Raw genomic sequence first — 54504 nt, 5'->3', positions numbered from 1 at the left:
CACCGTCGCCCGTCGCCAGTCGGAAAAACACGATGCCCAGAGCCGGTGCGCGAATCAACCACAACCCGGCATACCGATCGAGGGAACCGGAACCCGCCTGTTCGACATCCATACCCCTGGAGACGCACGACGGTGTGCGCGCCCTGCCGCCGTGCCGCGGCGGGCGGCCGGACCGGTGCCCCTGGGGAGCCGCGATACGGCCGGCCGACGGATCTTATTCTGGTGTCTTTCGCTGAAGCGGCGGAGGCGGAACCCGCTGCCCCCGCCGGACACGAGTCTGCGAGGAGTTCGTCCCGATGAAGCGCCTGCGTACCAGTACCGCGGCCGTCGCCGCGGTGAGCCTGATGGCGATGGGGCTCGCGGCCGGCTGCGGCAGCAAGGACCGGGACGAGGTCGACGCCTCCCATGTGCCGCAGCTGCGGCAGCAGGCGCGCGAGGCGAGCAGCGGGACCGCCAAGGTCGTCCGGCCCACGGGGCCGCGTTCGCACTTCGTGACGCAGCGCACCACGGGCGACGACGGGACGAAGATAGTCAAGACCCGGTGGCACGGCGCGAAATCCGGGTTCAGCGGCGACATCTGGTCCTGGGTGCCGCCGCAGTACAACCAGCCCCAGTACGCCAAGAGCGCCTTCCCGGTCCTGATAGCACTGCCCGGTTCGTACGGGTATCCGGACAACTACTGGATCGGCGGTGACTTCAGGCTGGAGGAGAAGATCGCCGAGTGGTCGCAGTCGGGCAAGACGCTGCCGTTCATCCTGGTGATGCCGGTCCTGAACCCGAAGAAGAAGTACCACGACGGCAGTGACATACCCGGGCAGCCGAAGATGGGCACCTGGCTGACCGAGGACGTCCCGGCCTTCGCCCGCGCGAACTACCGCACGTACGACAGCCGCGACGGATGGGCGTTCATGGGCTCCTCCTCGGGCGGCTTCGCGGGGCTGAAGGCCGTGCTGAAGCATCCGGCGAAGTTCAAGGCGGTCATCGCGAACGGCCCGGACACGGTGCCGGACTCGCCGATGTGGAACGGGCACCCCGCCGAGAAGCGCGCCAACGACCCGCGCCGGCTGGCCGAGCAGCTCAAGTCCCGCGGCGGCCCGGACGTCTACCTCGCCTTCGAGCTGGGCTCGAAGGAGGAGGCGGTGCCGTACGTGAAGAAGTTCATCCGGGAGCACACCGGCGGCCCGGTCCACCACACGCTGTTCGAGATCCCCGACGGCAGGCACAGCGGCCACACGTACATCCAGCGCATGCCGGAGTCGCTGCACTGGATCAGTGAGCAGATGCTCGGTCCCGTGCCGATGGAGGCCCGGCCGAAGTCCTGAACCGGGCCGGCCCCGTCCGACGGCGGCTTGGCGTACGCGCCTCGCTTCCCCTCCCTTCTGCGCCGGGTTGATCCGGTGGTTCCGGGCGACACGGCCTGCCGGTCGATGCCGGTGATGGCCGCGCCCCGGGTGCCGGCAACCCGTGTCGGCGTACGCGGAGTCGGTGGCAGGCATACCCGTGCGACGTCGCTCGCCGACTGTGGCTACAGTGATCTCGCGCGGTCAACCATCCCTTTTCCGCAAAGTCTTGGAATGGTGATGGCATTAATTCGTATATGGGGCGCCAAGTGGTTGCAGGGCGTCCCTATACGGACAACGGGGTCACGGGAGGGCCTGATGGGTGATGGCTACGACGTCGAGAGCGCTGCTCTGCGCCGGTATGCCAATGCGGTGGACGAGGCGGCGGGCCGGGTCGAGAAGATCCGTAACCGGGCCCGCGGTCTGGAACTGTCCAGTGGGGTTTTCGGGATGCTCTCCGAGTCCGACGGCCTCAAGGCGGACTACGACAAGCAGTCCGAGGAAGCCGTCAGCGATCTCCATGACGTCAAGGAGTCCCTGGGGGTCATCGCCGACGGCATGCGGCTGGCGGCCGACGGCTACGACACCAACGAGGACGACCAGGTCCGGCTCATGGGCGGTGGTCAGGCATGAGCCAGGTACTGGAACGCATCGGGTTCGACGTCGACTGGAGCAACCCGCTGGCGGGCGCGCTCGACTCCACGATCCGCGGCGCCGTCAAGAGCCTCGGACTCGACGAGTACCTGGAGAAGGTCAGCGGTGACAACGAGAAGCTGATCGCCACCGCCCGCGAGTGGCGGACCGCCGCCTCCGAGATGCAGGGCGTCGTCGACGACCTCCAGGCCGAGCGCCGGACGCTGCAGGCGTCCTGGACGGGGCAGGCGTCCACCGCCTTCGGCACGACCATGACCGAGTTCGAGCAGGCCTTGAAGGGTGAGGCCGAGGACATGATCACGGTCGCCGAACTCCTGGAGATGGCGGCGGAGGCCTGCACCGAGGCCGAGGAGACGATGATCGAGCTGATCACCGAGATCGTCGAGGCGCTGCTGGTGGCCGCCGCGACGGCGGCGATCGTCGCGATCCTCACGGCCGGCGTCGGCGCGGCCATCGGCCCGCTGATCGGGGCCGCGGGGGCCACGCACCGGGCCTTGAAGGCCGTACGGATCACCGCCAAGCTGGCGGACAAGCTCAAGGACCTCGCCGACCGGATGCGCGCCCTGCAGAAGCTGCGGAGGGCACGCATCAAGGCCAAGGCGCTGTGGCGCAACAAGAACGCCCGCAAGAACATCAGCAGGGGAGTCAAGCAGGTCGTCAAGCGGGCCGCGGGAGCCAAGGCCGCCGGGGCCGTCATCGACGCGGCGCCGCTCGCCGACAGCGTCATCGAGCACCACACCGGCGTGGACGTCGGCGAGAAGGTCGGCCAGTGGACCGACAAGGGCGAGGCCGCGCTCCATGACGCGACCGGTCTCAAGTGGGTCCAGGTCGGCGACCACCGGTGGGACGTGGAGCACCAGGACGCGGGCAAGCCGCCGCCGCCCACGGAGCAGCAGAAGCAGTACGCCGACCGCCCCGACCCCAAGAGCTTCGACGAGCGGCTGGCCGAGGCGGCTCCGCGGGCGGCCAAGCCCGTACGCGAGGTGTTCGGATGAGTCTGCGTGTCGCGTTGGGCAGGGTCCCGTACAAGGAAGCCAGGGAGCGGGCCGGCGAAGCGCTGCCGGGTGACGAGCGGCTCGTACAGAACGAAGTGGCCTTCCCCGGGCACCGGTTGCCCAAGCCGCGCCGGTGGAACCGCCCCCGCGTCCTGGCGGGCCGCCGCCTGCCGGGCGACCGCTGGGAGGGCGCCAAGCGGGTCTTCTGGCTGGTCGACGCCATCATCCAGCCGATCCCTGACCTCTTCGGCGCCCGGCGCAAGAAGGGCAAGCCTTTGAAGGGCGGCTGGGGAAGTCTGGCGGGCCAACTGGCCACCGCCCTGTGGCCCCGCGTACCGACCACCGACGCGCTGCCCGTACTCCAGCTCACCGACCGCCACCTGCACGTCACCTATGTGCAGCGCGGCCGCCGCCGCGGCGAACTCGGCGCGGTCGAGGCAGGCTGGAGCACACCCGCGTCCCAGGTGGCATGGATCCGGCACCGTACGGACATCGACGCGGACACCTACGAAATCGGCTTCACGGACGAATCCTGGGCCCGGGTGGAGTTGCGCAGCCAGCACGCCGTGTATTTCGTGGAGTGTTTTCCGCGGGGCGGCTGAGAAGGCCGGGCGGGCGCCTGGTTCCGGTTTCGTGACGGGTTCCGGGCGCCGCGTCCGGCGGACGCCCGGTTCCGTCGCCGTACTTGTACGGAGGAAATGCGGGGCGGCGTGACGGTCAGTCGGACACGGCGACGACCGCGATGAGGAAGGCAAAGGCGAGCAGCGGAATCCCGCCCACGACGGCGGCCACGAGGAGCACGCCCTTCATCGCCTTCTCCGTCGCTTGCCGGTGGGCAGGGGCGGGGGCCGGGGAAAACTCTTTGTCGAGGGACACGCAGTCATCGTGTCGGTCACGGGGGCGCCAGGCCATCCGTATGCGTACTCATGTGGGGACACCGTCCTCAACGGCGCGCGCATCGGCGCCGGGTCGCTGGTCGCCGGTGCGCGCGCCGAGGCCAGGCGCGAGCTGACCGAGGAGGAGCGGGGCGGCATCCGGCTCAACGCCACGGTGTACGTCGAACCGGCGAAGAGCCACCGTGCGGCGGCCGAGGACCGGTAGCGGCCCCTGAGAGGTCTCCGCGTCCGGTGGCCGGGTGCGGAGGCGCCGCCGATCATCGGGGCATGGCTCCGTCCTCCGCGCTGTCCGTTCTGCGGCCCATGCTGGCCACCCCCGGGCCGCTGCCCGCTCCCGGGGAGGAGCGGGAGTGGGCGTTCGAGGCGAAGTGGGACGGGGCACGGTGCCTGGCCGACGCGCCGGGCGACGGGACGTTGCGGCTGGTCACCCGGGCGGGCAACGACGCGACCGCGACCTATCCCGAGCTGGCGCCGCTCGGTGAACGGCTGCGGGACCGGCCGGCGGTCCTCGACGGCGAGGTGGTGGTCCTGGACGCCGGAGGGCGGCCGGACTTCGGGCTGCTCCAGCGCCGGATGGGCGTCACGAGCCGGCGCCGCGCGGCCGCGCTGGCCGGGGAGCATCCGGTCCACCTCGTCCTGTTCGACGTGCTGCGTCTCGACGGGCGGCCGTTGCTGGAACTCCCGTACGTGGACCGCCGCGACGTCCTGGCCGGGCTCGGGCTCGACGACGGGCCGCACTGGTCGGTCCCCTCGTACGTGACGGGCCACGCGCGGGCGACCTGGGAGGCGACCCTGGACGCCGGCTTCGAGGGGGTCGTCGCCAAACGGCTGACGTCCCGCTACGCCCCCGGTGTCCGCTCGTCCGAATGGCGCAAGACGAAACACCTGGTCACCCTTGACGTGGTCATCGGCGGCTGGACGGAGGGCCGCGGCGGCCTCGCCGGGCTGCCCGGCGCCGTACTGGCGGGGGTGGACGAGCCCGGCGGGCTGCGGTATGTGGGCTCCGTGGGGTCGGGGCTCTCCGGCCGTGAGCGCCGGGAACTCGCCGGATACCTGGATGTCGTACGGCGGGACACCTCACCCTTCGAGAACGCGGTCGACGTGCCGGGCGCCCACTGGGCGGAACCGCGGCTCGTCGCCGAGGTCACCGCCTCCGGCTGGACCTCGGCCGACCGCCTCCGGCAGCCGACCTGGCACCGGCTGCGTCCGGATCTCACCCGGCTGGACTGACGAGGGCCGGCTGCCCGCGTACCGCCCTCGACGGCCGGTCGTACCGTCCTGGAGCGGCGTGCGTCGTGGTGCGGGGGCGTGCCACGGACCGGGCGGGCGTCAGCAGCAATCGCAGCAGCACGGCAGGGGAAGTCAGCACGAGGAGTGCGTCCGCGCAAGTCGTCGCAAGGGCTTTCGGGTTGGGGCGGAAGCGGGTCGGTGATCGGGGGCACCGCGCCGGCCTGGCGTTTTTCCGTCCGGTGGGTGCCGGGGACGGCGGGCGCGAAAAGTGCCGCGCGGGGGACCGGTGGAGTGGTGACCCCCGGCCGGTGGTTTGCCGTGTCGCCGTGGGGTGACCCGACAGACGACGTAAAGCTCCAGCCAGCGTGTACGACCGGCAAGGAAGGGAGCGGCCATGCCCTTGCTCGCCGCCCTCTGGCCTCTGGCGATGCTCGGACTCGTGATCGCCCTGGGCCGGTACGAAGACGCCCTGCTCCGACCCCGTAAGCCGCACCGGCCGCCCCCGGCCGAGTCGCCGGACGCGGCCACCCGCGGTCGGCAGCACCGCAGGCCGGGCCCGTACGGCCGGGCCGCCTCCATCGACCGTTACCGGCACTCCTCGCCCCTGGACAGGCTGCCCGCCCATCCGCTGGTCCTCCGGACCGGCGCGCCCCAGCGGCTTCCTCGGCGCCACGGGCACGGGCCGTCCTCCTGACCTCTCCTGACCGGGGAGCCGGTGGGCGGGGTCAGGAGGACGGAGGAGGCCCAGCGGGTGGCCGGGAGCGAGGAGCGGCGCCGGCGGCTGTGGTCTCAACCGGCCCGGCGCCTGCCTTCCGGCGGCCGCTTGCGGAAGGCTGGGGGACGGGTAACTCACCGGACCAGTCGGTAAACACCCCATTTGTGTGACGGCCGGGACGAGGGGGTCGTACCGTCACACGACGGAGGTGGAGGACACACCGCGGGAGAGGACACACCGCGGTAGGGCGAGGGCGGGTGTACCGCGGTAGGGCGCGGGCGGGCGCACCGCGAAAGGATTACGCCGCGGCGAGCGCGTCCGCCAGCGAGCTGTGCAGTGGGATGGTGCGGTGCACCCCGGTGAGCCGGAACGCTTTGCGGACCATGGGGCGGTCCGCGGCCACGCTCAGCGTCACGCCGCGCTCCCGCGCGGTCCGCTGGCAGCGCAGCAGGGTCCGCAGTCCGGCCACGGTGATGATGGGCGCGCGCAGGTCGATGACGACCCCGGTGGCCTCGGGTTCGCGCAGCAGACCCTGGAGGCCGGCGGCGACCTGGCCGGTGTTGGCGATGTCGATGATCTCGGGGACCTCGATCACGAGGCGGTCGGCGATGCGGTAGTTCGACAAGTACATGATGACTCCGGCACGGGGCGCGGACGCCCGGTGGGGTTCGAGAACGGATGGTACGGACGTCTGCGGTCAGCCTCCCGACGCCCGGCCGAGCGACGCCCGGCCGAGCGGCAGCCGGCGCGGCACGTGCGGCGAGGTCGCGCTGCCGGACAGCGGGCCGGACCCGGTGGCTTCGTGCCGTGGCACGGGGCTCGGCCACCAGTCCTGACCGCCCTGTTCCAGATGGCGCAGCAGTACGCCTTCGCGCAGCGCCCACGGGCAGATGGTGACCTGGTCGATCCCCATGCTCTTCATCGCCTGGTACGCGACGACGGCGCCGGCCGGTGCCTGGCGGCAGCGGGCGGCCGAGATGCCCGGCAGCTCTGCCCGCTCGGCCGCGGTCAGCTGGGACACCTGCCGCACCGCTTCCCTCAGGTCCGTACGGGACAGCGTGCGCGTGACGAACGGGCCGTCACGGCCGGGCGCGGCCCCGCACAGGCGGGCCAGCTGCTGGAACATCCGGGACGTGGCCACCACGGTGTGCGGATCCTCCCAGCGGACCCGGGCCGCCACGTCCTTGAGCGAGGCGCGCACGTAGCGGCGCAGCTCGCGCAGCGCCTCGCGGCCGGGTCTGCCTCTGCCGGGCAGGAACTCGCGGGTCAGCCGTCCCGCCCCCAGCGGCAGGGAGAAGGCGAAGTCCGGCAGGGCACCGCGGCCGAAAGCGACCTCCAGGGAACCCCCGCCGATGTCCAGCAACGCCATCGGACCGGCCTGCAGCCCGACCCAGCGCCGCGCCGCCCGGAACGTCAGCTCCGCCTCCACCTCACCGGGCAGCACGGCCAGCCGCATCCCGCTCCCGGCACGCACCGTCTCCAGCACCTCGTCGCGGTTGGCGGCGTCCCGTACCACCGCCGTGGCGTACGCGAACAGCCGGTCGCAGCGCCACCGGCCCGCCTGCTCCCGGGCCTGCGCCACCGCCTCCGCCAGCCGCCGTGCCGCCTTCGGGGGCACCGTTCCGTCCACGGCCACCTGCTCGGCCAGGTGGACCGGGCCCTTCAGGGAGTGCGCGGGCAACGGCACGCCGCCGACGACTTCGCTGATGAGCAGATGTACGGAGTTCGACCCGGCGTCGAGGACGGCTAAGCGCATGTCGGTGCGGGTACCCCTTCCGGCCTGTTTCAGCGCCCTGGTCCCAGCCAGATGACGGCGCCCCGGCGCGGGACGCGGATCCCGCGCCTCGGTGCACGCCCGCGCTCCTGCCGGGAGCTTGTACGGCCGGTTCCGGGATACCCGGGGGCATGTCCGGGGTGGCCCGTTCGCCCCACGAGCGACGGCCGCCGGAGCGGCCTGTCGAAGGGAGCGTCCGCCATGTCAGCGTCCGACCGGGAAGAAGCGCTGCTCGCCGCCTTGCTCGAACTGGCCGACCCGGCCGCGGGCCGGGACACGACCGCGCTTGTGGAGCGGCTCGCCGAGTTCTGCGTAGGGCTCCCGGGGGTGCAGGCGGGCGGTGTACTGATGGCGCGCGACCGGCAGCCCGCGCTGGCGGTGGGATTCGGGGCCGGGGCCGCACGGCTGGAGCGCGTCGAGGTCGCGCTCGACGAGGGGCCCTGCCGGGACGCCTGGCGTACGGGGCGGAGGCTCACCGACGTACCGCTGGGCCACCCGGACTACCGGGCCCGCTGGCCGCGCTTCACCACCCAGGCGCTGGACAGGGGCTTCAGCGCGGCCACCGCCCTGCCGGTGCGCTACCGGAACCGGCGGCTGGGTTCCCTCAACTTCTTCCACCAGTACCGGGCGCTGTCGCGCAGAGAGATCGCGACCGGGCAGGCGCTGGCCGACGCGGTGGCCATCGGACTGGCGTACCGCAAGGACGTGCGCGAGCTCAAGGCCCTGGCCGGGCAGCTCCAGACCGCCCTGGACAGCAGGGTACTCATCGAACAGGCCAAGGGCGCGCTCGCCGAGCGCCAGGACCGTACCCCCGACGACGCGTTCCGGGTGATGCGCAGCTACGCCCGCTCCCACCAGCGCAAGCTGACCGAGGTCGCCCGGCAGGTCATCGGCGGGCCGGCCGCATCCGGCCCGTTCGCCCGGTCCGTACCCCGCTGACCGGCACCGACGTACCCGGGCCGGTCTCCCGGGCACCTGCCCGCCCCCGTTCGCTCTCGGCTTCGGCCTGTTTCGCGAAAGGGCCAACGGGCACTCCGTACCGCATGGCACGGACGGGGTGGGACGTGCGGGGCGGGAACGGAAAGAAATCGGTGAGTCCTGGAGGCAGAAAAGCAATGGATCACGGTACGAACAAGGCCGGCCCGGCCCGGGACGACATGATGAAGAAGGAGCTCCAGGGCGAATTGAAGGCCGACCGCGCTCTGCGCGCCGAAGAGGACCACGAACTGGAGCCCTCGGGAGAGGACCAGCCCGAGGTGAGCCGGACCGCCGGTGGCCCCGCGCCGGGCAGCGTCCCGGACGGAATGACGCCGGAGGCCGTGGAAATCCGTACCGAAATGGCCCAGCACCTGCGCCGGAGTCTGTATCCGGCCGACCGCGACACCATCGTCAGCACGCTACGGGAGAACAACGCCCCGGACCGTCTGGTCGCACTGGCCCAGCGCCTTCCGGAGAACGAGCGGTACGAGAACGCACAGCGCATCGTGGAATCACTGGGGCTCGGCAGGTAACAGGACACCGCGACCACGAGAGAACCCGAACAACCGTCACCGACGGTTACCGTCGTCGCCGGAGAACGCCCGGCACGGCGGGTCGTGACGAGAGGCCCGCCGCGGGCGAGGAACCGGCACCGCGCTGGAAAGAGAGCTGTCATGTCCGATGAAGCGATGGGCGACGAGGTGTACCAGCCGTCCGCGTCCGACAACCAGGGAACGTCCGACGAACTCGACATGGAAGACGCTCTCGACGAGCCGGACTACGACGAGATGCTGGACCAGGGCTACTCGCCCCCCGAAAAGCCGCTGGCGGTGAATCACAAGGGCACCACCGCCAATGAGCAGCGCGAGGGTGAGAGCCTCGACGAACGGCTCGCAGAAGAGGTACCGGACGTCGAACCGCCGGCCGGCGACGGCATCGGCGACCAGCAGGACGCCGAGGGCGAGCCGATGGACGGCCAGGTGGGTGACGAGCGCGCCGGCCGGATGACCGGCACCGACGAGGGTGACGCGCTGCGGCTGCGCAACGACGAGATCGGTCGTGACGTGGGGATCGACGGCGGGGCGGCGTCGGCGGAGGAGGCCGCGGTGCACATCGTCGACGATCCCGACCTTTCGCGCTGAGCGGCCGCCCCGTCCCGGCGGGCAGCGGGAGCGGCGGGTCAGGAAGCCTTGGCACGCCCGCGTCCGCCGGACAGGGCCTCCAGCAGCTCGGCACGCGTCATCGAGGACCGGCCGTGGACGCCGGCCTCGGTGGCGCGTTCGTAGAGTTCGGCCTTGCCGAGCTGCGACAGATCGGCGGCGGACGTCCGGCGCGCAGCCTGCCCGCCGGATTTCGCGTCTCCCTTTCTTTCCTTTCCGGCCGCCGGTTTCTTCCCCCGCGCCCGCCCTGTTCCCTTCCGCTGTGCGGACCCCCTGGCCGAATCGACGCTCGCCTGCAAGGCGCTCATCAGATCCACGACATTCGTGGACTCCGGCGCTTCCCGGGCCTTCTCCACCGTCTCGCCCTTGCGCTTGGCCTCGATGAGCGCGCGTACTTTTTCCTGGTACGTGTCGTGGTACTCCTCGGGACGCCACTCGGTGCTCAGCGCCTCGATGAGCTGGACCGCGGTCTTCAGCTCCCGCTCCGGAATCTTCGTCCGTTCCGGCAGGTCGCCGATCTCGTCGTGTGGGTCACGGATCTCGTCCGCCCAGTGCAGGGTGTGCAGGACCAGGATGTCGCCCTCCGCCTGCACCGCGACGAGATATTCACGGTTACGCATGACGAAGGTGGCGATACCCGCCTTGCGGGATTCCTTCAGCGCCTTGTGCAGCAGGGCGTAGACCTTGCCGTGGTCCTTGCCTCGCGGGCCGAGGTAATAGGTGGTGGCGAAATGGACCGGGTCTACCTCGTCGAGGTCCACGAAACCGCTGATCTCCAGCGCCTTGGAGCGGCCGGGAGCGATGTCGTCCAGTTCGTCCGGCTCGATCAGTACGTACGCGTCACCGGCGTCGACGCCTTTGACGATCTCCTCGGCGGGCACCTCTTTCCCGGTGCGCTCATTGACCCGTCTGTTGCGGATGCGGTCGGACGTGCCGCGCTGGATCTGGTGGAAATGCACGGTGTGGCTCTCGGTCGCCGCGTACATCCGCACCGGCAGACTGACCAGCCCGAAGGACAGGGAACCGCTCCACATGGCTCGTGCCATGGCCTGCACCACCTCCGTGACCATCGCACGCCGGTTACCGGCCCGGCGCATCCCGGCAGCGGCACCTGGAGCGAAAAGCGGCCGGAACAGGGGAAAGCCGTCACGTGTTCGCGACGGCAGGGCGGGTACCGGCACAGACACATCAGCACGTGGAGGTATCGACAATGACCGGGAACGACCAGCGCAATCCCGTGGACGAGCACCCGAAGCCGGAATTCCCCCAGCAGGACCAGCCGCATCCCGGCGCGACGGAGGACATGACGCCGCGGCCCGACCACGGCGAGACGTCGTACGAGGGCTCCGGGCGGCTGCGGGACCGCCGTACGCTGATCACCGGCGGTGACTCGGGCATCGGACGTGCGGTCGCGCTCGCCTTCGCCCGTGAAGGGGCGGACGTCGCCTTCACCTATCTGGAGGAAGAGGAGAAGGACGCGAAGGAAACCGTCCGGCTCGTCGAAGAAGCGGGACAGCGGGCGCTCGCGGTCTCGTGCGACATTCGCGCGGAGGAGCAGTGCCGCGCTCTGGTGGACCGGGTGGTGAAGGAATTCGGCCGCATCGACGTCCTGGTCAACAACGCGGCTTACCAGATGGCGCAGTCCGAGGGAATCGAGGGCATTTCCACGGAGCAGTTCGACCGGGTGCTGCGCACCAATGTCTACGGCATGTTCTGGCTCTCCAAGATGTCGCTGCCGCACATTCCCGAGGGCGGCAGCATCATCAACACGACGTCCGTGCAGGCGTACCAGCCGAGCCCGCAACTGCTCGACTACGCGACCACCAAGGGCGCCATCGTCACCTTCACCCACGCGCTGGCCGGCGACCTCGCCCAGCGCGGCATCCGCGTCAACGCGGTGGCCCCGGGACCGGTGTGGACCCCGCTGATTCCCTCGACGCTGCCGGACACCACCGAGTTCGGCAAGCAGAGCCCGCTGGGGCGAGCGGCTCAGCCCGTGGAGATGGCGCCCGCGTACGTCTTCCTCGCGTCCCAGCAGGCCAGTTACATCACTTCGGAGATCGTCAACGCGACCGGCGGCACACCGCTGCCGTAGCCGTGTCCGGCCCGCATTGCCAAGGAGGTTCCCATGTCCGGCGCCGTCGGACCGCAGACCGTCGTCATCACCGGCGCCAGCGCCGGAATCGGCCGCGCGACCGCCCGGCTCTTCGCCGCGCAGGGCGCGAACGTCGCCCTGGTCGCCCGCGGCCGTACCGGACTCGACGCCGCCGCGGCCGAGGTCGAGGAGCGGGTCGGCCGGGCGCTGGTGCTGCCCACCGACGTGGCCGACGCGGACCAGGTCGAAGCGGCGGCCCAGGCCGCGGAGGACGCCTTCGGGCCGATCGACGTATGGGTCAACGACGCCTTCAGCACGGTGTTCGCGCCGTTCACCGAGGTCGACGCGGAGGAGTACCGGCGCGCCACCGAGGTGACGTACCTCGGATTTGTCAACGGCACGCGGGCCGCGCTGCGGCGGATGCTGCCGCGGGACGCGGGCGCGATCGTGCAGGTCGGCTCCGCCCTCGGCTTCCGCTCCGTACCGCTTCAGTCGGTGTACTGCGGCGCCAAGCACGCCATCAACGGCTTCACGTCCAGCGTCCGCACCGAACTGCTGCACCAGGGGAGCCGGGTCGCGGTCACCGTCGTCCAGATGCCGGCCGTCAACACGCCGCAGTTCGACTGGGTGCTGTCCCGGCTGCCGAAGACTCCCCGGCCGGTCGCTCCGGTCTACCAGCCGGAGGTCGCCGCCCGGGCCGTGCTGCACGCGGCGGCGCATCCGCGGCGCAAGCAGTACTACGTCGGTCTTTCCACGGTGGCGACCATCCTGGGCAACCGGATCGCGCCCGCCCTTCTGGACCGCTTTCTCGCCCGTACGGGGTACGCCTCCCAGCAGACGGACCAGCGGGCGCCGGCGCACCGGCCGGCGAACCTGTGGCAGCCGGCGGACGGCCCCGACGGCGTCGATCACGGCGCGCACGGTGTCTTCGACGACAGTTCCCACCCGCACTCGCCCCAGGCGGCCCTCGCGCGGCACCCCGTACTCGTGGCGGCTGCCTCGGCCGCGGCGGGAGCGGCGGTGGGCGCCGTACTGGGGCCCGTACGACGCGGCAGGCGCGGCAGGTAGGGGTACCGGCGGGGCGGCCACCGGTCCTCAGGAGGACGAGGACGGCGGGTAGGAGTACTGGCGCAGCAGCCGCACCAGGTGTACGGCGTTCACGGCGAGGGTGCGCGTCGTGGCGGCCACGTTCTCGGGCCGCTCGTCCAGGTCCTGGTAGTCGGTGCCGTGCTGCGCCTCGCCCACCCAGTACGTGACCGCGTTGGGTGCCAGGGAGACGCCGAGGTCGTTGAGGCCCTGGAAGAGGTCGGCGCTCACCTTGTGCGCGCCGTCCTCGTTGCCGACGACGGCCACGGCGCCGACCTTGCCGTACATCAGCTGCCGCCCCTGCTCGTCCGTCTCGGCGATGTCGGCGTTCATCCGCTCCAGCACCCGCTGGCACAGGCTGGACGGGTGACCGAGCCAGATCGGGGTCGCCAGCAGCACGATGTCGGCCGCCAGCAGCTTCTCGCGCAAGCCCGGCCAGGCGTCGCCGTCGCCCATGTCGGTGGCGACGCCGGGACGGATGTCGTGGTCGGCGACGCGTACCGACTCGCACTGCACCCCGAGCCCGCCCAGTTCGGCCAGCACCTGGTCCGCCAGCAGCTGGCTGCTGGAGTCGGTGGGGGACGGGTTCAGGGTGCAGACGAACGCCAGGGCGCGGATCACGGCAGCTCCTCGGAAATCGACAGGGTGTGAGCACACCGTGGTGCTCCTGTCACCTGTGGTGTGGACCGTACCCCGGGTGCCCGTGCCCCGCCGTTCGACACGGAGCGGCCGTACGGCGTGGCACGGACGGGTTCACCTGTCGCGCGCGTACCGGCGCCGGGCCCAGACGGGCAGTGCGAACCAGCACAGCAGGAACCACGCGACCAGGCCCGAGACGATCCACGGGACGGCGCTGTCGTGCAGCGCGACGCGCAGGATGAGCAGGAACGCCGAGATGATCGTGGCGAGCAGCAGCACGATGCCGACGATGGTCAGCCGGGACGCCCAGGTGACCGTCTGCGCCTTCAGGTGCAGCCCGGTCACGAGCCGGTGGAAGGCGACCGGTCCGATGAGGGCGCCGTTGGCGGCCGCGCCCAGGCACAGCGTGACCACGTAGATCGCCCTGTCGACCGGTTCGAGGGAGGCGAAGCGGGGGGTGAAGACGACGGTGAGCAGGAAGCCGAAGAGGATCTGCACGCCGGTCTGGGCCACCCGGACCTCTTGCAGCAGCTCGTTCCACCGCCGGTCGGCCCGTTCCTCGGCGGACTCGCGACGGCCGTCGACGGCCTGCGCGGCGGGTTCCATGTCCCAACGATAGGCGGGCCGCCGGGCACTGTCCCGTCGGCGCCCGGCGACGGCGGGCCGAGGCGCCGCCGCGCCGGTGGGGTGAAGATCACAGGGCGCGGCGGGGCGGCCGGCACACCGGCCTGAGTACGGTGAGCGGGTGCCGAAGAAGAACGTGTTCTCATCCGTGGCGGCGTGGCGCCGCCGGACGGTGTCCCGCGCGGTGCACCGCGGGGCGCGCTGGGTACGGGAGGCGGGCGCCGTCACCGCCGAACGCCCGGGGCCGTACCGTTTCCGCAGCCTGGGGGACGGGGCCCGGCTGGCCTTCCCGCAGGGCACCGTCTTCGGCGACCCGTGGATCGAGATCGGCGCGTACTGCATCATCGCCCAGGACGTGACGCTGACCGCCGGGATGATGCCCGACCTCGACCTCGGCGCCGACCCGATCCTCACCCTCGGCAACGGCGTGGTCCTGGGCCGCGGCAGCCATGTGATCGCCGACGTCCGGCTGGCCATCGGCGACGACTGCTTCTTCGGGCCCGGCGTGTACGTCACGACCACCAACCACAGCTACGACGACCCCGAACTGCCGGTCGGCAAGCAGTGGCCGCGCAGCGAGCCCGTCTCGATCGGCCCGGGCAGCTGGGTGGGGACCGGGGCGGTGATACTGCCGGGCGCCCGGCTGGGCCGCAACGTGGTGGTCGCGGCCGGAGCGGTCGTACGGGGCGAGGTGCCCGACCACGCGGTGGTGGCCGGGGCGCCCGCCAAGGTGGTCCGCTCCTGGGACCCGGAGGCGGGGTGGCAGCCGCCGCTGCGCACCCCGGCGCCGGTGCCGGTGCCCGAAGGGGTGACGTCCAGGGAACTGATGGCCCTGGCCGCGCTGGAGGCCGGGACGGACGGCGTGCTGCCGGAGGAGCCGGGGCACGGCGCGGCGGTGACCCGGCACGGTGCGTCGGCGCCGGGGGCGGCTGCCGACGCTTCCTGAGGGGCGTGGGGGCGGCTCGCGTTGTCCTGTCTCATCCCTGGGCGGCTGAGCCGTCCCGGGGTACAGCGGTGCCGCGAGCGGTTGCCGCTCCACCGAATTCACGCACCGCCGCGTCGACCACGGCCTCCAGGCGCGCGTGGTGCGCGCCGTGCCAGTACACGCGGTCGCAGGCGGTGCACTGGGCGAACACGTCGTACGTACGCCGCGTACCCCCCTCCAGCCGCTCCTCGACGGTGCCCTTCTCGGCCTCCTTCAGCAGGCCGTTGCAGGCGGTGCACCGGGTCCACGGCGCGAGCTCCGGCGCGAACCGGCCCAGCACGTCGCGCAGTTGTTCGTCGGGGCGGTCGCTGTAGACGTACGCCCCCGCCCAGTTCTCGCGCCGCCGCAGCAGGCCGCGGTCCCGGGAGAGCAGCACCCGCCGCTCGGCGGCCGACCGCGCGGCCAGGGCCGGGTCGCCGATGTCCTCGCTCTCGTACGCCGCGTCCACGCCCAGCAGCCGCAGCCGCCGCGCGAGGGTTCCCAGGTGCACGTCGAGCAGGAACCGCAGCGGGGCGCCCGGCACTTCCTGCGGCCGTCCGACCGCGCACACCTCGACCGACTCACCGTCCCGCGGGACGTGCGACACCGGCACCTCCTGCCCGTCCACGAGCAGGCGGCCCACCTCGGTGAGCGGGACACCGAACGATTCCACGACGTGTCCGAGGGTGGAGGACCCGTCGGTGCGCAGGGTGGAAGGGCCCTGGCGGCGGTCGGCGGGGACGAAGAGCCGCAGCTCGGGGGCGACAGTGCAGTGGATCTCGGGTCGGTTCACGCCGCCAGGATGCCATCGGGTGGCCGCGGGGTGCGTACCGGGCTGCCCGGGACGTCCGGTGCCGCACCGGGCGCCGGACGTCCGGTGCCGCACCGGGGCCCCCGGGCCGCCTGCGCCCTCTCGCCACGCGGCCGTTCCTGTGGTGTCCTCGACGGACGGGGTGGCACTGACGGGAGGACGGCGGTGCGAGCGAGGAAGCGTGTGGTGCCTGCGGGGAGACGTGCGGTGCCTGAGGGGAGACGTGCGGTGCCTGCGGGAGCGGCGTTGGTCTGCCTCCTGCTGGCGGGCGTGTCGAGCGGCTGTCAGCAGAGCGGAACGCCCGACGGGCGTTCGCCGTTCACGGGGAAGGCGGCACGGGCCGCCCCGGTGATCGCCGTGAAGATCGACAACGTACGGGCCGCGCGCCCCCAGACGGGCCTCGACGCCGCCGACATCGTCTACGTGGAACGGGTCGAGTCGGGACTGTCGCGGCTGCTGGCCGTCTACTCCTCCCGGCTGCCGCAGGCCGTCGGCCCCGTACGCAGCGCCCGCGAGTCGGACCTGGAACTGCTGCGCCAGTTCGGCCGCCCCGCCTTCGCCTACTCCGGCACGCAGGCGAAGCTGGAGCCCGTCGTCGAGGCGGCCCCGCTGTACCCGCGGCCTCCGGGGAAGACTTCCGAAGCGTATTTCCGGGGCCGCGACCGCGCGGCCCCGCACAATCTCTACCTGCGCCCCGAACGCGCCCTCGAGGCGGCTTCCGGCGCGAGCACCGCGCACGACATCGGCTTCCGCTTCGGCGCCGCGCCCTCAGGCGGACGCAACACACCCTCGTACACGGCCCGTTACCCGGCCGCCCGCTTCTCCTTCGACTGGTCGGCGCGGCGGCGGAGCTGGCTGGTGTCCATGGACGGCGCACCGGCCGAAACCGCTGCCGGGCAGCGGCTCGCGGCGCCCACCGTCGTCGTCCAGGGCGTACGGATCCGTCCCTCGCGCTACCACGACCGCTGGGGCGCCTATTCGCCGTACACCGAGACCACCGGTTCGGGGCCCGCGCGGGTGCTGCGGGACGGCAAGGCGTACGAGGCCCACTGGTCGCGGCCGTCCCCCGACAGCGGCACGGACTTCACCACGGCGTCCGGCACACCGCTCAACTTCGCGACGGGCCAGGTGTGGGTGGTGTACGTACCGGAGGAGGCGGTGAGCGGCGGAGCCGGGTAGGGCGGCAGGCCGGGTACGGGCGCCGGTCGCGGTACAGCCCCCGGTCACCGCGGCCGGTCGCCCGGAGCCCGCGGCGGCCATGGTCCGTCGGGCTCTTCGGCGAGGGCGCGGGCGAGGTCGGGCACGGGGGAGCGGTGCAGCAGGGCCTGGGCGGTCAGCACTTCGAAGGCGGCGTCCGGGGGCAGGCCGAGGCGCTGGGCGAGGATGCCCTTGGCCTGCTCGGTGACGACACGGGCGGTGAGGCTCCACTGCAGGCGCTCGGCCCGTAGCCGCCTGGCCCAGAACAGCAGCAGACCGATGGTGGCCGCGTGGGCCAGTTTCCGGGCACGTTCCTGGTGGTGCGGGGGCAGGAGCCCGGTGGTGCGCCGGTAGAGGTTGATCACACCGACGGAGTGTTCGAGGTGGCGCATCGGCTGGGCCCACATCGCCCGATAGCCCGCGGCCACCGCCCGCAGTGTGAGGTCGGGCCAGCGGGCGCCCGCGGCGGTGAAGTCCGCGACGCCGCACGAACGGCCGGTGAACAGGGCTTCGACGGACGGGCCCCGTCCGCTGCCGGCCGCGTACAGCTCCATCTCGCGAAGGGCCTCGTCCGAGCCCGCGGCCACGTCGACGCGGTGCCCGGCGGGCGGCAGGCCCGTCTCGGCGACCTGGGCGCCGGGGGCCGCGGGATCCAGCAGCATGACGCCCGCGGCGTCGACGGGCAACAGGTCGACGCAGTACCCGACCAAGCGCCGGGTGAGCGTGGCGGGTGTGGTTCCGGCGCGGATGTCGGTCAGGTCCGCGAGGGCCGCGCCGAGAACCGGTGACCTCTCGCCGGACGCCGGGTCGCCGGACGGGACGTCGCCGGGCGGAGGACCGATGGTGTCAGGCATCGAAGTACTCCTGGGAGGGGTCGGCGCGGGGGACGCGTCGGCGGCGTCCGGGCGGGAGGCCGGACGGATCGCCGGAGCCGTGACCGGCCGACGCCGCTCGCGGTTCCGTACCAAAAGGGCCGGAGGGGCGGGACGGGCCGCGTCCCGGGGCGGCCCCACAGCTCAGCAGCCGGTGGCGCCTTACGGCCGCCGCGGCGACATCGGCCAGCGCCTGGGCCAGTACGGTGGCGGTCTCCTCCGAGGGCCCGGGCTCGGTGCGGTAGACGCCGATCGTGCCGATCGTCTCGCCCCGCAGCCGCATCGCGCTGGTCTGCACGGACCGGAACCCGGCCTCCTGGGCCGCGGGTGCGAAGGACGGCCACCAGGTGCGCGCGTGCGCCAAGTTGGGGCACTGCGTGCCGTGGCCGGTGTGGAAGGAGTCCACCCAGGGGCCTTCGGAACGGCTCAGTTGCAGGTGTTGCAGGTGGCGCGCGGGTTCGGTGGAGGCCGAGACCAGGTTCAGGCTGCCGGTGTCGTCGGTCAGCAGCATCCCGCACCCGGCGGCCTCCAGCAGTTCCGCACAGACGCGGGTCAGGGTGTCGAGGAAGCCGGTGACCTCGGCCCGGGCGCGCAACGGGCCGCCGGACAGGTCCGCCAGGCGGCGTCGGAACCGGCACACGTTCGCCTCGGAGCCTTCCACGGCGCCCCCTCGTCCGGCATAAGATACTCCGACACGGAGTAGTTCAGGTCCGGCACTCAGTCAAGCAGGGTCCGTTGGCCGGGGTATCGATGCCGGATCAACGCTGCATCAACGCTGCCGACACCGTTGGACCACCGTTGCCGACATCCTCCGAACCGCCGCGGGGCGACGCCTGGGCAGGCACCGCCCCGGCCGGCGTGCGGCCGGACGCCCGGCCGGTGATCGCGCTGATCGACGACGAGAGCGACCTCGTCGCCATGTCACGGGCCTGCCTGGAGCGGGAGGGCTTCACCGTGGTGGACGCGCCCGACGCCCGCTCGGGGCGGGCCGTACTGCGCGCCGGGCCGGTCGATCTGGTCGTGCTCGACCTGGGGCTGCCGGACGGCAACGGGCTCGACCTGCTGCGCGGTGTGCGGCACACCGGCGGACCTCCGGTCATCATCCTCACCGGGCGCGGCGAGGAAACCGACCGGGTGCTCGGGCTGGAACTGGGCGCCGACGACTACCTGGTGAAACCCTTCTCGCAGCGGGAGTTGGCGGCCCGCATCCGGGCGGTGCTGCGCCGGACGACGCCCGGGAACGGCGCGGCGCGTACGGAGGCTCCCGGGCCGGTGCGCAGGCTGGGCGACCTGACCGTCGACACCGCCGCCCGGCAGGCACGGGCCCCCGGCGGGCCGATCACCTTCACCCCGCGCGAGTACGCGCTGGTGGAGTTCCTCACGACCGCCCCCGGACAGACCTTCTCCGCCGCCCAACTGCTGGACCATGTATGGGACAGGGACGGCTGGCAGACGCCGGCCACCGTCGCCGAACACGTCTACCGGGTACGCCGCAAACTCGCGGCCACCGGCGTCCGCACGCCGCGGATCACGACCGTACGCGGCTTCGGCTACCGCCTCGACAGCACGGCGCAGGACACCTGAGCGGCGCACGGGACGAGGTGGGACGCGTATGGCACCCGACACCGGTACGGGTACCGACCGGGACGGGCCCGGCGGCCCCGGCCCGTCCGGCGCCCGCCCCACCGCCGTCACCCCCGACTACCGCGCCCTGTTCGACGCCACCCCCTCGCCCTGCCTGGTCCTCGACGCCGGACTGCGCATCGTCGAGGTCAACCAGGCGTACCTGGCCGCCACCCGCACCGACCGCCGGCGGCTCATCGGCCGCCCGATGTTCGACGCCTTCCCCGACAACCCGGCCGACACCGCCGCGGACGGCGTGCGCAACCTGGGCCGTTCGCTGCGCAACGTGCTGGCCACCGGCCGGCCCGACGTCATGGCGCTCCAGCGGTACGACATCCCGGCCGGCCCCGGCGGAAGGTTCGAGGAGCGGTACTGGAGCCCGGTCAACGCTCCGGTGCTCGACGCGAACGGTACGGTCACCCACATCGTCCACCGGGTCGAGGACGTCACCGCCTTCGTCCTCATGCGCCGCCCGGGGCAGCGCCCGCAGCCGGACGCCGCGGACCGGCGGGAACGTGCCGAGCGTATGGAGAGCGACCTGTTCGCCCGCAGTCGTGAGGTCCAGGAGGCCAACCAGCGGCTGCTGCGCGCCAACGAGGCGCTGACCGCCGCCGGGCAGGCCCTGCGCGCGCATCAGCAGGCCAAGGACCGGTTCATCGCCACTCTCTCGCACGAACTGCGCAATCCCCTGGCCGCGCTCCAGGCCGTCGGCGAACTGCTCGCCCTCGACTGTCCGGCCGGCCACCCCGCCCTGTCCGTACTGCAACGGCAGCTCACCCACATGATCAGGATGACCGACGACCTGCTGGACGCGGCCAAGGCGCTCACCGGCCGTCTGCAACTGGTCAGGGAGCGCCTCGACCTGCGTGCCGTCATCGCCACCGCCGTCCACGACATCCGGCCCGAGTACGCCCGTAACGACCGCGAACTGCGGGTCTCGCTGCCGCCCCGGCCGGTCCCCGTGGACGGCGACCGCGTCCGGCTCGCCCAGATGACCGCCAATCTGCTCAGCAACGGCTGCAAGTACACCCGGCCCGGCGGGACGGTGGCCATCGTGCTGGAACCGGCGGGCACGCCCGACGGCGTCGGCCATGCCGTGACGACGGTCAGCGACGACGGCATCGGGTTCGACCCGGCCACCGCGGACACCCTGTTCGAAGCGTTCGTGCGGGCCGCCGGGGCCGTCGGTGCCGGGGCGGGCGGGCTCGGTCTGGGGCTGCCGATCGTGCGTGGCATCGCCGAACTGCACGGCGGGACGGTACAGGCGCACAGCGACGGCCACGGCAGCGGCGCGAGCTTCTGTGTCCGGCTCCCGGTCGCGGCGTCCGCCCAGGAGCCCGGCCGTGCGGCGGACGAACCGGTTCCGGCCGTTCCGCGGCCGCCCCTGCGCATTCTGGTCATCGAGGACAACATCGACCTCGCCGCCGCCTACCGCGCCCTGCTGGAGCGGCACGGTGACGAGGTGACGGTCAGCTTCACCGGCCGCGCCGGGCTGGCCGCCGCCGACGCCGCCCCGTACGACCTGGTCCTGAGCGACCTCGCCCTGCCCGACGTGCACGGACACGAGATCGCCCGCCGGCTGCGCGCCACACTCCCGCCCGGCCGTACCCGGCTGGTCGCGGTCTCCGGCTTCACCCAGGACGCCGACCGTGCCCGGTCGGCGCGCTCGGGTTTCGACGCCCACCTGGCCAAGCCGCTGAGCCTCGCCTCCCTCGACCGGCTGCTGGTCCGCTGGGTGAACGACTCGACCCCCTGGCCACTCGGGCCCTTTCCACCCCGCCCGGACCACTGACCGGCGCGTGCCGACGCGTCCCGTCACACCTCGACCTGCAAGCCGCGCAACCCCCGGATCACGAAATCAGGCTTGTGTTCCGGTACCGCGGCCAGCCGTAGCGACGGAGCCCTGCGCAGCAACGCCGCGAGCGAGGCGGCCAGTTCGAGACGGGCCAGGGGAGCGCCGATGCAGTAGTGGACACCGGCGCTGAAGGAGATGTGCGGGTTGTCCACGCGGGCGAGGTCCAGTTCGTCCGGCCGGGCGAAGACCGCCGGATCGCGGTTGGCCGACCCGAAGAGCAGCGCCACCTCGCTGCCGCGCGGGACGACCGTGCCGTCGATCTCGATGTCGTCCAGCACCCAGCGTTCGAAGAGCTGAAGCGGTGTGTCGTAACGCAGCAGTTCCTCCACGGCCGTGGGCAGCAGACCGCCCGGGTCCGCGCGCAGGGCCGCCAGCTGCGCCGGGTGGCGGAAGAGCGCGTACCAGCCGTTGACCGTGGCGTTGACGCTCGCCTCGTGACCGGCGTTCAGCAGCAGGGCGCAGGTGGAGACCATCTCCTGCTCGCTGAGCGCGTCGCCCTCGTCGTACGCGGCGATCAGACCGGAGACCAGGTCGGCCCCCGGCGCCGCCCGCCGGGCGGCGATCAACATGCGTAGGTAGTCGGAGAACTCACGGGAAGCGGCGACCGCCCGCCGAGCCGTACCGGCGGACGGGTTCAGCTCGTACATGCCGCAGATCGCGGCCGACCACGGCCGCAGCAGATGCCGGTCCGTTTCCGGCACACCCAGCATCTCGGCGATCACCGCGACCGGCAGCGGCTCGGCGACCCGCGCCGCGAGGTCTCCGCCGCCGTCCGCGACCAGGTCCCGGACCAGCCGGTCCGCCAGGTCCTCGACGTACGGCCGCAGCCGCTCGACCGTACGGGGCGTGAACGCCTTCGTGACCAGGCGGCGGACACGGGTGTGGGCGGGCGCCTCCAGGTCGAGCATCCCGTGGTCGTTGAGGACGTGGAACGGTGCGTGTTCCGGCGGTGGCGCGGTGCGCCCGAACTCCTCGTGGGTGAAGCGGTGCCGGTAGGTACGGCCCAGCCGGCGGTCGCGGAGCAGGGCCGAGACGTCCGTATGGTGCGGGACGAGCCACTGGTCGGAGGGCGCGAAGTGCCGCACCCGGCCACGGGCCCGCAGTTCGGCGTAGGCGGGGTACGGGTCGGCGACGAAATCCGGCGACCAGGGATCGAAGACTGCCTGGGCTCCTGCCATGCGCGGACGCTAGCCGCCGGCGCCGGCCGTGGCCACCCCGGCCGTACGGTGTCTCAGGAGCGGCGGGCGGCTTCCCGCAGCCGGGTCGGCTGGCTGCCCCAGTTGCGGGTGCGGGCCAGGATGCGGCGCCGGTGGCCGAAGGCGTGCAAGCGCTCCATGAAGTGCAGACCCGCGGAGTCCATGAAGGTGACCTCCGCGATGTCCAGGGTGACACTGCTGGTCATGGACGGCAGACCGGCCAGGGCCTGGTCGAGCAGGCGTACCGAAACGCAGTCGATCTCTCCTCTCGGGCTGAGCACGGCCCGGTCGCCGTGCAGTCGGGTGCGGACCGTCAAGATGTTCAGGAAGTCCGGGCCAGACAGTTCTGTCTCAGGGGCCATGCCCTTACCGTGTCAGGGTCGGACGAGCCTGTCCACAATCATCACCACGTTGTCAGGGGGACATGATGGCTCCAGGGGACGCGACGGCCGTCGGAACGACGGTGCCGGCAGTCCGTCCGCCCGCCCAGGCGCGCGAGCGCATCCTTGAGACGGCCTACGAGCTGTTCTCCCGGCGCGGCATCCGCGCGGTCGGCGTCGACGAGGTGATCGCCCGCTCCCGTGTGGCCAAGGCCACGCTCTACCGCAACTTCCCCTCGAAGGACACCCTCGTGCTGGCGTTCCTCGAACGCCGTGAGGAGCGCTGGACCCGGGGCTACGTGGAGGCCGGGGCGCGGCGGCTGGGCACGGACCCGGAAGAGCGGCTGCTGGCCATCTTCGACGTGTTCGACGAGTGGTTCCACCGGTCCGATTTTGACGCTTGCACCTTCATCAACGTCCTGCTGGAGATGGGCTGGGAACACCCCCTGGGGAAGGCGAGCATCACGTACCTGGAGAACATCCGCGCCATCGTGCGCTCCCTGGCCGAGGAGGCCGGACTCAGGGACACCGAGAACTTCGCCCGTTCCTGGCACATCCTCATGAAGGGGTCGATCATCTCGGCGGCCGAGGGCGACACGGAGGCCGCCCGGCGGGCCCAGGACATGGCCCGCGCGCTCATCGAACGGCACCGCCCGGTCGTCGGTGAAGAGGCCCCGGTCGTCGGCGAGGACGCCCCGGCCGCTCAGTGACGACGGCGTTCCGGTCCCTCCCGGTTCCGCCCCGCTCGCCCGCTGAGACGGCACGCCGTACGGTCCGGCCGGGCTGTCGGCTTGGGCGCCGTGCCCGAGCCCATGGACGCCTTCGACGACGTACGCCCTGCCCTCGACTGCCTGGACCTGCTGCCCGGCCCGGTCGCCGCCGCGCTCCGCGACTGGCGCGGGACCGTGCCCGTCGAACAGTTCCACTCCGTGGACACCGGCCCCGCGATCGCGGACACCGCCGTCCTCGTCGGGCAGTACGGCTCCTGGCTCCCGGAGCAGTCGGCGAACTGCGTTCGTCGTGACGGGCGAGTGCGGCGGCACCGTCACGCTCGCCGCCTGCGTGGTCCTCTCGCACACCCGGGTCGACGTGAACGGAGCCGTACGGCGCGAGCTCGGCGCCCGTAAGGCGTCCTTCGCCCCCATGGACACCGCGGTCGGCGAGAGCGGCATGGAGTACGGAGGCATCACCCCGATCGGGCTCCCCGAAAGCTGGCCGCTGCTCCTGGACGCGGCTGTGGCGGACCCCCGTACGCGCTGACCGGCAGCGGCAGCCGGCGCGCGGCAAGCTCATCGTGCCGGGCAAGGCGTTGGCGGAATTGCCCGGAGTGACCGTTCTGGACGGCTGGGGACGGTGCCGGGGGAGTAGGGCGGCTGGTCGCTGTCCGAAAGATTCGCCCTGGGGGCGGTGCGGTCAGGGCGGAGCGGCCGGGGTGTCCGGGGCGGCAGGGGACGATGTCGGGTACCCGGGGCGTCCGGGGCGTCCGGGGCGTCCGGGGTTCCGGCGGCGATGTCGGGTGTCCGGGCTGGTCGGCGGGCTGTCCGGAAGATTCCGGGTGCGTCCGGTTCGTGTCCGGTCATTGTCCGGTTTCTGCCCGGTCGTCGTCCGGAAGCGCGCAGTCTTGGCGGAATCTCCTATAGCCGTACGGGCGGCAGCACCCCGATCATTCGCGCCATGGACACCAGGGGGAACACGGACCCGGCCGAGGCCCGTGATGTGGCCGCATTCCTCGCGATGCTGCGGGAACTCAAGGAATGCCAGGGCTTGACGTACCGGCAGCTCGAACAGCGCGCCGCCGAACAGGGCGAAGTGCTGGCCCGCAGCACCCTCGCGGACGTCCTGAGCGGCAGACGCCTGCCCCGCCCGGAAGTCCTGTCCGTCTTCGTCCGCGCCTGCGGGGAAAGCAGCGACCGGGCCACGGCCTGGCTCGATGCCCGTGCGGAGGTCGCCGCCAGGGCCCGCGCGGCGAAAGCGGAACCGGCTCCGGCGGGCCCGGCCACGACGGAACAGACGGCGCCCCGAGGCACTGTGGCGCGAGAGGACGCCGGAGCGCCCGCGACCGGAACCGCGCCCCGGCCCTTGCCGCCGCGTAACGCCCTCGGCAGCTCCAGCGCCCGGCGCACGGCGATCCTGATCGCTGCGGCGGTCGTTCTCGCCCTGGCCGTGACCACCGCCTGGATGGCGACCGCCGGCGACCCGCCCGCCGATCCGGCTCCGAAGCCCGAAGCCCGGTCCCGGGACGCCGCGGTCCCCGCCGGCTGGATCCGGATCCGCCCGGCCGCGGCGCCCGGCCTGTGCGTGACCGACGGGCGCGTCCAGGACGGCCGCTACACCTCACTGGTGGCGGTCCAGCGGCCGTGCGGGGGCGTCGCACCGCAGCGCACCGAACTCGAACCGGTGGGTACGGACACCTACCGCATCGCGTGGGTACACCCGGAGCACGGGAAGGGCTGCCTGAAGGCCCTGTCGGGCGGAGCGGCGGACGGTCTGCTCGAACCGTGGGAGTCCTGCGGCCAGGCCAGCAGTTTCCGTGTCGAACCCGACCCTGACCCGGGCCCCGGCTCCGAACCCTCCGGACCGACCCGGCAGGTGAACGGCGGGAAGCCCGCCCGCTACGTCTTCCGCGCCGACGGCGAGCAGTGCCTCGGCGTGCGCGGCGACGGTACGGCCACCGGGGCCGAGGTCACCCTGCAACGGTGCACCGGACGCGAGAACCAGACCTTCCTCATCGGCCCCGCACCCTGACCCGGTCCCTGACTCGGAACCCACCGGAACTCACCCGCGCCCGTCGTCCCGCCCACCCCGGGCACGCACATCCAGGGACAGCGGCGTGGAGTGCTCCGCGAACCCGAGGCTCCGGTACAGCCGTTCAGCGTCGGGCGTGGCGTGCAGGTCCACCCGCGAGACGCCCCGCTTCGCGAAACACTCCAGCAGTGCCTCGGTCGTGGCCCTCGCGTACCCGCGCCCCTAGTACGCCGGGTCGGTGCAGACGGTGAACACGAACCCGAACAGTCCCGAAGGATGCCCCGGAGCCGGCAGCCGCTCCTCGACCCGCCCCACCGCACACGCCGCCAACCCGGCGCCGTCCTTGGCCTCCACGACGAACCCGACGAGACACGGCACCTCTTCGGAGAGCTGCCGCCGCGCACTCTCGACCGCGTTCCGCTCCCATGCCCCGCCCTCGTCCCGCCCGTTCATGGCCCGGAACATCAACCGGCGCAGCCGGACGATCTCTTCGGCGTCCCGGGGCCCTGCAGCACGTATTGCGATCATGCCCGGACGCTAACCCATGCGCGGCGCGCCGGGAGCCGGGCCCCTGTCGGCCTCGACGCCGAGCTCACTGAGCAGGGCGCGCACGTGCTGCTCGATGATGTCGCGGAGGGGTCGGACGGCGGCGATGCCTTGTCCGGCCGGGTCGTCGAGCTGCCAGTCGCGGTACTGCTTGCCGGGGAAGTACGGGCAGGCGTCGCCGCAGCCCATGGTGATCACGATGTCGGAGCGGTTCACGGCCTCGGTGGTGAGCGGCTTCGGCGTCTCGGCGGAGAGGTCGATGCCGACCTCGTGCATGGCTTCGACGACGGCGGGATGCACGGCGTCGGCGGGGGCGGAGCCCGCGGAGCGGACCTCGACACGGTCGGCACCGAGGTGGGCGAGGAAGGCGGCGGCCATCTGGGAGCGCCCGGCGTTGTGGACGCAGACGAACAGGACGGACGGCCTGTTCGCCGGGCTGTGGGTGTCAGGCACCGGTCGATCCTTCCGTGACGGTGGCTGATTCGGCTTTCGGGAGAGGGGCGGGCGCGGCCGCGGGGAAGTACCGGCGGGCGGCGAGGGCGACGTGGACCAGGGCGATCAGGACGGGGACTTCGATGAGGGGGCCGACGACGCCGGCGAGGGCCTGGCCACTGGTGGCGCCGAAGGTGGCGATGGCGACCGCGATGGCCAGTTCGAAGTTGTTGCCCGCCGCGGTGAAGGCCAGGGTGGTGGCGCGCGGGTGGTCCAGTCCGACCGCGCGGCCCAGAGCCATGGACCCGGCCCACATGAGGGCGAAGTACACCAGCAGCGGCAGGGCGATGCGGGCGACGTCCAGGGGCTGGGAGGTGATGGCGTCACCCTGGAGGGCGAAGAGCACCACGATGGTGAACAGCAGCCCGTACAGGGCGAACGGTCCGATCCGGGGAACCAGCTTCGTCTCGTACCAGGCGCGGCCCTTGACCCGTTCGCCCAGGCGGCGGGTGAGGAATCCGGCGGCGAGCGGGATGCCGAGGAATATCAGCACGGAGCGGGCGATCTCCCACACCGACACGTCCAGCGCGGTCTGCTCCAGGCCGAGCCAGCCGGGCAGGACGGACAGATAGAACCAGCCCAGCAGGCTGAACGCCACAACCTGGAAGACGGAGTTGAGGGCGACCAGGACGGCGGCGGCCTCGCGGTCGCCGCAGGCCAGGTCGTTCCAGATGATGACCATGGCGATGCAGCGGGCCAGCCCGACGATGATCAGACCGGTGCGGTACGCGGGCAGGTCCGGCAGGAAGAGCCAGGCCAGGGCGAACATCAGGGCCGGGCCGACCAGCCAGTTCAGCACCAGGGAGGGGACGAGCAGGCGGCGGTCGCGGGTGACCGTACCCAGGCGGTCGTAGCGGACCTTGGCCAGCACCGGGTACATCATCACCAGCAGCCCCAGCGCGATGGGCAGCGAGACCCCGGTGACGGTGATCTTCGCCAGTACGTCCCCCAGGCCCGGTACCAGGCGGCCCAGACCGAGGCCGGCGGCCATCGCGGCGATGATCCACACCGCCAGCCAGCGGTCGGTGAACGACAGCCTGGCCGCCACGGGTGCCGTTTCGGCGGCGGGGGTGGTGGGGCCGCTCATGCGTCGGTCCGGCAGGCGGAGGCGGGCAGCGGGGCGCCGGCGGGGCGGGTGAGGATGCCAGCGAGGCGGTCGGTCATCTCCGGTACGAGCCGGTAGTGGACCCAGGTGCCCCGGCGTTCGCAGTCGATCAGCCCGGCTTGCCGCAGCAGCTTCAGGTGGTGGGAGATCGTCGGCTGGGACAGGTCGAAGGCCGGGGTCAGGTCGCAGACGCACACCTCGCCACCGGCGCGGGAGGCGATCAGCGACAGCAGTCGCAGCCGCACCGGGTCCCCCAGCGCCTTGAACACCTTCGCCAGCTCCACCGCCTGGTCCTCGTCCAGTGGCGTGGTCAGCAGGTCCGGACAGCACACCGTGAGGCCGTCCTCCCCGAGAAGCCCGAGCTCTTGATTCGACATGCTTCTATATTGACGAACTTCGATCCGGAGTGCAACCGTGTATCGACATGCATCGATCCAACCTGTTGGGAGTGTCCGTGATGTCACGTGTCCAACTCGCCCTGCGCGTCCCCGACCTGGAGGCGTCCATCGCCTTCTACACCAACCTCTTCGGCACCGAACCGGCCAAGCGCCGCCCCGGCTACGCCAACTTCGCCATCGCCGAGCCGCCGCTGAAGCTCGTACTCCTCGAAGGCCGGGAAGTCACCGAGACCCGGCTCGACCACCTCGGCGTCGAAGTCGGGAGCACCGGCCAGGTCACCGCCGCCACCACCCGCCTCAAGGGCGCCGGCCTGGCCACCTTCGAGGAGAACGACACCACCTGCTGCTACGCCCTCCAGGACAAGGTCTGGGTGACCGGCCCCGGCAAGGAGCCCTGGGAGGTCTACGTGGTCAAGGCGGACGCCGGCCCGTGACCGCCCGGGCTCAGCCCAGCCTGGGTATCTCGATGGCGGGGCAGCGGTCCATCACCATGTCCAGGCCGGCGGACGTGACCTTGTCGTAGGCCGCTTCGTCGATCACGCCGAGCTGGAACCAGACCGCCTTGGCTCCGATCCCGACCGCTTCCTCGGCGATGCCGCCCGCGGCGTCGCTGTTGACGAAGACGTCCACGACGTCCACGGGGAACGGGACGGCGGCCAGGGACGGATAGCCCTGCTCGCCGTGGACCGCTTCGGCTTTCGGATGGACCGGGACGACGCGCTTGCCGAAGCGCTGGAGGACCTCGGCGACGCCGTACGCGGCGCGGTTCCGGTTGGTGGACAGGCCCACGACGGCCCAGGTGTCGCCGGAGTCCCGAAGGATCCTGCGGATCGTCGCCGGATCGCCGTACACAGCTGCCTCCCGTGGGTCGGGCCGGGGCCCGTCGGATGTGACCGCGCGGCGGCGGCCGTCTGGTCGGAAGAACGTGTGCGGGGGAGCGAAGATTCCCGCGCTGCCCTCGGGCGGGCTGCGCGGGGCGCTTCCGGTGGCGCATAGGGTGGCCTGATGCAGGAGCAGTACCGGACTCTCGCGCGCGAGGGTGTTCACGAGATCGAGATCAACAAGTCCCGCTTCATCTGCGCGCTCGCCCCCGTCGCGACCGAGACCGAGGCCCAGGACTTCATCGCGCGTATCCGCAAGGAGCACCCCACGGCGCGGCACAACTGCTTCGCGTACGTCCTGGGGGCCGACGGCGGGGTGCAGAAGGCCAGCGACGACGGCGAGCCCGGCGGGACCGCGGGGGTGCCGATGCTGCAGATGCTGGTGCGCCGCGAGGTCAGGTACGTCGTCGCCGTCGTCACCCGTTACTTCGGCGGCATCAAGCTCGGTGCCGGCGGTCTGATCCGCGCCTACGGGGGCGTCGTGGGGGAGGCCCTGGACGCCCTCGGTACGGTCACCCGGCAGCGCTTCCGTCTGGTCACGGTCACCGTCGACCACCAGCGCGCGGGACGGGTGGAGAACGATCTGCGGACCACGGGCCGGGCGGTGCGTGAGGTGACCTACGGGTCCGACGTACGGATCGAGGTCGGGCTGCCGGAGTCGGATCTGGACGCCTTCCGCGCCTGGCTGGCGGATGCGACGGCGGGCACGGCGGTGCTGGAGCTGGGCGGCGAGGCGTACGGGTAGAACTCGGGGGCGGGGCGGGTTGGAGCCAGACCGGGATCAGGCCGGGATCAGGCCGGGGTCACTCCGGGGCACGGAGCAGGTCCGACACGGTGTCGTACGCCTGCTGGACGAACGGGGCGCGGAGCCCCGGCGCGCTGTTGGCCAGGGCGACCAGCGCGGTCTCGTGCCGCGGACTGAAGGCGACGAAGGCCGTACAGCCGCGGGTGCCGCCCGAGTGGTGGTAGAGGCCGGAGCCGTCGGACCGGGGGCGGATGTTCCAGATCAGGGCGAGCTGGGACGTGCTGCGGGGCAGGACGAGACGCGGGCGTGTGACGTCCTCCAGGGCGGTACGCAAGGGCGCCGACGGCGCGCCGGTGACGGTCGCGTCTCCCGGGCTGATCAGCGCCTCGGCGAGCGTCAGCAGGTCGCGCGCGCTGGAGCGGACGGCTCCGGCGCCGGGCAGGCCCGGAATGCCGAACGGCGGTCGGGCGCGGCCGTGCCAGTAGCCGGTGACCTGGGTGCCGCCGAGAGGCGGGTCGGCGGTGGCGCTCGTGTCGTGCAGGCCGAGGGGCCGCAGGACGCGGGATGCGAGCAGGTCCTCGTACGGGAGTCCGCCGGCCGCCCCGCACAGGGCGTGCCCCAGGAGGCCGACACCGAAGTTGGAGTACCGCACCCGGGTGCCCGGCCGGGAGCGCAGTCGGGTACGGGCCAGGGCGCGCAGCACGTCCGCGCGCGTGAATGCCGCATAGGGGTCGGTCGGTAGACGGAGTATGTCGGAGCGCAGCAGCCCCGGAGGCAGGCGGGGCAGCCCCGAGGTGTGGGTGGCCAGGTGGGTGAGGGTGATGTCCGTACCGCGTACGGGGACGCACGTACCCGCCGGCAGGTGGCGGGCGGCCGGATCGTGGTGATCCACCTCGCCCCGGGCGGCCTGCTCGGCGAAGAGCAGCGCGGTGAACGTCTTGCTGAGCGAACCGGCTTCGAAGCGGGTGCCCGGCTCCACCGGCACCCCGCCCTCCCGTGTGGTGCTGCCCCGGACGAGGAAGGACCGCCGTCCGCGCCGGTACAGGCCGACGGCGACGGCACTCGCGCCCGGGGCGGCCGACAGCAGCGCATCCGGCAGCTCCCGCGGCAGCGCCTCGGGGAGGCCGGATGCCGCCGCGTACGGCGCCCCCGGCGGGGTCATGGGCCGGGCTGCCCCGCGCCGCCCAGCGCCCGGGTGAGGGCGACGGTGCCCGCGACGACGGCCACGACGGTGGGGTGCTGGTGGGCGTCGAAGAGTTCGGCCGGATCGCCTTCGACGGGCTGGTCGTCGCGGGGGACGAGCCCGTCCTCGCGCTGGAGGCCGGCCAGCCGCTGCCAGTCGCCGGTCTCCGCCCAGGGCTCCGGCAGACAGGCGCCGACGATCATCAGCTCGGCCATCAGGTCCCACTGGCCGGACTCCGCCCAGATTTCGGTCCACACCGGGAGCCACCGGGTGAGGTACGCCGCGAGCTCGGCGGGGAGCCGGTCGGGCAGCCGTCCCCAGTCGGTGAGGTGGAAGACGACGTGGGTGACGCTGTAACCGGTCAGCCAGTCGATGTGCCAGGGCTCCGGTGTGGCGCCCAGCCAGGTCGCGCGGGTCAGCGTGGCCCAGTCGTAGGCGGCCGGGCCGGGGTCGAAGCCGATGACGCGGGCGGAGTTGGCGACCGCGAGCCGCCGGTTCGGTACGTGTTCCACGGCGTGCGTCGAACGCAGTGTGACCGTGTGGGCGGCCAGCCGCTCGAACTGTGGGTGGCGGTAACCGCCCCGGACGAAGTGGGCGTAGGTTTCCATCGGGTCGGTCTTGAGCGGGTGCCGCAGCAGCCGTTCGTACAGCAGCGCGCCGTTGTCCACCTGCTGCCAGCAGAATTCCAGCAGCTCGCGGGCCAGGGCGAGTTCCGCCGTTCCGGCGACGCCGCCGCGCAGGACCAGGGAGGCGGCGAGTGCCGATTCGCCCAGGCCCTTGTAGGTGTCGGCGTCGTCGACGAGGTCCGCGCGGGGGCAGTCGGAGAGCTTGCCGTGCTCGCGGTTGGCGTGCAGCCAGGCCAGGGCGCGGGAGCCGATGGCGTGTGCGGTCTGCGCCGGGGCCGGGCTCATACGTCCTCACTCATGCGGCTCATGCGGCTCATACGTCCTCCAAGCCGAGCAGACGGCGGGCGACCGCGGTGTCCAGCGCGGGGCGGTCGCCGCCGCCGAGCAGCCCGATGTTCTCGGTCAGGGGGGCGGGGTCCAGCGGCAGCTGTACCCCGTCGGCGTGGAGCCAGGCCAGCCAGCGGGTGATCCGGGCGGCGGTGGGGTGGTCCCGCCGCAGAGTGGCACGGGTGGCACCGCGGGCCAGCCCGAGGGCTCCGGCCCGGGCGGCGTCGTGCACCGGTCCGTCCAGTCCCGGCAGGGCGAGGGAGGCCAGCTTTCCCATGCGTACGGACCAGGAGACCCAGCCCTCCTCGGCGGGGGCGCCGGGCTCGTCCAAGCGGTCGCCGTCGTGCGCGGCGGTGGTCGGCGGCAGATCGCGGGGCGTCGCGTCGTCGCACCGCGGCGGGTCCTGCGGGAGGGGGGCCGCGCGTACCGGCGAGTTGGCGGGGTCGAGGCGCGCCAGCACGGTGGCGAGACCCCAGTCGATCCAGGCCATCGTCCACGCCTCCTCGGTGCCCGCGGGCGGGGCGGGAGGCGGCGTCTCGTCGGGTGGGAGGGCACTGAGTGCCAGGCCGACGGCGGCCGTGTCCCCCGCGGGAGGGGCCTGGCCGGTCAGTACGTACGGTGCGAGGACGTCCGCCCCCAGGATGCGGACGGCGCCCAGCGCCACCCCCGGGTCGCCCCCGGACTCCGCCGCCGCGGCCTCCACGTGGACCGCGGCCACGGCGGCGCCCCCGGTGCCCCGGAGGGCATCGAGGGCGCGACGGGCCAACTGGTCGGCCGATTCGCTGTGGGCGGTCCGTGCACGCTCGGAGATCACCGGCGCTTCGTTTCCTTCGGCTCCTTGGGCGAGATCAGGAGGCCCAGGAGCAGAACACCCCAGGCGGCGCCGTGCGGGGCGGGGACCGGAGCGTCGCTGAGCGGGGCTTCGGGCTGGGTCGCCACCCACCCCAGTGCTTCCTTGTCGAGTGTGAGGCCAGTGGGCTGGAGGGTCTGGGCAAGCATCATTCGCTCCCTCGAAGAGATGTCACCACCAAGATCGGTGGTGCCCCCGATGCCATCTCCCAAAGTACTCCTAAATCGACATATCGACCATTGGAGGGAGAAGCGGCGAACGGGGCGGCGGGAGCGGTCATGTGCGGGACAATCCACGCCGTACCGGGGGCGGCGGGTGGGGCGTCCGCCCGTTGCCGTGCGCGCCGGCCCGGTGGCACCCACGCCGACCCGCCCGAGAGAGGGGCCCACCGCATGCCCGAACTCCCCGCCGAGACCGCCGGATTCACTCGCCGCATCGGCCCGTTCCAGGCCACCGCCCTCAACATGAGCCAGATGTGCGGCATCGGGCCCTTCGTGACCATCCCGCTCATGGTGGCCGCGTTCGGCGGACCGCAGGCCGTGACGGGCTTTCTCGCGGGAGCGGTGCTGGCCCTCGCCGACGGGCTGGTCTGGGCGGAGTTGGGCGCCGCGCTGCCGGGGGCGGGCGGCAGTTACCTGTATCTGCGGCGGGCGTTCGGGCCCCGTACCGGCAAGCTGATGCCCTTCCTGTTCGTATGGACGGCGATGCTCTTCGTCCCGCTCGCCATGTCGACCGGCGTCATCGGGTTTGTGCAGTATCTCGGCTATCTGTGGCCGGACATGACTCCCGGTCAGGGCGACTTCGTCGGTCTCGCCCTGACCGGGCTCGTGGTCGTGGTGCTGTGGCGGCGGGTGGAGAGCGTGGCCCGGCTCTCCGTCGTGCTGTGGGCGGTGATGGTCACGGCCGTGCTGCTCGTGCTCGTGGCCGCGTTCACCCACTTCGACGCGGAGCAGGCCTTCTCCTACCCGGCGCACGCGTTCGACCTGACGGCGGGTCACTTCTGGGCGGGCTTCGGCGCGGGCCTGACCATCGGCATCTACGACTACCTCGGCTACAACACCGCCGCCTACCTCGGTGCCGAACTCAAGGACCCCGGCCGCACCCTCCCGCGGTCCGTCATCCGCTCCGTCCTCGGCATCATGGCGGTCTACCTGCTGCTCCAGATAGGCACCCTCGGCGTCATCGACTGGCGCGACATGCTCGATCCGCGGAACCCCGCCGCCACTTCCGTCGCCTCCGCCGTCCTGGAGACGGCGTGGGGGCGTGGCCCCGCCGTCGCCGTCACGGTGCTCATCCTGGTCACCGCCGTCGCCTCGGTCCTGGTCGGGTTGCTCGGGGGCTCCCGCATACCGTACGACGCCGCCCGGGACCGGGTCTTCTTCCGCCCGTACGGCAGGCTGCACCCGCGCCACCGCTTTCCCGCGCTGAGCCTGCTCACCCTGGGCGGCATCACGGCGGCCGGGTTCCTCGTCGGGCGGCACACGGACCTGGCCACCCTGATCCAGCTGCTGACCTCCGTGATGGTGCTCGTGCAGGCGCTGGCGCAGATCGTGGCCTTGACGGTGCTGCGCCGCCGGGAACCGGAGCTGCGGCGCCCGTACCGGATGTGGTGCTACCCGCTGCCCAGCGTCGTCGCGTTCGCCGGCTGGCTGGTGGTCTACGGCAGCGCGGACCGCAACGCGCCCGGACGGCACCCTGTCGCGTGGTCGTCGGCCTGGGTCGCGTCGGGCGTGGTGGCGTATCTGCTGTGGGCGCGGGCGGAGAGGGAGTGGCCGTTCGGGCCGAAGGGGGGACGGCCGGGGCCGAAGCGGTCCGCCGGCGGGGGCTGACAGCCGCTGTACGGAGCTTCCGGGTACCCGGGATCATCCGCCGTGATCACCCGAACAGTTCTTCCGCCGTCGAGTCGGTCACGTTCGCGTTCATGTTCCGTTCCATCATGCGCAGGGCGGCGTCGGCGAGGTCGGCGTGGATGTGGGCCACCGCGTCACGCGGGACCGTGACCTCCAGGTGGCGGATGTGCGCGTCGAGGGCCGAGTACAGCACGCACTGTTCGGTGACCTGGCCGCACAGCACTATGCGGCCGATGCCGTGCTGGCTGAGGAGGTACTCCAGCGGCGTCTCGTAGAAGATCGAGTGCCGGGCCTTGACCACGAACAGCGAGGAGTCGTCGGGGCGCAGGGGCTCCACCAGGTCGGAGTGGGGTCCGTCCAGCGCCGTACGGAGGATCTCGTCGTGGTGCGAGCGCCACCGGCCGAAGTTGTCGTTGACGTAGATGACTTCGACGTCCGACTCCTTCGCCCGGGCCCGCTCCAGGACGCGCAGCATGCCGGGCAGGGCGTCGCGCACCGACGGCAGCAGCTGCTCGGCGTCCGCGTGCTCGTACGTGTTGATCATGTCGATGACGATGAGCGCCGTCCGCATGTCAGTCAGTCCCTTCGACGAGCACCCGGACCGTCTTCAGCTCGGGATCGGCCGCGTCGGGTACGTTCATCCCGGCCCGTACCCCGCTCGTCAGATAGCGGACCACCGGGCCGTCGAGGCGTTCCCCGGGGAGGGCGGCCGGGATGCCCGGCGGGTAGGGCGTCAGCATCTCGGCCACGACGCGGCCTGCGGCCGCGTGCACCGGTACGTCCTCGACCTCGCCGAAGTAGGCGTCGCGCGGCAGGCACACCTGCTCCAGGCGCAGCTCGCCCGGCGTCGGCACCTCGACCTCCGGGGCTGGGCGCAGGTCCGCGGCGTGCCGCGACAGGTCGCGCAGGGCGTCGAGCAGTATCCCGGTGGTCGCCTCGTCGTCGGCGTGGGTGAGCTGGGCGCTGATCCGCCGGTGGTCGGCGAGGTGGGCGTCGACGGAGCGGTGTTCGCGCAGCCAGTCGGCCGCGCGGTAGCCGGACGTGCCGAGCCCGCTCACGTCGATCACCACGGGCAGCGGGTCGAAGTCGTCGGCCAGCCCCGGACCGCAGAAGTCGGCCCGGTCGTTGACGTGCAGCCCGTCGATCTCCTCGATGGCGCCCCGGACCCGCGCGGCCAGGTCCAGGGCCCGGCCGAGGAGGTCCCGGCCCCGCAGGGCCATCTGCCGCCGCCAGCCGTCCAGGCCCGCGTACAGCAGCACCGAAGGGCTGGTCGTGCCGAAGAGGTCCGCCCGTGACTTCAGTACGGTCGGCTCTACCAGGTCGCCCCGCAGGTGGAACACCGAGCCCTGTTCCAGGCCGCTGCCCATCTTGTGGATGCTCGTCACACAGACGTCGGCGCCGGCGTCCATCGCCCAGGACGGCAGGTCCGGATGGAAGGGCAGATGCGCGCCCCACGCCTCGTCCACGACCAGCGGGCGGCCGCGCCGGTGGCACACGCGCGCCAGCGCGTCGAGGTTCGCGCAGGCGCCGTACGGTGTCGGGCTGGTCACCAGTGCGCCGCGGGCGTCGGGGTGCTCGTCGAATGCCTGCTCGAACGCTTCGACCGACGGCGGGTGGGCGATCCGGCGCTCCTCGTCCCACTGCGGGTCCACCCAGATCGGCCGCACGCCGGACAGGATCAGGCCCGACACCACCGACTTGTGCGCGTCCCGCCCGACGATCAGCTTCTCGTGCGGGCCGGCGACGGACAGCATCGCCGCCTTGACGGACAGGGAGCTGCCGCAGGTGGAGAAGAACGTGTGCGAGGCGTGCACCGCGTCCGCCATGAGCGCTTCGGCCCGGTCCAGCACTTGGGCGGTGCCGAGGCGGTCGTCCAGACCGCCGGAGGCCAGGAGGTCGCCGTGGAAGACGGCGTCGCCCAGGACCTCCCTCACCAGGGGGTCGGCGCCGCGGGCCTGTTTGTGGCCCGGTGGGGTGAAGGAGAGCTCGCCGGCCTGTCGGTAGCGGGCCAGCGCGTCCAGAACCGGTGCCTGTGTGTGATCGACAGCCATGCGGCAGGGGTTCCCCGGGGGTGGGTGGGTCAATCACGGGGCGCGCTTTGCGCTGGCGCGCGGCTCGCATGGGGTGCGTGGTTGTCGGGGCGCGCTTTGCGCGCGGGGGTTTGCGCTGGCGCGCGGCTCGCATTGTGTTCGTTGTGGGGGAGGGGGCGCGCAGGGGGCCAACTCTCCCCACCTGGTGACCGTCCCCCTGGTGGAGAGGTGGGCCGTTCTCACCCGTACGAGGACAGAACGAGGTCCCTGGAGGGGCCGCGACGGGTTCGGCTCGGCCTCTCCTGGGTCGCGCGGATCTTTGCCCCGTACGGGTTTTCCCTGGCCAGAGTGGGGAACCCGCCCTCGCGCCGGTGGTCGGGCGCTGGTGGCGTCTGCCTGCCGCTGTTGGGGGCCGCTTGCCGTCCCGGCTCGCCGCTGGGGTCCCGGCGGGTGAGCCTTTGAGCAGGCGGCCGCCGTGGCAGACCGCAGACCCGCTGGAGGAGAAGCGATGGGCGTGCGCAAACGGGTTCGCGACTGGCCCGTGTACCGGCAGCTGACCGGAGGCGACCCGCTGGGCCGGGGGCGCGCCGCCATGTCGCCGTACACGGAGCGGCTGCGTCCGCGTACGGACTCCGCCGACCGGATGGTGCGCTCGGTCTGCCCGTACTGCGCGGTCGGCTGCGGTCAGCAGGTGTACGTCAAGGACGAGAAGGTCGTCCAGATCGAGGGGGACCCGGACTCGCCGGTCAGTCGTGGCCGGCTCTGTCCCAAGGGCTCGGCGACGCTCCAGCTCACCACCGGGTCGTCCCGTCGCCATCAGGTGCTCTACCGGCGTCCGTACGGGACGGACTGGGAGCCGCTGGACCTGGAGACGGCCATGGACATGGTCGCCGACCGGGTGGTCGAGACCCGCCGCCGTACCTGGGAGTGGGAGTCCGACGAGGGGCTCTACACGGCTCGCACCCTGGGGATCGCCAGTCTGGGCGGCGCCACCCTCGACAACGAGGAGAACTACCTCATCAAGAAGCTGCTGACCGGCCTCGGCGTGGTCCAGGTGGAGAACCAGGCCCGGGTCTGCCACAGCTCCACCGTCGCCGGCCTCGGCACCTCCTTCGGGCGCGGCGGCGCGACCACCTTCATGCAGGACCTCCAGCACGCCGACTGCATCGTCATCCAGGGTTCCAACTTCGCCGAGGCGCACCCGGTCGGCTTCCAGTGGGTGATGGAGGCCAAGGCCCGCGGCGCCCGCGTCATCCACGTCGACCCGCGCTACACGCGTACCAGCGCCCTGGCCGACTTGCACGTACCCCTGCGGGCGGGCAGCGACATCGCCTTCCTGGGCGGGATCATTCACCACGTTCTGACGGAGGAGAAGGATTTCCGCGAGTACGTCCTGAACTACACCAACGCCGCCACCCTGGTCGGCGAGGACTTCCGGGACACCGAGGACCTGGCCGGCGTCTTCTCCGGCCTGGGCGAGGACGGCACCCACTACGACACCCTGACCTGGCAATACGAGGGTGTCGACGTCCAAGCGCCGTCGGGTGAGGTGGACGAGCTGTACGAGGCCCGGGTGCAGGAGGCCGGCGGGCCGGAGCACCACGGGTCGGGCGGAGCGCGTACCGGAGGGGAGCCGCCGCGCGACGAGACGCTCCAGCACCCGCGCTGCGTCTATCAGATCCTCAAGCGGCACTACGCCCGCTACACCCCGGAGATGGTCGAGCGGATCTGCGGAGTGCCGCAGGAAACGTTCCTGCGGGTGTGCGAGGACCTGACCGCCAACTCGGGCCGCGAGCGCACCAGCGCCTTCTGCTACGCGGTCGGCTGGACCCAGCACTCGGTCGGCGCCCAGTACATCCGGGCCGCGAGCGTCCTGCAACTGCTCCTCGGCAACATCGGCCGCCCCGGCGGCGGCATCCAGGCCCTGCGCGGCCACGCCTCCATCCAGGGCTCCAGCGACATCCCCACCCTCTTCAACCTGCTGCCCGGCTACCTGCCGATGCCGCACGCCCACGCGCACGAGGACCTGGACACCTTCGTCCGGTCGAGCCGCACCGAAAAGGGCTTCTGGGGCGACATGCGGTCCTACTTCGTCAGCCTGCTCAAGGCCTACTACGGCGACGCGGCCACCGCCGACAACGACTACTGCTTCGGCCACCTGCCGCGCCTGACCGGCGCGCACGCCACCTACGAGACCGTCCTGGCGCAGCTCGACGGCACCTGCAAGGGCTACTTCCTGATGGGGGAGAACCCGGCCGTCGGCTCCGCCAACACCCGGCTGCAACGCCTGGGCATGGCCAACCTGGAGTGGCTGGTCGTCCGGGACTTCTCGCTCATCGAGTCGGCGACCTGGTGGCAGGACGGCCCGGAGACCGAGACCGGCGAGCTGCGCACCGAGGACATCGGCACCGAGGTGTTCTTCTTCCCGGCCGCCGCGCACACCGAGAAGTCCGGTTCCTTCACCAACACCAACCGCTGGGTGCAGTGGCACCACACGGCCGTCGAACCCGAGGGCGACGCCCGCAGCGACCTGTGGTTCATGTACCACCTCGGCCGGCGCATCAAGGCGAAACTGGCCGCCTCCACCGATCCCATGGACCGGCCCGTACAGGATCTGACCTGGGACTATCCGGTGCAGGGGCCGTTGGAGGAGCCGGTTGCCGCCGCCGTCCTGGCGGAGATCAACGGGCAGGGCCCGGACGGCGCGCCGCTGAGCGCGTACACGGAGCTGAAGGACGACGGTTCGACGAAGTGCGGCTGCTGGATCTACTGCGGCGTCTACGCGGACGGCGTCAACCAGGCGGCCCGCAAGAAGCCGCACACCGAACAGGACTGGGTGGCCGAGGAATGGGCCTGGGCCTGGCCCGCCAACCGCCGCATCCTCTACAACCGCGCCTCGGCCGCCCCGGACGGCACCCCCTGGAGCGAGCGCAAGGCGTACGTGTGGTGGGACGCGGAGGAGGGGAAGTGGACCGGACACGACGTGCCGGACTTCATTCCCGACCGTGCTCCTGACTACGAGCCGCCGGACGGCGCGACCGGACCCGACGCCCTGCGCGGCGACGACCCGTTCATCATGCAGGCGGACGGCAAGGGCTGGCTGTACGTGCCGGCCGGCCTCGTGGACGGGCCGCTGCCCACCCACTACGAGCCGCAGGACTCCCCGTTCGGCAACGCCCTGTACCCGTCCACGCCGCGCTCACCGGTCCGCCGCCTGCACCCCCACGAGGGCAACCGCTACCACCCCAGCGGCGACGAGCCGGGCGCCGACGTCTACCCGTACATCGTCACCACCCACCGGCTGACCGAGCACTTCACCGCGGGCGGTATGAGCCGCTGGTCGCCCTACCTCGCCGAACTCCAGCCGGAACTCTTCTGCGAGATCTCCCCGCGGCTCGCCGCCGAGCGCGGCCTGGAGCACATGGGCTGGGCCACCATCATCACCGCGCGCAACGCCATCGAGGCGCGTGTCATGGTCACCCGGCGAATCTCCTCCCTGACCGTCGAGGGCCGTACCGTCCACCAGATCGGGCTGCCCTTCCACTGGGGGCCCAACGGTGTGGTCACCGGTGACGCCGCCAACGAGCTGGTGGCCATCGCCCTCGACCCCAACGCCCACATCCAGGAGGACAAGGCGCTCACCGCCGACATCCGGCCGGGCCGTCGGCCGCGCGGACCCGCCCTGCCGGAACTGGTCGCGGCCTACCGCGAGCGCGCCGGCATCGACGCGACCACCGGAACGGAGCCCCGCCCGTGACCGACCACCTGCTCGGCGACCACCTGCTCAGCGGCATCGAACCGGGCCCGGCCAGGGACGCCGGCCACTCCGGCGCGCCACCGCGCACGGGCTTCTTCACCGACACCTCCGTGTGCATCGGCTGCAAGGCCTGCGAGGTGGCCTGCAAGGAGTGGAACGCCCTGCCCGAGGACGGACTGTCCCTGTCCGGGATGAGCTACGACAACACGCAGGGGCTCGGGGCCTCGACGTGGCGGCATGTGGCCTTCATCGAACAGGAGGTGCCGGCGCGTGGCGGACCGGGAGCACCGGCGCGGGGCGGGCCGCTCACCGCTGAAGGGCGTACGCAACTGCCGTTGGCCGAGACGAGCGACGGCACCGGCGGCGGTCTCGACGAGGGGACCGGCGGCGGTACCGGTGGTGACCTGCGCTGGCTGATGGCCTCCGACGTCTGTAAACACTGCACGCACGCCGCGTGCCTGGACGTCTGCCCCACCGGCTCGCTCTTCCGCACCGAGTTCGGCACGGTCGTCGTCCAGGAGGACATCTGCAACGGTTGCGGCTACTGCGTACCCGCCTGCCCGTACGGCGTCATCGAGCAACGACCGTCGGACGGGCGCGCCTTCAAGTGCACGATGTGCTACGACCGGCTCGGCGCCGGACAGGAACCGGCCTGCGCCAAGGCGTGCCCGACCGAGTCCATCCAGTACGGGCCCCTGGACGAACTCCGCGAACGGGCGGCGCTCCGCGTCGACCAGCTGCACGCGGCAGGCGTCACCGACGCGCGTCTGTACGGGCACGAGCCGGACGACGGCGTCGGCGGGGACGGCGCCTTCTTCCTCCTCCTCGACGAGCCCGAGGTCTACGGACTGCCACCGGACCCGGTCGTCACCACCCGCGATCTGCCTGCCATGTGGAAACACGCGGGCACCGCGGCGCTCACGCTGGCCGGCGGCATCGCGCTGGCGTTCGCCGGGCCCGCGCTGAGGCAGCTCGGCGCTGCCACCGTAAGGAGGGGAAGGCGATGAACGGTTCCGATGTCACCCGTGAGGGCTCCGAGGGCGGGCGGCCGGGCCGCGCCGCCGCACCGGAGATGCTGCGGGGCGGACCGGGCGCCGACGGGCGAGGGCGGCGCAAGGGCGGCAAGCGCGGCCGCGGTGAACAGCTCATGGCGCCCCCGGCCGAGTTCGAGTCGTACTACGGCCGGCCGGTCGTCAAAGCCCCCGCCTGGCGTGCCCGGGACATCGCCGGGTACTTCTTCCTCGGCGGCCTGGCCGGCGCCGGATCGGTGCTGGCCGCCGGGGCCCACGCGACGGGCCGCACCACCACCGCGACCGCGATGAAGGTCTCCTCCGTCGTGGCGGTCTCCCTGTCCACCGCGGCACTCGTCAACGACCTCGGCAGACCCGGCCGGTTCGCGAACATGCTCCGGGTCGTCAAGCCGACCTCGCCGATGAGCGTCGGCTCCTGGCTGCTGGCCGCCTACGGGCCTGCCGCGGGCGCGGCGGCCGCCTCCGCGGTCACCGGGAGACTGCCCAGGGCAGGCGCCGTGGCGACCGGCACCGCGGCGCTCCTCGGACCGGCCGTCGCCACCTACACCGCGGTTCTCGCGGCGGACACCGCCGTCCCCGCGTGGCACGGCGCGCACCGCGAACTCCCGTACCTGTTCGCGGCCTCGGCAACGGCCGCCGCCTCCGGTATGGCCCTCGTCGTCGCTCCCGTACGGGAGACCGCGCCCGCCCGGTGCGCCGCGGTACTGGCCGCGGCCGCCGACGAAGCGGTCACCAAGGCCGTCGAACGGCGCCTCGGCATGGTCGCGGAGACCTGGCACCAGGGGCGGGCCGGCACCCTGCTCCGCACGGCGCGGACACTCACCGCGGCCGGAGCCGCCGTCGGCGCCGTCTTCGCAGGCCGTTCCCGCACGCTGGCCGCCGCGAGCGGGCTGGCCCTGCTCGCCGGTTCCGCGTGCACCCGCTTCGGGGTCTTCGCGGCGGGCATCGCCTCCGCCGAGGACCCGAAGTACACCGTCGTACCCCAACGGGCGGCCAAGGAAGCCCGCCGCACCACACCGACGCACAGCGCGGAGAGGACACAGCCCACATGACCCGCACACCCCACACCGACGAGCCGGCCCAGGTCGTGCTCAGTGCCCAGTCCCCGGCCGACGCCGAGGCCGTCTTCAGCACGCTGCGCAGCTGCTTCGCCTCCGACCGCGCCGACGGCGACACCGCACACGACCAGCCGCATCAGCCCGGACACCCGACCGTCTGGACCGAGACCTTCGAGACCTCGGAGGTCCGCGGCGACGTCCGGCCGAACGCGGACCTGTCCGCCGCCGTCACCGCCGACCTCCAGGGCAGTCACCTGGCGGTGGACCGGTTGCGGGACGTGCTGACGCGCGCGTTCTCCGTCCGTACGGAGGGAACGGTGTCGGGCGACCAGGAGGTCGAGCTCCAGATCGTGCTGGAGAGCACGGGGCAGAGCTGACCCCTTCCGGGAAGCAACGTGTGCCGCGGGCGGGGGGGGGGGGGCCCCAGGGATGGGGCCGGCCCCCCCCCCGGGCGGCCGGGGGGGGCGCCCCCCCCCCCCTCGGCCCCCCCCCCCCCCCCCCCGGCGGTCGACCGGGGCCCTCACCCCGGCGTCTGCGTGCCCCGTACCAGGTACTGCGCATACGCGTCGACGGTGTGCCGGCCACGGGGGCGGGCGACGATCGTCGCGAGCTGTCCGCCGGGCCGGTGTTCCCCGCCCCCGGGGCCGGCGGAAACGTCATGTCTTCGATGGCGTCCCGCAGGTTCAGCTGCCCGCCGATGATGTTGTCTCAGGTGGGCGAGGCGCCGCCGCTCGGTCAGCATCTCGCGGTGCCGGGCGGTGAACGCGGTGGCGAGGTGCCCGACGACGTCCAGGGCGGCGGGCGTGAGGGTCTCGTCGAAGCGGTGGCCCGGTATGCCGAGCACCCGGACACGGCTGGTCAGCGCGGTGGTGGACATAGGGGTCTCCCGGATCGCGTGCGGGGCGTCGTACTGGCGAAGGGTGCGAACGGCATGGCACGTGGTGCCGTACCGTCCGGACGCGGCCGCCGCCCCTCCCAGGACTGTACGGGGACCGTCGGCGGCCGTACGGAGACTCTGGCAGTGGCGCTGAGTGCCATCAAGCGTGGAGCGATGCCAACTTCTGCGCATCTTCCCCCGCCGATGTGCCAAGGGTGCCAAGCCGCCTACGCCGCGGCCTGCTCCCTCCGCCACGCCACCACGTCGGCCGGCAACGGCGCCTGGATGTTGTAGACGTCGCCGACCCGCAGGTTGCTCGGTGTGCTGTATTCACCGTGGCAGTTGATGACGGAGACGGCGACCTCGGAATCCGGCTGCCAGAACGTCCGGTAGTACGGCGCGTTCGCCGCATCCGGGATATCCAGCAGCGGAACGCCGCGCCGCTCCAGCAGACGCCGCAGCTTCTCGAAGCGCAGCCGGGGAGCGAAGCGCCCGTACCGGGCCCGCAGCACCTCGTCGACGACCTTGTTCTTCCGGTAGGCCAGTCTGTGCACCTGCAAGGTGAAGTGGTGCCCCGACCACGGGGCTTGCGCGGAATCGCGGTCCCAGAAGAACTCAGGCAGGGCGTAGGAATAGCCCAGGCTGCTGTGACCGGATCTGTTCTCGCCGAAGTCCGGCCCCAGGACTTCGGCGACGCGCTCGGGAGAATCGGTGTGACGAAGGCCGAGCACGGTGCCGGTGGTCACGGCGTCCATGTAGAACGCCAGGGAGTGCGGCGTCAATTGCGTTTCCTTGATCAGTCGCGGGAAGAGCAGTTTACGGCCCGCCCGCCGGTCTCCCTCGGCCGATGGGCGGCCCCGCCCTCGCCGACTCGTACAGCTCACCGGAGTAATAGCTGTGGACGGCTTTGTCCCGCAGGATCAGGCGGATCTTCTCGTCCGCGATCACCTGCTTGGGCACCGCGCCGCCCTGATCACTGCCGTAGGCCGGCACGATCAGTACGTACGAGCCCGTGATCCGCGGCATCCCGTCCCGGTGGGGACGCAGGGGGATGCGCTGTGCCGGCAGCCCGAGCCGGCCCACGAAGCGCCTGGTGTTCTCCGAGACGCTGGAGAAGTACACAAGACCGCTCATGTTCCGCCGCCTCCTCTCGCTCGTACCCATGTCCGTTCCGAGGACCGGGGAGGAGGAGCGGCGGCGCGTACGAAGCGATCGGCGAGCGGTCACCGGTCGGTCAGCGGGCAGTCGTCAACGGCAAGAACAACGGCCGGGAAGGCGCGCGGACGCACCCTCCCGGCCGTCACCGGACACACCGGATCACCGGATCACGCCGTGGGCAGCTCCGCCCGGACCGTCCGCGCGGCCGTGACGAGGTTCTCCAGCGAAGCGCGGGTCTCGGGCCAGCCCCGGGTCTTCAGACCGCAGTCGGGGTTGACCCACAGCCGCTCGGCCGGGATGGCGCCGAGCCCCTTGCGCAGCAGGCTCGCCGCTTCCTCGGCGCTCGGCACGCGGGGCGAGTGGATGTCGTACACGCCCGGACCTGCCTCCCGCGGATAGCCGTGCTCGGCCAGTTCACGGGCCACCTGCATGTGCGAGCGCGCGGCCTCCAGGCTGATCACGTCGGCGTCGAGATCGTCGATGGCCTGCACGATGTCACCGAACTCGGCGTAGCACATGTGCGTATGGATCTGCGTCCGGTCCCGCACCCCGCTGGTGGTGAGGCGGAACGCCTCGGTGGCCCAGGCGAGGTAGGCGGGACGGCCGGCGGCGCGCAGCGGCAGCGTCTCGCGCAGCGCCGGCTCGTCGACCTGGATGACCGAGGTGCCGGCTGCCTCCAGGTCGCCGACCTCGTCGCGCAGGGCCAGCGCCACCTGCCGGGCGGTGTCGCCGAGCGGCTGGTCGTCGCGGACGAACGACCAGGCGAGCATGGTGACCGGACCGGTCAGCATGCCCTTGACCGGACGGTCGGTGAGCGACTGCGCGTACCGTGTCCACCGCACCGTCATCGGCTCGGGCCGCGAGATGTCACCCGCGAGGACCGGCGGACGGACGTACCGCGTGCCGTACGACTGGACCCAGCCGTGCTGCGTGGCGAGATACCCCGTCAGCTGCTCGGCGAAGTACTGCACCATGTCGTTGCGTTCGGGCTCGCCGTGCACGAGGACGTCGATGCCCGCCTCCTCCTGGAAGGAGAGCACCGCGCGGATCTCGCTCTCGATGCGCTCCTCGTACCCGGCCGTGTCGATCCGGCCCGCCCGCAGGTCGGCACGGGCGGTGCGCAGTTCGGCGGTCTGCGGGAAGGAGCCGATGGTGGTCGTCGGCAGCAGCGGCAGGCCGAGGTGGGCCCGCTGGGCGGCGGTCCGCTCCCCGTACGGTGCGGAGCGGCGGCCGTCGGCGTCGGTGACGGCGGCGGCACGGGCCCGTACGGCGGGGTCGTGGGTGATCGCGGAACCGGCGCGGGACGCCAGGTCGGCGCGGTTGGCGGCCAGTTCGGCGGCGATGGCGTGGGTGCCCTGCGTGAGGCCGCGGGCGAGCGTGGCGATCTCGGCGGTCTTCTGCCGGGCGAACGCGAGCCAGCGCAGGACCTGCGGGTCGATGTCCCGTTCGGCCGTGGCGTCCAGCGGGACGTGCAGCAGGGAGCAGGAGGCGGCCACGTCGACCCGGTCGGCCAGGCCCAACAGCGTACCCAGGGTGGCCAGGGACTTCTCGTAGTCGTTGATCCAGATGTTGCGGCCGTTGACGACACCGGCGACCAGCCGCTTGCCCGGCAGGCCGCCCGCGGCGGCGAGCGCGTCCAGGTTGCCCGCCGCGGCCTCGGTGAAGTCCAGCGCGAGACCGTCGACAGGGGCCTTGGCGAGCACCGGCAGAGCCTCACCGAGCTGGTCGAAGTACGAGGCGACCAGCAGCTTCGGGCGGTCGGTGAGGGCGCCGAGGACGCGGTAGGCGCGCTCGGCGGCGTTGAGGTCGGCCGGGGTGCGGTCCTGGACCAGGGCGGGCTCGTCCAGCTGCGCCCACTCGGCACCGGCCGCACGCAGGTCCGCCAGCACCTCCGCGTAGACGGGCAGAAGCCGGTCGAGCAGCGTCAGCGGGTCGAAGTCGGCGGCGACACCGGGGGCCGGCTTGGACAGCAGGAGGTAGGTGACCGGGCCGACGAGGACCGGGCGCGGCGTGTGGCCGAGCGCGAGCGCCTCCCGCACCTCGCCGACCTGCTGGGCGGAGTCGGTGGCGAAGACCGTGTCGGGCCCCAACTCGGGCACGAGGTAGTGGTAGTTCGTGTCGAACCACTTGGTCATCTCCAGCGGCGCCACGTCCTGCGTGCCGCGTGCCATCGCGAAGTAGCCGTCCAGCGCGTCGGCCTCGACGGCGGCGCGGTGCCGTTCCGGGACAGCTCCGACCATGACGCTGGTGTCCAGTACGTGGTCGTAGTACGAGAAGTCACCGGTCGGCACCTCGTGGAGGCCGGCGTCGGCCAGCTGCTGCCAGTTCGACCGGCGCAGGTCCCTCGCGGTCTCCTGGAGGGCGTCCGCGGTGACGCGGCCCTTCCAGTACCCCTCGACGGCCTTCTTCAGTTCCCGGTGCTGTCCCTGGCGGGGGTAGCCGTACACGGTGGCCCGTGCTGCCGCGGCTGCGGGCTTCGCTGTCACGGAACTCTCCTTCGCGAGCGTGATCTTCTCCGAGCCCGGTGACGGGACGAGAACGCGAAGGAATGACGCACCCGACGGGCCAAGCGGCGCCGAACGGCACCCATGCCCGTCTGCTGTGGTCGCCGACCCGCCCTCGAGGTCACCGGAAGGCCGCGCACGTATGGACGCACGCGGGCAACGGGCAGGTCTTCGGACTCGCGGGCACGCCTGCCGGAACGTCGTCCGGCGGACACCTACTGGCCGTCGCTTCCCGGATCCGCGGCCCGGATCCAGTGCGTATGACGGCGGTCGTTCCCGCTCACCGCTGCGGGGCAGTCCCGGATTTTCACCGGGTTCCCTCTTACGACGCGTCTGCCTGGCGGGCAGGGCGAACCAGCTGCACGCGACAGCGTAGATCGGTCACGCCCGGTACGGACACCCCTGTTCACATGGTGGTACGTGAGATGAGACACGGGTGGGGGAGAGGGGGTGGGGGCGGGAGAGCCCCGGCCTCCGTACGGCACCCTCGACGTGTCCCCGCGACGTGTCCCCGCGACGTGCTCCCGTGATGTGCCCCTGCGACGTGCCCTTTCGACGTGCCCTCGTGATGTGTCCGGATCGGCGCTCACCGGGCACGCCGGGGCTCTGAACAATGGAAACCCCCGGTCGTACCGCGCGCCGCCGGCCCGTCCGCCCGCCGAGGTCCGCCGCCGTACACCGGGGCGGCACCGCGTTCCAGGGCGGCACTGTTCACCGGGGCGGCAGCGGTGCCGCTACCGGCACCCCAGAGGGAGGACCCGCCATGCCCGGCACCCACGAGCAGCCCCACTCGGAGGCATGGAAGACCGCGCTCACCGTGCTGCAAGAGGTCGCCCCGCCCGCCATCCCGGAGGGCGCGCACGTGTCGACCGTCCAGATCGAGTACCCGCCCGGCGACCAGGGCGCCCCGCCGCACCGCCACCCCGGTCCGGCCTTCGGGTACGTGCTGGAGGGCGAGATGCGCTTCGAACTGGAAGGCGAGCCGGAGCGGATCGTCCGCGCCGGGGAAGCGTTCTGGGAGCCCGGCGGCGACGTCATCCACTACCAGGACGGCAACGCTCTCGCCGATACCCGCCTGCGCTTCGTCGTCACCATGCTCTGCGTACCGGGGCAGCCTATGTTCGTCCTGGTCGACGACGACGAACTCAAGCAGCGCGCCCACCTGCGCGCGCCCAGGCAGTCCTGACGCCTGTGCGCCCCAGCGGGCGCCACCAGCGCGAGGAGCGTACGAAGTGAAGATCGTGGTCATCGGAGGCACCGGCCTCATCGGCGGCAAAGTGGTCGGCAAACTCACCGAACGCGGGCACGAGGCAGTGCCTGCCGCGCCCAGCACGGGCGTCAACACCCTCACCGGCGAGGGCCTCGACGCTGTACTGGCCGGAGCCCAGGTGGCCGTGGACGTGGCCAACTCGCCCTCCTTCGAGGAGTCGGCGGTCCTGGAGTTCTTCACCACCTCCACCCGCAACCTGCTGGCCGCCGAGGCGACGGCGGGCGTCACGCACCACCTGGCGCTGTCGATCGTCGGCATCGACGACCTGCCCGACAACGGCTACTTCCGGGCGAAGGCGGCCCAGGAGCGGCTGATCAAACAGGGCCCGATCCCCTACTCGATCCTCCGGGCGACGCAGTTCTACGAGTTCGTCAAGGGCATCGCCGACACCGCGACCGACGGCGACACCGTGCGCGTACCACCCGTGCTCTTCCAGCCCATGGCGGCCGAGGACGTCGCCGAGGCGGTGACCAAGGCCGCCGTGGGAACCCCGCAGAAAGCCACCACCGAAGTGGCCGGCCCCGAAGTCTCCCGCTTCGACGAACTCGTCGCCCGAGCCCTGCACGCCTGGCACGATCCGCGCACGGTCGTCCCCGACCCGCACGCCCGCTACTTCGGCTCCGAACTCACCGAACGCAGCCTCGTCCCCGACGAGGGCAGTGCCCGGCTGGCCACCATCCGCTTCGAGGACTGGCTGCGTACTTCTTCCTGAAGACGGCGGGGGGAGGGGCAGGCCCTCGTCTCCCGCCCGCATGTTCAAGGTCGGCGCTGGGCGCGCGGCGGTGCCGAGATTATCGTGGCCACCTACAACAGCAGCACCATGGACGCCAGTTAGCGCGAGTAGCCGAGCGACCCCATGCCGACCACACACCACTCCCTGGCCGATAGGCAGGACATGCAAGACGTACGCCGGGCCCGCACGGCCGACCACACCACGCTCGTGGAGTGCGTCCAGCGGTGGTGGGGCGACTCGCACACCCCGGAACAATCGCGGGACCTCTCCCTGCTGCTGCCCCGGCTGTTCCTCCAGCACTTCGCGGACACCAGCCTGATACTGGAGGACGAACAGGGCATCCGGGCGTTCCTCGTCGGCTTCCACTCCGCCGACCACGCGAACGAGGCATACATCCACTTCGTCGGCGTGGACCCCGAACTGCGCAAGCAGGGCGTGGCCCGCCACCTCTACACCGCCTTCTTCGCACGCGCGGCAGCAGCCGGCCGCACCGAGGTACGCGCCGTCACCTCGCCGCACAACACCGGATCCATCGCCTTCCACCAGGCCATGGGCTTCGAGCCGGAACCCGGCGACCGAGAGGTGGACGGCATCCCGGTCCACGTCGACTACGACGGGCCGACGCTGGACCGGGTGACTTTCCGACGCGTGCTGTGAAGGGGTGGGGTGTTGGGTGGGTGGGTGCGGACTGCATGGGGTGCCCGTCTGGCGCGAGGTGACGCCTGGTCGGCGGCGGGGGGACCCCCGCGCGCGCGGGGACCACGGTCCGCCGGTGACGGTCAGGGTCTGGACCTCGGGACCACCCCCGCACGCGCGGGGACCACAGGCCTCGACCAGCGGTTTCGCTAGCTGGCGTGGCGGTTTTTCCTTACTTCTGGGAGTTCCGGCATATGCCGCCAAAGCGTCGCGATTCTAGTCATCTAGCTGCTCCGTCCGCAGGAGTCGCTGTGTCGAAGGTGAGTTGTTTCGTCGCTTTGTCTTGGTGGCTGCCCCTTGGGGGAGAGGGCTGAGAAAGGGGCGGGCGGAGCAGCAGGATAGTCCGTCGTGGCTGACGGGGTGTGGCCGCCGCTGGGCCGGAGCGTCAGGAGATATTCATGAGCTTCCACGGGTAGCCAGGGGGCCTGGCTCGTCACCCGCGCTGCTCGCGTGGCGGGGCTGTTCGGGTGATGTTGGGTCTGCGCTGCAACCGCGCTCTGACCTGCTGGGTTGCCGCCTCGGCCAGGTGGTTGAGGACCTCGTTCGGAGCAGTGGTACCCGCGGGTACGGGGCGGTGTCCGGCGGGGCAGGGTGTCCTTGAGGTGTGGGTACGAACTCCAGGACCTGGGTGGACGCCCCCGTGACTTCGACAGCCGGCTGCGCAACCTTTCGGCAGTTCCGTGATCATCGCCGGTGGCCCGTGGGAAGTCGGCGCACTGCCGCACGCCGCACTGGCCCAGAACCCCAGCTGACGTCAGGGACATCGGGAAGAGCCGCGGTTGTCCACCGGATCCGGTGCTACGTCATGGCCGGCTCGGCTGCCGGCTTGCCTTGCGTGAGTTCGCCGGCGCAAGTGGCTCCGAGCCGAGGCGCCGGGTGACGACATGACCGGCCACTCCTGCATCTGGCAGGAACTCGACCCCGCTCACCCCCGCTACTCGGACATCCTGCACGCGTACCGTGCCTACTCCGACGAGGCAGAACACCTGAAGAGCTACCTGACCGGCATCGTCGATCACCTGTCCCGGCGGGACGTCTTCATCGACGCGGGCGCGGGAACGGGGGAGTACACCGCCCTCCTCGCCGACAGGTTCGCGACCACCCTCGCCATCGAACCCGACGCGGCGCTCCACGCCGAGCTGCGTACCACCTGCCCAGGCGCCGAAACCCTGCCCGCACCCATCCTGTCCGCCGCACCACGCGAGCCCGCCGACTTCGTGCTGTGCTCGCACGTCCTCTACTACGTCCCCGAAGCCCAATGGCCCGGCCACCTGTCCGCCATGCTGTCCTGGCTGCGTGCGGGCGGAGAACTCGCCATCGTGCTCCAGCACCCCGAATCCGGCTGCATGCGCATCGCCCGCCACTTCGGAGCCCCCATCCGCACCCTGGCCTCGCTCCTTCCTCACGTGAAGAGCGCGACGGGCCGGCCGTGCCGCGGGGAGGTCGTCCGTCGACCGGCATCTCTGCGCATGCCGGATCTTGCCACCGCGTTGGACATCTGCCAGTTGGTGCTGGGTCCGCTGGACACTTCGTCTGCCCGTGCGCAGGTTGCCGCGTACTTGCATGCGCATGCCGCGCGTCCGGGTGGAGGTTTCGTCCTCAGCTGTGACCAGGAGATCCTCAGGGTTCGATCGTCATCTTGAGCCGACCGGCTGTCAGCGGCTACGCGGTCTGTCCGTGTGTACCTCGGCCGATGCGCGAATTACCGGAAAGCCCTGGGGCGTTGTCATCGCCGGTTGAACTGCCTGGCCCTTCCGCAGGCCGGACAGCTTGCTGGTGCGCTCGCACCGCGGTGGACCCCACCGACACGTCCCAGCCGATCCGGCCCGCTGTATCCCCGGCTGCCAGCGCCCACAACCCCATCGGCGCTTACTGAGTGTTGTCCCGTAACTGCTGGTCAGGAGTGCGATGATCTTGCCGTGTCTGGTGTGATCACGGCCTCGGAGCCCTCCTGGATAGCCCCGTTCACTGGGCTGAGCCCGCGGCAGTTCGGCAAACTGGTCACCGCGCTGCGGCGCGAGGGCGCCGACCCGGTCCGCAAGGGCCGGCCCTGGAGCCTGCCGCTGGAGGACCGGGTCCTGCTGGTGGCCGCGTACTGGCGGACCAACCTCACTCTGCGCCAACTCACCCCGCTGTTCGGGGTGACCAAGTCCGCGGCCGACCGCATGGTTGACCACCTCGGGCCCGCGCTTGCCCTCCAGCAGCGCAAGCGATTCCGCAAGGACACTGTCCTGATCGTGGACGGCACCCTGGTTCCCACCCGCGACCACCAGGTGGCCGAGCAGTCGAAGAACTACCGGTACTCCACCAACCACCAGGTCGTCATCGACGCCGATACCCGGCTGGTCGTCGCCGTCGGCCGGCCGCTGCCCGGCAACCGTAACGACTGCAGGGCCTGGGAGCTGTCCGGCGCCAAGGCCGCCGTCGGCCGGGCTATGGTCATCGCCGACGGCGGCTATCGCGGCACCGGCCTGGTCGTTCCGCACCGCCGTGCACACGGCCAGACCGATCTCCCGGACTGGAAAGAGGACCACAATCGCTCGCACCGTAAGGTCCGCGCCCGCGTCGAGCACGCCTTCGCCCGCATGAAGGCCTGGAAGATCCTCCGTGACTGCCGCCTCAAGGGCGACGGCGTTCACCACGCCATGCCCGGCATCGCCCGCCTCCACAACCTCACCCTGGCCGGGTGACCGGGAAATAGTGCTGGTCAACCAACATGCCATAGTTGATTTACGGGACAGCACTTAGACGCCATTTCGTTTGGTGTGATCTTGCGCCAGCCTGGCACGGTGACTGCCTCGTTTGTTGAGCGGATGGCGCCGGTTGGCCCGTGGGAGTTGCGCCAGCGGGTGGCCCCACCGGCCCTGGAACGCCCGCAGGGCGGCGGCCAGCCGCGGCAGGGGACCGCGAGGTGCTGGCCGCGACCATCTTCGTGGCCACCTCGGGCCACACCTGGAACCAACTGACACCCGCGGGACCACCTGGGCAGGGAGAGGGAGCGGACGTACGAGCGTGTGGTGATCAACGCCGCCCCCGGCGTCACAGGCTGCCCCGGGATGCCGAGGAGGTCCCCAGCGACTGCCCGCGCGTCAGCCCGTGAGTACCGCGTGTGGGAAGGCCGAGGTGAGGACGCGACTGGCGAACTTCCACTCGCCTTCGGCCCGGATGTAGCGATCGTTGTACGTGACGTGGGCGCGGGCGTGACTGCCGTCGGTCTTCACAATCTCCACGAGGCAGTTGACCCGGCCTTCACCGTGGTCGCCCTCGATGCTGGTGATCAGGTGGTTGAACATCATGTGGACGACGTGCGTGGAGTTCGCCATGAGCGTGTCGCGGAAGAAGGCACGGATCGCCTCGCGGCCTTCGAACAGTCCGAAGCCGGTTTCGGTCTCGTCCAAAACGCCGTCCTCGACCCAGCAGCCGACGGACTCATCGAGCTGCCCGGAGTCGAAGGCGATCGCGTAGCGGCTGTTGAGGTCCTGGATCTCTGCACGGGCATCACTCATCCAGGAATCGTACGTCAGCGAACACGAGCAGGGTCAGGAGGTGCGGCCCGCCGCACCTCTCTGGACGCTATTTCAACTCGTGATGCGGCGGTGGCATATGAGGGTGGCTGCGATGGCGGTGAAGGCGAGGAAGTGCTCAGGTTTGCGTTCGTAGCGGCGGTGGAGACGTCGGCACCCCGACAGCCAAGACACCGTTCGTTCCACGACCCAACGGTGTCGGCCCAGGCGTTGGGAGGACTCGGTGCCTTTGCGTGCGATGCGGTGGGGGATCTGGCGCAGGGAGAGCCAACGTCGCAGGTGGGGGTAGTCGTAGCCCTTGTCGCCGTGCAGTTTCGCGGGCCGCCGGCGCCGGGGGCCGCGGCGGGAGCGGATGGGTGGGGTGCCGCGCACCAGCGGGATGAGGGCCTGGCTGTCGTGGAGGTTGGCAGCGGAGACGCCGAGCGACATCGGGAGGCCGTTGCGGTCGACGAGCAGGTGGATTTTCGATCCGTTCTTGCCGCGGTCGGTCGGATTCGGTCCCGTCAGCTGCCCCCTTTGAGGGCGCGGACGCTGACCGAGTCGATCGCACACCGCGACCAGTCCAGCTCGCCCCGGGCGCCGAGCTCGTCGAGGACCAGGCGGTGGAGCTTGGCCCACACGCGGGCTTCGGACCACTCGGTGAACCGGCGGAAGGCGGTCACTCCCGAAGGGCCGAAGCCGGGCGGCAGCTGGTTCCATGTACACCCCGAGGTCGCCACGAAGATGATCGCGGCCAGCACCTCCCGGTCACCGTGCCGCCGCCGGCCGCCGCCCTGCGGGCGCTCCGGAGCCGGCGGAACCACCCGCTCGAACAACTCCCACAGGTCATCCGGCGCCATCCGCTCAACAAGCGAAGCAGTCACCGTTCCAGGCTGCCGCAAGATCACACCAAACGAAATGGCGTCTTAGAGCTCCTAACGCAACGTAAGTAGCCGTGTCCTTCGGATGGCTGCGTCAGTTGCTGGGGTGTGAGTAAGCGAAGTGCTCGACCGTGGCTGGTGGACGATGAGTTGTGGTCCAGAATCGAGCCGCTG

Annotated in this window: 57 protein-coding genes, 3 pseudogenes and 1 riboswitch; of the genes and pseudogenes, 32 read left to right on the top strand and 28 right to left on the bottom strand. The window is 71.9% G+C overall.

Going from position 1 to position 54504, the window contains the following annotated elements:
- The first annotated feature begins 296 nt into the window (after positions 1 to 296).
- The 4 genes from JXZ78_RS17255 (at position 297) to JXZ78_RS17240 (ending at position 3591) form a co-directional block, all read left to right on the top strand.
- Entirely contained in the window at positions 297 to 1322 is a 1026-nt protein-coding gene (locus JXZ78_RS17255) for an alpha/beta hydrolase (protein WP_030020109.1), read from the top strand.
- Between the two features lie 336 nt (positions 1323 to 1658).
- Complete coding sequence (locus JXZ78_RS17250; RefSeq protein ID WP_030020108.1) at positions 1659 to 1973, top strand: DUF2563 family protein; 315 nt, start codon at positions 1659 to 1661, stop codon at positions 1971 to 1973.
- Positions 1970 to 2989, top strand: coding sequence for a WXG100 family type VII secretion target (locus JXZ78_RS17245; protein ID WP_030020107.1), 1020 nt, complete (start codon positions 1970 to 1972; stop codon positions 2987 to 2989). Before JXZ78_RS17250 ends, JXZ78_RS17245 begins: the two co-directional genes overlap by 4 nt.
- Positions 2986 to 3591, top strand: coding sequence for a hypothetical protein (locus tag JXZ78_RS17240; RefSeq protein WP_050502463.1), 606 nt, complete (start codon positions 2986 to 2988; stop codon positions 3589 to 3591). The genes JXZ78_RS17245 and JXZ78_RS17240 overlap by 4 nt, the downstream gene beginning before the upstream one ends.
- 115 nt (positions 3592 to 3706) lie before the next feature.
- Here the strand turns inward: JXZ78_RS17240 and JXZ78_RS17235 are convergent, their stop codons facing one another.
- Positions 3707 to 3865 (bottom strand): hypothetical protein, encoded by a 159-nt coding sequence (locus JXZ78_RS17235; RefSeq protein ID WP_157851573.1) that lies wholly within the window; start codon positions 3863 to 3865, stop codon positions 3707 to 3709.
- A 54-nt stretch (positions 3866 to 3919) separates the two neighbouring features.
- On the opposite strand from JXZ78_RS17235, the pseudogene JXZ78_RS17230 reads away from it, so the two are divergent.
- The 3 genes and pseudogenes from JXZ78_RS17230 to JXZ78_RS17220 form a co-directional block, all read left to right on the top strand.
- Positions 3920 to 4090, top strand: a pseudogene (locus JXZ78_RS17230) (gamma carbonic anhydrase family protein); the annotation flags it as partial.
- Between the two features lie 62 nt (positions 4091 to 4152).
- Positions 4153 to 5115 (top strand): non-homologous end-joining DNA ligase, encoded by a 963-nt coding sequence (ligD, locus tag JXZ78_RS17225; RefSeq protein WP_030020104.1) that lies wholly within the window; start codon positions 4153 to 4155, stop codon positions 5113 to 5115.
- A 394-nt stretch (positions 5116 to 5509) separates the two neighbouring features.
- Positions 5510 to 5809, top strand: a complete 300-nt coding sequence (locus tag JXZ78_RS17220; RefSeq protein ID WP_030020103.1) for a hypothetical protein — start codon at positions 5510 to 5512, stop codon at positions 5807 to 5809.
- Positions 5810 to 6128: 319 nt separating this feature from the next.
- Here JXZ78_RS17220 and JXZ78_RS17215 read toward each other — a convergent pair whose 3' ends face one another.
- Both JXZ78_RS17215 and JXZ78_RS17210 read right to left on the bottom strand, forming a co-directional pair.
- Positions 6129 to 6461 (bottom strand): STAS domain-containing protein, encoded by a 333-nt coding sequence (locus JXZ78_RS17215; protein WP_030020102.1) that lies wholly within the window; start codon positions 6459 to 6461, stop codon positions 6129 to 6131.
- Positions 6462 to 6527: 66 nt separating this feature from the next.
- Positions 6528 to 7586 carry a Ppx/GppA family phosphatase gene (locus JXZ78_RS17210; protein WP_033037714.1) on the bottom strand — a complete coding sequence of 353 codons (1059 nt, stop codon included), beginning with the start codon at positions 7584 to 7586 and terminating at the stop codon, positions 6528 to 6530.
- A 219-nt stretch (positions 7587 to 7805) separates the two neighbouring features.
- On the opposite strand from JXZ78_RS17210, the gene JXZ78_RS17205 reads away from it, so the two are divergent.
- The 3 genes from JXZ78_RS17205 (at position 7806) to JXZ78_RS17195 (ending at position 9724) form a co-directional block, all read left to right on the top strand.
- A complete protein-coding gene (locus JXZ78_RS17205) occupies positions 7806 to 8543 on the top strand; it encodes a GAF and ANTAR domain-containing protein (RefSeq protein WP_030020100.1) in 738 nt (245 codons plus the stop codon).
- A 176-nt stretch (positions 8544 to 8719) separates the two neighbouring features.
- On the top strand, positions 8720 to 9115 hold the full coding sequence (locus JXZ78_RS17200; protein WP_030020099.1) for a DUF2795 domain-containing protein: 396 nt from the start codon (positions 8720 to 8722) through the stop codon (positions 9113 to 9115).
- 141 nt (positions 9116 to 9256) lie between these two features.
- A complete protein-coding gene (locus tag JXZ78_RS17195; protein WP_030020098.1) occupies positions 9257 to 9724 on the top strand; it encodes a DUF5709 domain-containing protein in 468 nt (155 codons plus the stop codon).
- A gap of 38 nt (positions 9725 to 9762) precedes the next feature.
- Here JXZ78_RS17195 and ku read toward each other — a convergent pair whose 3' ends face one another.
- Entirely contained in the window at positions 9763 to 10788 is a 1026-nt protein-coding gene (gene ku, locus JXZ78_RS17190) for a non-homologous end joining protein Ku (protein WP_030020097.1), read from the bottom strand.
- 164 nt (positions 10789 to 10952) lie between these two features.
- Between ku and JXZ78_RS17185 the strand changes: the two genes are divergently transcribed.
- A complete protein-coding gene (locus JXZ78_RS17185; protein WP_030020096.1) occupies positions 10953 to 11837 on the top strand; it encodes an SDR family oxidoreductase in 885 nt (294 codons plus the stop codon).
- A 33-nt stretch (positions 11838 to 11870) separates the two neighbouring features.
- Entirely contained in the window at positions 11871 to 12905 is a 1035-nt protein-coding gene (locus JXZ78_RS17180) for an SDR family oxidoreductase (RefSeq protein ID WP_030020095.1), read from the top strand.
- Between the two features lie 27 nt (positions 12906 to 12932).
- On the opposite strand, the gene JXZ78_RS17175 is transcribed toward JXZ78_RS17180, so the two are convergent.
- The gene (locus JXZ78_RS17175; RefSeq protein WP_030020094.1) at positions 12933 to 13541 is read right to left on the bottom strand and encodes a flavodoxin family protein; all 609 of its coding nucleotides are present in this window, start codon (positions 13539 to 13541) and stop codon (positions 12933 to 12935) included.
- 135 nt (positions 13542 to 13676) lie between these two features.
- Entirely contained in the window at positions 13677 to 14168 is a 492-nt protein-coding gene (locus JXZ78_RS17170; protein WP_030020093.1) for a DUF6328 family protein, read from the bottom strand.
- Between the two features lie 139 nt (positions 14169 to 14307).
- Here JXZ78_RS17170 and JXZ78_RS40310 point away from each other — a divergent pair, with 139 nt between their 5' ends.
- Positions 14308 to 15132 (top strand): acyltransferase, encoded by an 825-nt coding sequence (locus JXZ78_RS40310; RefSeq protein WP_078624253.1) that lies wholly within the window; start codon positions 14308 to 14310, stop codon positions 15130 to 15132.
- A 31-nt stretch (positions 15133 to 15163) separates the two neighbouring features.
- Here the strand turns inward: JXZ78_RS40310 and JXZ78_RS17155 are convergent, their stop codons facing one another.
- On the bottom strand, positions 15164 to 15943 hold the full coding sequence (locus JXZ78_RS17155; RefSeq protein WP_050502462.1) for a Mut7-C RNAse domain-containing protein: 780 nt from the start codon (positions 15941 to 15943) through the stop codon (positions 15164 to 15166).
- 246 nt (positions 15944 to 16189) lie between these two features.
- On the opposite strand from JXZ78_RS17155, the gene JXZ78_RS17150 reads away from it, so the two are divergent.
- Complete coding sequence (locus JXZ78_RS17150; protein WP_208870150.1) at positions 16190 to 17140, top strand: DUF3048 domain-containing protein; 951 nt, start codon at positions 16190 to 16192, stop codon at positions 17138 to 17140.
- A gap of 44 nt (positions 17141 to 17184) precedes the next feature.
- Here the strand turns inward: JXZ78_RS17150 and JXZ78_RS17145 are convergent, their stop codons facing one another.
- Complete coding sequence (locus JXZ78_RS17145) at positions 17185 to 18012, bottom strand: GAF and ANTAR domain-containing protein (RefSeq protein ID WP_050502461.1); 828 nt, start codon at positions 18010 to 18012, stop codon at positions 17185 to 17187.
- Positions 18005 to 18691 (bottom strand): GAF domain-containing protein, encoded by a 687-nt coding sequence (locus JXZ78_RS17140; protein WP_050502460.1) that lies wholly within the window; start codon positions 18689 to 18691, stop codon positions 18005 to 18007. The genes JXZ78_RS17145 and JXZ78_RS17140 overlap by 8 nt, the downstream gene beginning before the upstream one ends.
- 137 nt (positions 18692 to 18828) lie before the next feature.
- Here JXZ78_RS17140 and JXZ78_RS17135 point away from each other — a divergent pair, with 137 nt between their 5' ends.
- Positions 18829 to 19614 carry a response regulator transcription factor gene (locus JXZ78_RS17135; RefSeq protein WP_238783183.1) on the top strand — a complete coding sequence of 262 codons (786 nt, stop codon included), beginning with the start codon at positions 18829 to 18831 and terminating at the stop codon, positions 19612 to 19614.
- Between the two features lie 28 nt (positions 19615 to 19642).
- Positions 19643 to 21445, top strand: a complete 1803-nt coding sequence (locus JXZ78_RS17130; protein ID WP_078624249.1) for an ATP-binding protein — start codon at positions 19643 to 19645, stop codon at positions 21443 to 21445.
- 23 nt (positions 21446 to 21468) lie between these two features.
- Here JXZ78_RS17130 and JXZ78_RS17125 read toward each other — a convergent pair whose 3' ends face one another.
- Together JXZ78_RS17125 and JXZ78_RS17120 are read right to left on the bottom strand one after the other, a co-directional pair.
- Positions 21469 to 22686 (bottom strand): cytochrome P450, encoded by a 1218-nt coding sequence (locus tag JXZ78_RS17125; RefSeq protein ID WP_030020085.1) that lies wholly within the window; start codon positions 22684 to 22686, stop codon positions 21469 to 21471.
- Between the two features lie 53 nt (positions 22687 to 22739).
- Complete coding sequence (locus tag JXZ78_RS17120; protein ID WP_030020084.1) at positions 22740 to 23066, bottom strand: STAS domain-containing protein; 327 nt, start codon at positions 23064 to 23066, stop codon at positions 22740 to 22742.
- Positions 23067 to 23167: 101 nt separating this feature from the next.
- Here JXZ78_RS17120 and JXZ78_RS17115 point away from each other — a divergent pair, with 101 nt between their 5' ends.
- The 3 genes and pseudogenes from JXZ78_RS17115 to JXZ78_RS17105 all read left to right on the top strand — a co-directional run bounded on the left by JXZ78_RS17115 (position 23168) and on the right by JXZ78_RS17105 (position 25829).
- Positions 23168 to 23794 (top strand): TetR/AcrR family transcriptional regulator, encoded by a 627-nt coding sequence (locus tag JXZ78_RS17115; protein WP_238783182.1) that lies wholly within the window; start codon positions 23168 to 23170, stop codon positions 23792 to 23794.
- Positions 23795 to 23896: 102 nt separating this feature from the next.
- Positions 23897 to 24435 (top strand): annotated as a pseudogene (locus tag JXZ78_RS17110) (YbaK/EbsC family protein); the annotation flags it as partial.
- Positions 24436 to 24758: 323 nt separating this feature from the next.
- Positions 24759 to 25829 carry a helix-turn-helix domain-containing protein gene (locus JXZ78_RS17105; protein WP_030020082.1) on the top strand — a complete coding sequence of 357 codons (1071 nt, stop codon included), beginning with the start codon at positions 24759 to 24761 and terminating at the stop codon, positions 25827 to 25829.
- 222 nt (positions 25830 to 26051) lie between these two features.
- Here JXZ78_RS17105 and JXZ78_RS17100 read toward each other — a convergent pair whose 3' ends face one another.
- Genes JXZ78_RS17100 through JXZ78_RS17085 form a run of 4 tightly spaced genes read right to left on the bottom strand, consistent with a single transcriptional unit; the run spans position 26052 to position 28349 of the window.
- The gene (locus JXZ78_RS17100) at positions 26052 to 26357 is read right to left on the bottom strand and encodes a hypothetical protein (RefSeq protein WP_238783181.1); all 306 of its coding nucleotides are present in this window, start codon (positions 26355 to 26357) and stop codon (positions 26052 to 26054) included.
- A gap of 9 nt (positions 26358 to 26366) precedes the next feature.
- Positions 26367 to 26828, bottom strand: coding sequence for an arsenate reductase ArsC (locus JXZ78_RS17095; protein WP_033037712.1), 462 nt, complete (start codon positions 26826 to 26828; stop codon positions 26367 to 26369).
- Positions 26821 to 27954 (bottom strand): ACR3 family arsenite efflux transporter, encoded by a 1134-nt coding sequence (arsB, locus tag JXZ78_RS17090; RefSeq protein ID WP_030020080.1) that lies wholly within the window; start codon positions 27952 to 27954, stop codon positions 26821 to 26823. The genes JXZ78_RS17095 and arsB overlap by 8 nt, the downstream gene beginning before the upstream one ends.
- Positions 27951 to 28349 (bottom strand): ArsR/SmtB family transcription factor, encoded by a 399-nt coding sequence (locus JXZ78_RS17085; protein WP_030020079.1) that lies wholly within the window; start codon positions 28347 to 28349, stop codon positions 27951 to 27953. The genes arsB and JXZ78_RS17085 overlap by 4 nt, the downstream gene beginning before the upstream one ends.
- 80 nt (positions 28350 to 28429) lie before the next feature.
- On the opposite strand from JXZ78_RS17085, the gene JXZ78_RS17080 reads away from it, so the two are divergent.
- On the top strand, positions 28430 to 28804 hold the full coding sequence (locus JXZ78_RS17080) for an ArsI/CadI family heavy metal resistance metalloenzyme (protein ID WP_030020078.1): 375 nt from the start codon (positions 28430 to 28432) through the stop codon (positions 28802 to 28804).
- Between the two features lie 10 nt (positions 28805 to 28814).
- Here JXZ78_RS17080 and JXZ78_RS17075 read toward each other — a convergent pair whose 3' ends face one another.
- Entirely contained in the window at positions 28815 to 29222 is a 408-nt protein-coding gene (locus tag JXZ78_RS17075) for a CoA-binding protein (RefSeq protein WP_030020077.1), read from the bottom strand.
- A gap of 153 nt (positions 29223 to 29375) precedes the next feature.
- Between JXZ78_RS17075 and JXZ78_RS17070 the strand changes: the two genes are divergently transcribed.
- Positions 29376 to 29996, top strand: a complete 621-nt coding sequence (locus JXZ78_RS17070; RefSeq protein WP_030020076.1) for a YigZ family protein — start codon at positions 29376 to 29378, stop codon at positions 29994 to 29996.
- Between the two features lie 58 nt (positions 29997 to 30054).
- Here JXZ78_RS17070 and JXZ78_RS17065 read toward each other — a convergent pair whose 3' ends face one another.
- The 4 genes from JXZ78_RS17065 to JXZ78_RS17050 are packed head-to-tail and all read right to left on the bottom strand — an operon-like array spanning position 30055 to position 33134.
- A complete protein-coding gene (locus JXZ78_RS17065) occupies positions 30055 to 31158 on the bottom strand; it encodes a serine hydrolase domain-containing protein (protein WP_030020075.1) in 1104 nt (367 codons plus the stop codon).
- Complete coding sequence (locus tag JXZ78_RS17060) at positions 31155 to 32090, bottom strand: DUF6895 family protein (RefSeq protein WP_030020074.1); 936 nt, start codon at positions 32088 to 32090, stop codon at positions 31155 to 31157. The genes JXZ78_RS17065 and JXZ78_RS17060 overlap by 4 nt, the downstream gene beginning before the upstream one ends.
- A gap of 28 nt (positions 32091 to 32118) precedes the next feature.
- Positions 32119 to 32946 (bottom strand): hypothetical protein, encoded by an 828-nt coding sequence (locus tag JXZ78_RS17055; RefSeq protein WP_030020073.1) that lies wholly within the window; start codon positions 32944 to 32946, stop codon positions 32119 to 32121.
- On the bottom strand, positions 32943 to 33134 hold the full coding sequence (locus JXZ78_RS17050; RefSeq protein ID WP_032926801.1) for a hypothetical protein: 192 nt from the start codon (positions 33132 to 33134) through the stop codon (positions 32943 to 32945). The genes JXZ78_RS17055 and JXZ78_RS17050 overlap by 4 nt, the downstream gene beginning before the upstream one ends.
- Before the next feature lie 240 nt (positions 33135 to 33374).
- Here JXZ78_RS17050 and JXZ78_RS17045 point away from each other — a divergent pair, with 240 nt between their 5' ends.
- Positions 33375 to 34811: an APC family permease gene (locus JXZ78_RS17045; protein WP_050502457.1), complete on the top strand. Its 1437-nt coding sequence runs from the start codon at positions 33375 to 33377 to the stop codon at positions 34809 to 34811.
- A 46-nt stretch (positions 34812 to 34857) separates the two neighbouring features.
- Here JXZ78_RS17045 and JXZ78_RS17040 read toward each other — a convergent pair whose 3' ends face one another.
- On the bottom strand, positions 34858 to 35403 hold the full coding sequence (locus JXZ78_RS17040; protein WP_030020071.1) for a cysteine hydrolase family protein: 546 nt from the start codon (positions 35401 to 35403) through the stop codon (positions 34858 to 34860).
- Between the two features lies 1 nt (position 35404).
- On the bottom strand, positions 35405 to 36883 hold the full coding sequence (locus tag JXZ78_RS17035; RefSeq protein WP_030020070.1) for an aminotransferase class I/II-fold pyridoxal phosphate-dependent enzyme: 1479 nt from the start codon (positions 36881 to 36883) through the stop codon (positions 35405 to 35407).
- A gap of 487 nt (positions 36884 to 37370) precedes the next feature.
- Between JXZ78_RS17035 and fdh the strand changes: the two genes are divergently transcribed.
- The 4 genes from fdh to JXZ78_RS17015 are packed head-to-tail and all read left to right on the top strand — an operon-like array spanning position 37371 to position 43085.
- Positions 37371 to 40619, top strand: coding sequence for a formate dehydrogenase (fdh, locus tag JXZ78_RS17030; RefSeq protein WP_030020069.1), 3249 nt, complete (start codon positions 37371 to 37373; stop codon positions 40617 to 40619).
- The gene (locus JXZ78_RS17025) at positions 40616 to 41626 is read left to right on the top strand and encodes a 4Fe-4S dicluster domain-containing protein (RefSeq protein ID WP_030020068.1); all 1011 of its coding nucleotides are present in this window, start codon (positions 40616 to 40618) and stop codon (positions 41624 to 41626) included. Before fdh ends, JXZ78_RS17025 begins: the two co-directional genes overlap by 4 nt.
- Positions 41623 to 42702 (top strand): NrfD/PsrC family molybdoenzyme membrane anchor subunit, encoded by a 1080-nt coding sequence (gene nrfD / locus JXZ78_RS17020; RefSeq protein ID WP_106968783.1) that lies wholly within the window; start codon positions 41623 to 41625, stop codon positions 42700 to 42702. Before JXZ78_RS17025 ends, nrfD begins: the two co-directional genes overlap by 4 nt.
- Complete coding sequence (locus JXZ78_RS17015; protein WP_030020066.1) at positions 42699 to 43085, top strand: hypothetical protein; 387 nt, start codon at positions 42699 to 42701, stop codon at positions 43083 to 43085. The genes nrfD and JXZ78_RS17015 overlap by 4 nt, the downstream gene beginning before the upstream one ends.
- A gap of 143 nt (positions 43086 to 43228) precedes the next feature.
- Here JXZ78_RS17015 and JXZ78_RS41065 read toward each other — a convergent pair whose 3' ends face one another.
- The 4 genes from JXZ78_RS41065 to metE form a co-directional block, all read right to left on the bottom strand.
- Positions 43229 to 43585: a hypothetical protein gene (locus JXZ78_RS41065; RefSeq protein WP_030020065.1), complete on the bottom strand. Its 357-nt coding sequence runs from the start codon at positions 43583 to 43585 to the stop codon at positions 43229 to 43231.
- Positions 43586 to 43812: 227 nt separating this feature from the next.
- Positions 43813 to 44367 carry a hypothetical protein gene (locus tag JXZ78_RS17005; protein WP_030020064.1) on the bottom strand — a complete coding sequence of 185 codons (555 nt, stop codon included), beginning with the start codon at positions 44365 to 44367 and terminating at the stop codon, positions 43813 to 43815.
- Positions 44368 to 44401: 34 nt separating this feature from the next.
- A complete protein-coding gene (locus JXZ78_RS41060; protein ID WP_078624248.1) occupies positions 44402 to 44719 on the bottom strand; it encodes a class Ib ribonucleoside-diphosphate reductase assembly flavoprotein NrdI in 318 nt (105 codons plus the stop codon).
- Between the two features lie 191 nt (positions 44720 to 44910).
- The gene (gene metE / locus JXZ78_RS16995; protein WP_030020062.1) at positions 44911 to 47229 is read right to left on the bottom strand and encodes a 5-methyltetrahydropteroyltriglutamate--homocysteine S-methyltransferase; all 2319 of its coding nucleotides are present in this window, start codon (positions 47227 to 47229) and stop codon (positions 44911 to 44913) included.
- A 163-nt stretch (positions 47230 to 47392) separates the two neighbouring features.
- A riboswitch (cobalamin riboswitch) is annotated at positions 47393 to 47621 on the bottom strand.
- A 389-nt stretch (positions 47622 to 48010) separates the two neighbouring features.
- Here metE and JXZ78_RS16990 point away from each other — a divergent pair.
- The 6 genes and pseudogenes from JXZ78_RS16990 to JXZ78_RS16965 all read left to right on the top strand — a co-directional run.
- Positions 48011 to 48433, top strand: coding sequence for a cupin domain-containing protein (locus JXZ78_RS16990; RefSeq protein WP_030020061.1), 423 nt, complete (start codon positions 48011 to 48013; stop codon positions 48431 to 48433).
- Positions 48434 to 48479: 46 nt separating this feature from the next.
- Positions 48480 to 49229: an SDR family oxidoreductase gene (locus tag JXZ78_RS16985; protein WP_030020060.1), complete on the top strand. Its 750-nt coding sequence runs from the start codon at positions 48480 to 48482 to the stop codon at positions 49227 to 49229.
- A gap of 144 nt (positions 49230 to 49373) precedes the next feature.
- Positions 49374 to 49907, top strand: coding sequence for a GNAT family N-acetyltransferase (locus JXZ78_RS16980; protein WP_238783180.1), 534 nt, complete (start codon positions 49374 to 49376; stop codon positions 49905 to 49907).
- A 923-nt stretch (positions 49908 to 50830) separates the two neighbouring features.
- A complete protein-coding gene (locus JXZ78_RS16975; RefSeq protein ID WP_030020058.1) occupies positions 50831 to 51589 on the top strand; it encodes a class I SAM-dependent methyltransferase in 759 nt (252 codons plus the stop codon).
- A gap of 276 nt (positions 51590 to 51865) precedes the next feature.
- Positions 51866 to 52636, top strand: a complete 771-nt coding sequence (locus JXZ78_RS16970) for an IS5/IS1182 family transposase (protein WP_030020057.1) — start codon at positions 51866 to 51868, stop codon at positions 52634 to 52636.
- Positions 52637 to 52735: 99 nt separating this feature from the next.
- Positions 52736 to 52938: pseudogene (locus tag JXZ78_RS16965) on the top strand (IS5/IS1182 family transposase); the annotation flags it as partial.
- Positions 52939 to 53035: 97 nt separating this feature from the next.
- On the opposite strand, the gene JXZ78_RS16960 reads toward JXZ78_RS16965, so the two are convergent.
- A complete protein-coding gene (locus JXZ78_RS16960) occupies positions 53036 to 53452 on the bottom strand; it encodes a nuclear transport factor 2 family protein (RefSeq protein WP_030020056.1) in 417 nt (138 codons plus the stop codon).
- 72 nt (positions 53453 to 53524) lie between these two features.
- A protein-coding gene (locus JXZ78_RS16955) for an IS5 family transposase (RefSeq protein WP_238783189.1) occupies positions 53525 to 54309 on the bottom strand; the annotation gives its coding sequence in 2 pieces (ribosomal slippage) (positions 53525 to 53983 and positions 53986 to 54309; 783 coding nt in all).
- Between the last annotated feature and the right edge of the window lie 195 nt (positions 54310 to 54504).

The sequence above is a fragment of the Streptomyces monomycini genome (genome assembly GCF_022271435.1).
In the GTDB taxonomy this organism is placed as follows: Bacteria; Actinomycetota; Actinomycetes; order Streptomycetales; family Streptomycetaceae; genus Streptomyces; species Streptomyces monomycini.
This window is presented reverse-complemented; position numbering and strand designations above follow the sequence as displayed.

Bases quoted from the DNA above. Each gene is read 5' to 3' on its own strand.
- JXZ78_RS16990 (WP_030020061.1), top strand. From the start codon at position 48,011: ATGCCCGGCACCCACGAGCAGCCCCACTCGGAGGCATGGAAGACCGCG.
- JXZ78_RS17180 (WP_030020095.1), top strand. From the start codon at position 11,871: ATGTCCGGCGCCGTCGGACCGCAGACCGTCGTCATCACCGGCGCCAGC.
- JXZ78_RS17065 (WP_030020075.1), bottom strand. From the start codon at position 31,158: ATGACCCCGCCGGGGGCGCCGTACGCGGCGGCATCCGGCCTCCCCGAG.
- JXZ78_RS17200 (WP_030020099.1), top strand. From the start codon at position 8,720: ATGGATCACGGTACGAACAAGGCCGGCCCGGCCCGGGACGACATGATG.
- JXZ78_RS17205 (WP_030020100.1), top strand. From the start codon at position 7,806: ATGTCAGCGTCCGACCGGGAAGAAGCGCTGCTCGCCGCCTTGCTCGAA.
- nrfD (WP_106968783.1), top strand. From the start codon at position 41,623: ATGAACGGTTCCGATGTCACCCGTGAGGGCTCCGAGGGCGGGCGGCCG.
- JXZ78_RS17185 (WP_030020096.1), top strand. From the start codon at position 10,953: ATGACCGGGAACGACCAGCGCAATCCCGTGGACGAGCACCCGAAGCCG.
- JXZ78_RS17040 (WP_030020071.1), bottom strand. From the start codon at position 35,403: ATGCGGACGGCGCTCATCGTCATCGACATGATCAACACGTACGAGCAC.
- JXZ78_RS17060 (WP_030020074.1), bottom strand. From the start codon at position 32,090: ATGAGCCCGGCCCCGGCGCAGACCGCACACGCCATCGGCTCCCGCGCC.
- JXZ78_RS16975 (WP_030020058.1), top strand. From the start codon at position 50,831: ATGACCGGCCACTCCTGCATCTGGCAGGAACTCGACCCCGCTCACCCC.
- ligD (WP_030020104.1), top strand. From the start codon at position 4,153: ATGGCTCCGTCCTCCGCGCTGTCCGTTCTGCGGCCCATGCTGGCCACC.
- JXZ78_RS17085 (WP_030020079.1), bottom strand. From the start codon at position 28,349: ATGTCGAATCAAGAGCTCGGGCTTCTCGGGGAGGACGGCCTCACGGTG.
- JXZ78_RS41065 (WP_030020065.1), bottom strand. From the start codon at position 43,585: ATGTCCACCACCGCGCTGACCAGCCGTGTCCGGGTGCTCGGCATACCG.
- JXZ78_RS17145 (WP_050502461.1), bottom strand. From the start codon at position 18,012: ATGCCTGACACCATCGGTCCTCCGCCCGGCGACGTCCCGTCCGGCGAC.
- JXZ78_RS17215 (WP_030020102.1), bottom strand. From the start codon at position 6,461: ATGTACTTGTCGAACTACCGCATCGCCGACCGCCTCGTGATCGAGGTC.
- JXZ78_RS17070 (WP_030020076.1), top strand. From the start codon at position 29,376: ATGCAGGAGCAGTACCGGACTCTCGCGCGCGAGGGTGTTCACGAGATC.
- JXZ78_RS17105 (WP_030020082.1), top strand. From the start codon at position 24,759: ATGGACACCAGGGGGAACACGGACCCGGCCGAGGCCCGTGATGTGGCC.
- JXZ78_RS17245 (WP_030020107.1), top strand. From the start codon at position 1,970: ATGAGCCAGGTACTGGAACGCATCGGGTTCGACGTCGACTGGAGCAAC.
- JXZ78_RS17015 (WP_030020066.1), top strand. From the start codon at position 42,699: ATGACCCGCACACCCCACACCGACGAGCCGGCCCAGGTCGTGCTCAGT.
- JXZ78_RS17210 (WP_033037714.1), bottom strand. From the start codon at position 7,586: ATGCGCTTAGCCGTCCTCGACGCCGGGTCGAACTCCGTACATCTGCTC.
- JXZ78_RS17220 (WP_030020103.1), top strand. From the start codon at position 5,510: ATGCCCTTGCTCGCCGCCCTCTGGCCTCTGGCGATGCTCGGACTCGTG.
- JXZ78_RS17035 (WP_030020070.1), bottom strand. From the start codon at position 36,883: ATGGCTGTCGATCACACACAGGCACCGGTTCTGGACGCGCTGGCCCGC.
- JXZ78_RS17125 (WP_030020085.1), bottom strand. From the start codon at position 22,686: ATGGCAGGAGCCCAGGCAGTCTTCGATCCCTGGTCGCCGGATTTCGTC.
- JXZ78_RS17120 (WP_030020084.1), bottom strand. From the start codon at position 23,066: ATGGCCCCTGAGACAGAACTGTCTGGCCCGGACTTCCTGAACATCTTG.
- JXZ78_RS17255 (WP_030020109.1), top strand. From the start codon at position 297: ATGAAGCGCCTGCGTACCAGTACCGCGGCCGTCGCCGCGGTGAGCCTG.
- JXZ78_RS16980 (WP_238783180.1), top strand. From the start codon at position 49,374: ATGCCGACCACACACCACTCCCTGGCCGATAGGCAGGACATGCAAGAC.
- JXZ78_RS17045 (WP_050502457.1), top strand. From the start codon at position 33,375: ATGCCCGAACTCCCCGCCGAGACCGCCGGATTCACTCGCCGCATCGGC.
- JXZ78_RS17080 (WP_030020078.1), top strand. From the start codon at position 28,430: ATGTCACGTGTCCAACTCGCCCTGCGCGTCCCCGACCTGGAGGCGTCC.
- JXZ78_RS17100 (WP_238783181.1), bottom strand. From the start codon at position 26,357: ATGATCGCAATACGTGCTGCAGGGCCCCGGGACGCCGAAGAGATCGTC.
- JXZ78_RS17195 (WP_030020098.1), top strand. From the start codon at position 9,257: ATGTCCGATGAAGCGATGGGCGACGAGGTGTACCAGCCGTCCGCGTCC.
- fdh (WP_030020069.1), top strand. From the start codon at position 37,371: ATGGGCGTGCGCAAACGGGTTCGCGACTGGCCCGTGTACCGGCAGCTG.
- JXZ78_RS16960 (WP_030020056.1), bottom strand. From the start codon at position 53,452: ATGAGTGATGCCCGTGCAGAGATCCAGGACCTCAACAGCCGCTACGCG.
- JXZ78_RS17240 (WP_050502463.1), top strand. From the start codon at position 2,986: ATGAGTCTGCGTGTCGCGTTGGGCAGGGTCCCGTACAAGGAAGCCAGG.
- arsB (WP_030020080.1), bottom strand. From the start codon at position 27,954: ATGAGCGGCCCCACCACCCCCGCCGCCGAAACGGCACCCGTGGCGGCC.
- JXZ78_RS17250 (WP_030020108.1), top strand. From the start codon at position 1,659: ATGGGTGATGGCTACGACGTCGAGAGCGCTGCTCTGCGCCGGTATGCC.
- JXZ78_RS41060 (WP_078624248.1), bottom strand. From the start codon at position 44,719: ATGAGCGGTCTTGTGTACTTCTCCAGCGTCTCGGAGAACACCAGGCGC.
- JXZ78_RS17170 (WP_030020093.1), bottom strand. From the start codon at position 14,168: ATGGAACCCGCCGCGCAGGCCGTCGACGGCCGTCGCGAGTCCGCCGAG.
- ku (WP_030020097.1), bottom strand. From the start codon at position 10,788: ATGGCACGAGCCATGTGGAGCGGTTCCCTGTCCTTCGGGCTGGTCAGT.
- JXZ78_RS17050 (WP_032926801.1), bottom strand. From the start codon at position 33,134: ATGATGCTTGCCCAGACCCTCCAGCCCACTGGCCTCACACTCGACAAG.
- JXZ78_RS17130 (WP_078624249.1), top strand. From the start codon at position 19,643: ATGGCACCCGACACCGGTACGGGTACCGACCGGGACGGGCCCGGCGGC.